Below are 57,671 nucleotides of genomic sequence, written 5' to 3' on the forward strand. Positions count from 1 at the left end.
CCGGGCGGGCCGGCTGTGTGGGCGCCGGGGATGACATCCGGGCGGGGTGCGGCAAGGATGGGGAGCATGGTTGAGGAAGGTGCGCTGCTCTGGGAACCCACCCCGGAGATCGTGGAGAACGCCAGGGTCACCCGTTACATGGAGTGGCTCGGCCGGCCGGTCGACTACGAGGCCCTCTGGCAGTGGTCGGTGGACGATCCGGCCGCGTTCTGGACGTCGGTCTGGGACTACTTCGGCGTGGTGGGGGAGCGTGGTGACGGGCCCGTCATATCTGGGACGATGCCCGGCGCCGAATGGTTCACAGGAGCGACGCTGAACTACGCGGAGAACGCGCTCCGCCTCGCCGCCGCCGAGCCCGACCGGCTCGCGGTGGTCGCCCGCGACGAGGCGGGCGCGCGGCGCACGCTCACCCTCGGCGAGCTGGCCGCAGAGGTCGCGCGGGTCCGCACCGGCCTGGCCCGGCTGGGCGTCGGCCGGGGCGACCGGGTCGCCGCCTACGCCCCGAACACTCCGGAGACGCTCGTCGCCTTCCTCGCCACCGCCTCCCTGGGGGCGATCTGGTCCTCCTGCTCGCCGGACTTCGGCGCGCCCAGCGTGATCGACCGCTTCACCCAGATCGAGCCGAAGGTGCTCCTGGCGGTGGACGGCTACGACTACAACGGCAGGCGCTTCGACCGTGCCGAGGTCGTCGACGGCATCGCCGCCAAGCTCCCCACCCTCGTCGCCCGGGTCCGCCTGCCCTCCCCGGGCGCGGGCACGGCGGAGCCCAGTGGGAGCACGGGCGTCCCGGTCCTGGAGTGGGAGGAGCTGCGCTCGGCCGACGGGCCGCTGGCCTTCGAGCGGGTCGGCTTCGGCCACCCCCTGTGGATCCTCTACTCCTCCGGCACCACCGGCCTGCCCAAGCCGATCGTGCACGGCCACGGCGGCGTGGTGCTGGAGCACCTGAAGGCGCTCTCCTTCCACCAGGACCTCGGCCCGGACGACCTGTTCTTCTGGTACACCACGACCGGCTGGATGATGTGGAACTACCTCATCGGCGGTCTGCTGGTCGGCTCTGCCGTGCTGCTCTACGACGGCTCGGCCGCCCACCCCGGCACCGACGCCCTGTGGCGGGTGGCCGCCGAGGAGGGCGTCACCTACTTCGGCACGGGCGCGCCGTACATCATCGCCTCGATGAAGGCGGACGTGGCGCCGTGCGGGCTGGAGCGGCTGCGCGGCCTCGGCTCGACCGGCTCGCCGCTCCCGCCGGAGGGCTTCGCCTGGGTGCAGGAGAAGCTCCCGGCGGTCCAGCTCGGCTCGTTCTCCGGCGGCACCGACGTGTGCACCGGCTTCGTCGGCGCGGTGCCGCTGCTGCCGGTCCGCGCGGGCGTCATCCCCTGCCGCTGCCTGGGGGCGAAGGTCGAGTCGTTCGACCCGTCCGGCGCGCCGGTCACCGGCGAGGTCGGCGAGCTGGTGCTGACCGTGCCGCTGCCGTCCATGCCGGTCATGTTCTGGAACGACCCCGACGGCTCGCGGTACCGGGAGAGCTACTTCGCCGACTACTCCGGCGTCTGGCGGCACGGCGACTGGATCAAGATCCTGCCCGACGGGGGCTGCGTGATCTACGGCCGCTCCGACTCGACCCTGAACCGGGGCGGCGTGCGGATGGGCACCAGCGAGTTCTACCGGGTGGTCGAGCGCTTCGAGGAGATCGCCGACAGCCTGGTGATCGACACCGGCAGGCTCGGCCAGGAGGGGCGGCTGCTGCTCTACGTGACCATGGCCGAGGGCGCGGAGCTCACCGGCGACCTGGTGGCGCGCCTGCGTACGGCGTTGCGCACCGAGCTGTCCCCGAGGCACGTCCCCGACGAGATAACCGAGGTGCCCGGCATCCCGCGCACGCTGAGCGGCAAGAAGCTGGAGGTCCCGGTCCGCAAGATCCTCCTCGGCACCCCGCCGGAGCAGGCCGCCAACCCCGACGCCATGGCCAACCCCGAGGTCCTGGCCCACTTCACGCCGCAATCCTGAGACGGCCGCAGATCACTGAAGTACAGTTCACTGATCTGTACTTCAGTGATCTGCGGAGGCGTGGATGGTCGAGAAACCGGACCACATCTTCGACCGCGAGTGGGAGTGGGAGTCCCTGGTCTCCTTCGCGACCGGCACGCAGGCCGAGGTGGCCTTCGGCGTCGTCAGCGGTCGGCGCAGGCAGGGCAAGACGTTCCTGCTCAAGGCGCTGGCCGAGGCGATGGGCGGCTTCTACTTCGAGGCGGTCGAGGGCACGAGCATCGAACTGCTCCGCCTGTTCGGTATGTCTCTGGCCCGGCACACGGGCTCGCCCGTGGGCTACCCCTTCGCGGACTGGCGGGACGCGCTGACGTTCTTCTTCTCGCTCCCGCAGGACCGGCCCCTCCCGCTGGTCATCGACGAGTTCCCGTACCTGATGAAGGCGGAGCCCGCGCTGCCGTCCATCCTCAAGCAGGAGATCGACCTGCGCGGGCGGGCCCACCGGGGCAGCAGTCTCGCCCGGGTGCTGATCTGCGGCTCGGCGCTCTCCGTGATGGGGAAGATCCTGTCCGGCCAGGCCCCGCTCCGCGGACGGGCCCGGCTGGAGCTGGTCGTCCAGCCGCTGGGCTTCCGCGAGGCCGCCGCGTTCTGGGGCATCTCGGATCCCCGGCTGGCCGCGCTCGTGCACGCGATCGTGGGCGGGACGCCCGCCTACCGGGACGAGTTCGTCGCCGGGGACCTCCCCGCCTCGCCGGAGGACTTCGACGACTGGGCGGTCCGCACGGTCCTCAACCGGCGCACGTCCCTCTTCCGGGAGGGGCGCTACCTGCTGGCCGAGGAGACGGACATCCGGGACCCCGCGCTCTACCACTCGGTCCTCGCCGCGGTCGCCGAGGGGAACGGCACCTGGGGCGGGATCGCGGGCCACATCGGCTACAAGTCCTCCGACATCGCCCACCCGCTCCACGTGCTGGAGGGCTGCGGGCTCCTGGCGAAGGAGAAGGACGCCTTCAAGTCCGCCTCGCAGTACCGGATCACCGAACCGGTGATCTCCTTCTACCAGGCCGTCATGCGCCCCGAGTGGACCGACCTCGGGCTGGGGTACGCCCGGGAGGTCTGGGACCGGTCCCGGCAGCGCTTCCTCTCCAAGGTGATGGGGCCGCACTTCGAGACGCTGTGCCGGGAGTTCGCGACCCGGCACGCCCGCGAGGTGTTCGAGGGCGGGGTGGGCGAGGTCGCGGCGGGCACCGTCGTGGACCCGTCCACCAGGAAGCAGATCGAGGTGGACGTCGCCGTGCTCGGCCCCGCCTACCCGAACGAGGCGCGCGCGGTGCGCTCCCTGGGCGAGGCGAAGTGGGACAAGGTGATGGGGCTCCGGCACCTGCAGCGCCTGCGCCGGGCCCGGGACCTGCTCGCCGCGAAGGGCTATGACACCTCCGGGACGGTCCTTGCCTGTTACAGCGGAGCCGGGTTCGACGCCGACCTCACCGCGGAGGCCCGGCGGGACGACCGGGTCCTCCTCGTGGACCTGCCGGCCCTGTACGGCATGCGCCCGCTCCGGTAGCCGTCACGGCGCAGGCTCGGCGCCGAAGAGGGGCAGGCAGGGACCGAGGCCGTGGATCTCGAAGCCCGGCAGGGTGGTCCAGTCGTCGCGGGTCAGGCGCAGGCGCCGCAGATCGGCGGCCTTCCCCCGGCGGCTGTGGGTCTCGATGCCGTCGTCGCGGTAGCCGAGTTTGCGGGAGACCGCGAGCGAGGCGTGGTCGTCGGTGAACGCGCCGGAGACCGCGTAACGGGCGTCCAGGCCGTCGAAGGCCAGGTGGAGCACGGCGGTGCGCATCTCGGTGCCGATGCCCTTGCCCTGGAAGCGCCGGCCCAGCCAGGAGCCGGTCGAGACCTCCCGGGTGACCGCGAAGTCCGAGCCCGAGAGCTCCTGCATCCCCACGACCCGCCCCTCGCAGGCGACGGCGAACAGGCAGCTCCACCGCTCCGGCGACCAGGAGGCCCATGTGCCGAAGTGGTACTGGAGCGTGCCGAGCGCCCGCGCGGCGGGCTCGGCGTCGGTCCAGGGGAAGGTGAACGGCATGAGCTCCGGGTCGTGCACTCCCTCGGCGGCCAGGTCTGCCAGGGCGTCGAGGTCGTCGAGCGAGGGCAGGCGCAGTTCGAGCCGGGGCGTGGTCACCCGGAGCCGGAAGATCGGGAAATGCCGCATGCCTGTCAATTTTGCAGATCTGTCTGCGGCCTGGTCCAACCGATTTATCGCGGGAGCGTCCGGAGGGAAGCGCCTCCACCGGCCGGGGCGAGCGGCATCCCGCTCTTCCGAGCGGCGGACCGGAGAGAGTGGTGACACAAGTCACTAAACTACAGTTAACTAAACTACAGTTTAGTAGAATCGCATCATGTCGATCATGAAGCCCGAACGCATCTTCGACCGGGACGCCGACTGGAGAGCTCTGGTCGCCTTCGCGGAGCACGCCGCTCCGGAGCCGGTTCTCGGAGTGGTCAGCGGCAGGCGCAGGCAGGGCAAGACCTACCTGCTGACCGCGCTCGCCGAGGCCATGGGTGGCTTCTACTTCGAGGCGGACGAATCCACTGAGACCGAGGCGCTCCGCCTGTTCGGCGCCGCGCTGGCGCGCTTCACCGGAGCCCCCGCGCCGATCATGTTCGCCGGCTGGGACGACGCCCTCGACCACTTCTTCTCCCTGGCGAGAGAGCGCCCCATCCCGCTGATCATCGACGAGTTCCCGCTCCTGATGAAGGCGAGCCCCGCGCTGCCCTCGATCCTCCAGCGCCATCTCGACAGACGCTGGCACGTCGACCGGGAGCCGTGCTTCGCGCGTGTCCTGCTGTGCGGCTCCGCGATGTCGGTGATGGGACGCCTGCTCTCCGGGCAGGCGCCGCTCCGCGGCCGCGCGGGCCTCGAAATGATCGTCAAGCCGCTGCGCTACCGCTCCGCCGCCGCCTTCTGGGGCGCGGATGACCCCGCGCTCGCCGTACTCCTGCACGCAGTAGTCGGTGGCACGCCCGCCTACGGCCGCCAGTTCGTCCGCAACGACGCCCCGGACGGACCGGCCGACTTCGAGGAGTGGGTCTGCCGTACGGTGCTCAACCCGCAGACGCCGCTCTTCCGGGAGGCGCGCTACCTCCTCGCGGAGGAGGTGGAAGCACGTGATCCCGGGCTGTACCACTCCGTCCTGGGCGCGATCGCGGCCGGAAACGCCACCAACGGCGGGATCGCCGCCTATGTCGGCCGGAAGTCCGCGGAGATCGCCCACCCGCTCCACGTACTGGAGGACTGCCAGCTGATCGTCAAGGACTGCGACCTCATCCAGCGCAAGAAGCCCGTCTACCGGATCGCGGAGCCTCTCATCGCCTTCTACCAGGCGGTGATGCGCCCGCGCTGGGCGGCGCTCGAGCTCGGAGAGGCCGAACGGGTGTGGCGGGGGTCGCGACCGCGGTTCCTCTCCCAGGTCGTCGGCCCGGATTTCGAGCAGATCTGTCGGGACTGGGCGATCACAGCGGACGACGTCTTCGACGAGCCGCCGGGCGAGGTCGGATCCGCCCTCCTCGTCGACCACTCGAAGCGGGAGAACAACAAGATCCAGCTGGATGTCGTGGTGATGACCCCCGCGCTCCTCGGGGAGCGGCAGCGGGTCCTCTCGATCGGTGAGGCCGAATGGGACAAGGTCATGGGGGTGGGGCATCTGGCCCGGCTCCGCCGGGCGCGGGAACTGCTCACGGCCCGGGGGCATCGCGCCGAGGAGACCGTTCTCGCCTGCTACAGCGGGGCGGGCTTCGACGAGGACCTCCGGGAGGAGGCCCGCCGGGATCCCCGTGTCCTCCTCGTGGACCTAGCCGCACTGTACGGCTGAGGCCGTCCGGACCATGTGACCGCCGTCCGTCCGGGACATTCCTCCCGGGAGGGTGGGGACAACGGCTCAGGCGGCCTGGGACGGCGGCCGGATTGACTCCGGCACATGCTGAAAAATCCGGATTCCTTCCGCCGGACCGTCGCCGGGCTCGCCCTGCTCGGCTGGCCGGTGCTGCTCTTCCTCGCCTTCCTGACCTCGCCCCCGGGCGCCGAGCACGACCCGGAGGTCTTCCGCGCGCAGGCGGGATCCGTCCAGGTCAGCGCCCTGCTCTACCTGTGGGCGGCGCTCGCCTTCATCCCCGTCACCCTCGGCCTGGCCCACCTGCTCAAGCACCGCGCCCCCCGCACCGGGAACATCGGCGCGGCGCTCGGGCTGGTCGGCGCCGGGCACGCGCTGACCCTGTTCACCACCGACTTCTACGACCTGGCGCTCGCCCGGACCCTGTCCGGCGCCCAGGCCGAGCAGGTGATCACGCACGCGAACGAGCTGCCCGGCTTCGTGTTCGGCATGCTGCTGCCCTCCTTCCTCGCCCACGCGGGCCTGCTCACCCTGCTGGTCGGGCTGGCCGTGACGAAGTTCGCCCCCTGGTGGGTGCCGGCCGTCTCGTTCGCCGGCACGCTCGTGCCGTTCGCGACCGTGGACCAGCCGCCCGCCGTGCAGTCCGTCGGCGCGCTCCTCCAGCTGGCGGCCTACGGCCGGCTCGGGCTCCTCGTGCTCCGCATGCCGCAGCAGGAGTGGGACCGGCCGGAGCTCACAGCCCGGCCTCCCGTGCCCGCATGATCGCCTGGGCCCGGTCCGCCACCTGGAGCTTGGCGAAGACCGCCGAGACGTGGTTGCGCACGGTCTTCTGGCTCAGCCCGAGCCGGGCGGCGATCTGGGGGTTGGTGAGGTGCTCGGCCACCAGGGCGAGGATCTCCCGCTCCCGGGGGGTCAGCTCGGGCAGTGCGGGCTCGGCCCGCTCCCGCTCGGCGAAGTAGGCCGCCATCCGCGCGGCGATGGCGGGGCTGAAGATCGCCTCGCCCTCGGCCGCCGCCTGCACGGACCGGACCAGCTCCGCCTTGCGCGCGCCCTTGAGGACGTAGCCGCGGGCGCCGGCCCGCATGGCGGCGAAGACCGCGTCGTCGTCGTCCGACATGCTGAGCACGACCACCCGGACGTGCGGATGGTCGCGGACCAGCCGCTCGGTCGCGGCGACCCCGCCCATGCCGGGCATCGTCAGGTCCATGAGGACCACGTCCGGCTGCGCCCGCCCGACGAGGGCCAGCGCCTGCTCGCCGCTCGCGGCCTCGTCGGCGACCTCGATCCCCTCGGCGCCCGAGAGCAGGGCGCGCAGCCCGGACCGGAACCCGGTGTGGTCGTCAACCAGCAGGACCCGGATCACCGGCCCCCCCTCCCACGCGATCTCCCTCGTGCGCGGGGAGCAGCACCCTGACCCGGGTCCCGCCCTCCGCGCGATCCTCGACGGTGCACGATCCTCCCAGCTCCGCGGCACGCTCCCGCATCGAGGCCAGCCCGACGCCCTGCCGCGCGCCCGGCTCCGGCGCGGCCGGCCGTACCCCGTCGCCGTCGTCGAGGACCTCCAGCACGAGCGTCTCCCCGGCCACCCCGATCCGCAGTTCCGCGCAGGTCGCGCCCGCGTGCCTGCCGACGTTGGCCAGCGCCTCGGCCGCGATGCGGTAGGCCGCCACCTCGGTGGCGGCGGGCAGCGGCGGCAGCCCGTCCGGGACGTGCGCGGCGACCCGCAGGCCGGGCGGCTGCCGGGTCGCCAGGGCGCGGAGCGCGCCGGCCAGGCCCAGCGAGTCGAGCGCGGGCGGGCGCAGCCCGTCCACGAGCGTGCGCACGTCGGCCGTCGCGGCCTCGGCGTCGCGGACGAGGTCGGCCAGCAGGCTCCGGGCCCGCTCGTCGGCGACCAGGTCGTGCGCGGCCTCCGCCCGCATGGTGAGCGCGGCCAGCGTGGGGCCGAGCCCGTCGTGCAGGTCGCGCCGGAGGCGGCGGCGCTCCTCCTCCCGGGCCATCACCAGCCGCTCCCGCGAGCGCCGCAGGTCGGCGGAGAGCCGTACGGCGTGCACGGCCACGGCGACCTGCCTGGACAGGTCGGTCAGCACCCGCAGGTCGCGCGGGCCGAACCCGCTCTCCCCCGCGCGCGGGGCCAGGATGAGGTCGCCGACCCGCGCGCCGTCGCAGACCAGCGGCAGGCGGAGCAGCCCGGGGCCTCCGGGACCGGCCGCGCCGTCGGCGCCGTCCCGGGAGTCACGGCGCGCGGGCGCCCAGGAGTGACGCTCCCCGTCGGCCGTCTCCACCGCCGCGTACGGCAGGCGCAGGGCCTCGGCCACCGAGCGCGCGACCCCGGGCAGCACCGCGCCCGGCTCCCCGCTGGCCTCCAGCCGGCGGCCGAGACGGGTGAGCGCCGCGTAGGGGTCGTCCCGCTCGCCGTACGTCAGCAGGTTGACCCAGCCCTGCAGCCGCTGCCGGAGCGGGGAGAAGACGAGGGCGACCAGCCCGGCGGCCAGCACCGAGGACGGCAGCCGGGCCGAGGGGAGGAGCATGCCGAGGTAGCCGACCACCAGGACGTACCCGCCGGTCACGCAGCCCGACAGCAGCGTGTAGACCAGCGTCCGGTTGATCACCAGGTCGATGTCGAAGAGCCGGTGGCGCAGGATCGCGATGCAGATGGCGACGGGGACGAGCACCATGGCGAACGCGCCGGCCAGCTCCCAGGGTGAGTGGACCGGCGGGTAGATGCGCCCGGGGTCGTCGTCGGTCAGTCCCGCCACCAGGCGCGCGTTGGCGGCCAGCAGGGCGAGCGCGACCGCGTAGGCCAGCCATTTGACCTGCGTGCGCTCCAGACCGGTGCTGCGCACCGCCCGCACCAGCAGATCGACGCCCCCGGAGGTGAAGACCACGCCCAGCAGCGCCACCAGCACGGTCTCCGCGATGCGGGCGGGCTCGGCCATCACCGCCACCCCGAGCGGGTTCGGCGCCCCGGGACCGACGCCGACCTGCTCGTTCGTCCCGGGACGGAGCGCGTTCACCGCCATGCCGGCCGCGGCCGCGGCCACCACCACCCGCACGAACGGGCGCCAGCGGGGCGAGGGCAGGGCGCCGCCGGGGAAGAAGAGCGGCACCAGGGCGAGGGAGAAGTTCGCCGGGATCCAGAGCCAGGTCTGCGGCCAGGCCAGGGCCCCGGCCGCCGGCAGGCTCCGCAGGCCCGCGGCGGGCCGGGTCAGGGTCCCGTGGACGGCGTACTCGCCGCAGGCCTCCAGCAGCGCGAAGCAGAGCGCGCTGAGCGCCAGCAGGCGCCCCACCGGGTGCCCCGGGCGGTGCGTCAGGATCAGTCCGCCCGCCAGCGCGCAGGCCGCGTTGAGCAGCAGATGGCTCTGGGTCATCAGCCCGTAGCCGTTGAGGTGGGCCAGGATCGCGGCGCAGGCGATCAGGACCAGGGACAGGGCGCAGGTCGCCCACGCGATGCGCGCCGCTGTGATCACTGCTCCTCCGGGTCCGGTCGGGCACACCGTACCCGCGTCCGCGCCCGGAACGGACGGGACACCGTCCCGGGACACCGCCCGGAGCCCGGAGCCGGGGCCGGAGCCCGGACCCGGAGGGGAGCCCGGGGCCGGCGGTCAGCCGATGTACTCCCGGGGCCGGGCCGCGGCCTGGGCGGCGACGCCGGCGAGCATCGAGCGGGCCCGCACGGCGGCGACCAGGCCGCGGGTGACCCGGCGGGCGGCGAACCGCGTGCCGTGCACGAACCGCATGGCCGGGCCGAACGTGCCGGCCGCGGCCAGCCCCACGGCGAACAGGCCGCTCACGGAGGTCTCGAAGTTCTTCGTCAGCAGGGGAGAGGTCCCGGTGCGCCGGATCGCGTACCGGAGCCTCCCGTCGAGGACGTTCATCCGCTCGACGTCCACGAGGTAGCCGGTGGCGGCGATCACGTGCTCGGTGTGGAGGGTCCGGACGCGCCCGTGCTCGTTGCGGAGGCTCAGGACCACCTCGTCACCGCAGACCGCGCTCGCCAGCGTCTGGCCCAGGACCACGGGGACGTTCCCGTCGAAGCGCCTGCGCAGCCACCACGCCCCGGCCGGGCCGGGGACCGTGCGGACGACGCGGTGGCGGGTGGCCGCCGGGAGGCGGCGGACGGCGCCCGGCAGCGCGGAGCAGGCCCAGGCGCCCCAGCCGGAGCCGAGGCCGGAGACCGGCGACAGCGCCCACCGCAGTGGGGAGGCGTCCGGCTCGGGCGCCTCCTCCCAGCGCAGGGTGTTGACCCGTGCCACCACCCGTGGCCGGGCCCCGGCCTCCAGCAGCAGGGCCGCGGTCTCCAGCGCGGACTGCCCGGCGCCCACCACCGTGACGTCACGGCCCGCGAAGACGGACAGGTCGCGGTGCTCGGAGCTGTGCGTGCACGCCTCGGAGGGCAGACCGGAGAGCACGGCGGGCCGGTGGGCGAACGGCGGGAAGCCCAGCGCGAGCACGACCGTGCGGGCCATGACGGTCTGCCCCGTGGACAACTCGAGGGTGAACAGCCGCCCCTGGGCGCGGACCTCGGTCACGGAGGAGGGATCGAGGGCGTCGCCGATGGTGCGGGCGCGGAACCACCTGCCGTACTCGGCGAACGTCGCCGCGGGCACGGGGGAGCCCGGGGAGCAGGGCAGGCCGCGCGGGCGGCAGTAGGCGTCCAGCCCGTAGCTGCGGTGCGGGTCGGCGAGGTGGGAGGAGGCCGGCTCGGTCTTGAGCAGCGTCCCCGCCGGAATGTTCCGCTCCCAGGTCTCCATGGGACGGCCGTAGACACGCACGTCCAGCCCGGCGGCGACGGCATGGGCTCCGACGGAGAGCCCGTAGGGACCAGCCCCGACGACGGCGACGTCGACTACCGGCGTGCGCATGTCTTCTCCTTGTTCATTTGAATCCCCCGTGAAGGAGCCGGCCCGCGGCTGGCCCCTCGTTTTCCAAATGCTGCGAAAAAATTCTAACGCGGTTATTCCGGAAGGCTCTGGACGCGCCGGTCGAGGCGTTTAAAGCCTCGTCTCCGGCTCTGTCTCGCCATCACCAGGGAAGGGGATGGGGCGTCTCCCGCGCGCCGGATGGGCGTGCCGGCGGCCATCGGGGCCGCGCCGCGACCTCGGTACGGCCTCGGTGCGGGGATCCGGCAGGCACCGGCCGGTGGGCCGTCGAGTCGGGGAAGGCCGCTCCCCGCCGGTCCGGTCGTGCTCGTGAACGCGCCCGCCGAATACGTCGATCCGGGCCGCCGACAGGGCTGCCACTATATAAGGATTCCGCGGGGACGGGTTAATCGGCGGCGGCGTTTCTCTGATATGCATGCACAAGGGCGTGTTCCCGCCGTTCCCGCCATTTATCTTGTTTCCCCTGTTTCTTGTCGATCGCGACATTCCGTACGGGGTCTCCGGAGCCCTCCGCCGATCCCGGGGACGGCCCCGTCAGCCGTGGTCCTCGTCCCACCGCGAGACCGCGACGCGGCCGGAGAGCAGCCCGGCGGCGGCGGACGCCGTGTCCCCGCGCTCGCCTCGCATGACACGCGAGGTGAGCGCCGCCAGCCGGTCCAGCACGGGCCGGATGCCGAAGTCCGCCGCCCGGCCGGCCGCGGCCTGTCCCTCCTGGTGGGCGAGGGCGGGGTGGCGGAGCCGGAGGGCGACCGCCTCGGCCAGGGCACCGGCGTCCCCGGGCGGCACGAGAGCACCGACCCGGGAGGTGACGACCTCCGGCAGGCCGGGGGCGTCGGCCGCGACCAGCGCGCGCCCGCTCGCGAGCGCCTCCAGCGCGGTCAGCGGCAGCCCTTCCCGGGGGAAGGGCAGGACGACCACGTCGGCCGCCGCGTACCAGGGGCGGACGTCGGTGACGACGCCGGAGAACAGGGAGCCCGGCACCGGCGTGTGCGAGCCCGGCGCGCCGCCACTGCCACTGCCACCGCCGCCGTCACCGCCGCCGTCACCACCCCCGCCGCCGTCTCCGACGACCGCGAGACGGGCCTCCGGGCAAACCCGGGCGACCCGCTCCCAGGCGCGGGCCAGCAGGCCCCGCTCCTCCTGCCGGGCCGCCCGGCCGACGCACACCGCCAGCGGCGCGTGCTCGGGGAGACCGAGCATCAGCCGGGTGGCCCTCCTGACACCGGCGTCGGCCGGGCGGAACCGGTCGAGGTCGATCCCGTTGCGGACGACCGCGATGTTGCCCCGCAGGCCGTGGTGGCGGGCGAGCGCCGCCTCGCCCTCGCCCACGCATACCAGCAGGTCCGCCCAGCGGGCCGCGGTCCGCTCCCAGGCCAGCGCCGCCCTCTCCAGCGCCGGGTGGACGGTCGTCCACGACCAGCCGTACGGCTGGAACAGCGTGGGGATCCGGCCGCGGAGCACCGCGCGGCCCGCGAACCCGGCCCCGGCGGAGTGCAGGTGGACGGCGTGCGGGGTGAACAGGTCGATCAGGCGGCGCAGCCGCCGTGCCTCGCCGGGTGCTCCGGCCCCCGGCGACCGGGCCGTCTCCCAGTGCAGCCGCTGCACCCCGAGCGCGGCCAGCTCCTCCGGCAGGCGCCCGTGACCGGGGCAGGCGACGGCGACGTTCCAGCCCCGCCTGACCTGGTCGGCGGCGAGGGCCGCGACCTGGACCGCGACGCCGCCGCCGGTGGTCCTGCTGACATGGAGCACGGAGGGGGCGAGCCCGGCGGGCCATGCCTGCGGTCGGATGGTCATGCCTGTGCCCTCCCCGTGCTCTCCGCCGCCTCCATCGCCTCCGCCGCCTTCCCCGTCTCCATCGCCTCCACCGTGTCTACGGTCCCGGCCGTCCCCCGCGCCCCCGGCGGCTCCGGGGGTTCGGCGAGCACGGCCAGGGCGGGTGCCGGGACCGGGGCGGGGATCGCGGCGGGGGAGGCCTCCCGCAGCAGGCGCTCGTACAGCGTGCCCGTCCGCGCGGCGTGCCGCCGGATGTCGTAGTGGGCGACGGCCGGGGGAGGCTGGAGCCGCAGGGGGCCGGCGGCCGCCAGCGCGCGCAGCTCGGCGCGGAGGCGGCCGGCGTCCGAGGGCACGCGCAGGGCTCCGGGGGCGGCGTGCGCCGGAAGTTCCTCCAGGGCGGGGCAGCAGGAGTAGAGGACGGGCAGCCCCGCGGCGAGCCCTTCGACGGCGGCCAGCCCGAACGTCTCCTCCACGGAGGGGGAGGCGAGCACGTCCACGGCCGACAGCAGCGCGGGCACGTCCGCGGACGCGCCGGCGAAGACCACCCGCCGCTTGATCCCCAGGGCCTGGGCGCGCTCGGCGAGCGCCCAGCGGGCGCCGCCCTCCCCGGCCAGCAGCAGGACGGTCTCGTCGAGGCCGGCCACGGCCTCCAGCAGGACGTCGAAGCGCTTGCCGGGCTCCAGCCTCCCCACGCCGCCCACGACGTGGACGTCCTGAGGGATGCCCAGCCGGGCCCGGGTCTCGTGCCGCAGGCGCGGGTCGTGGCGGTAGAGCAGGGGATCGATCCCGTTGGGGATCACCTCGATCCGGGAGCGCGGCACCCCCCAGCGGGCCAGCCGGTCGGCCACGGCCACCGAGACCGCGACGGTCACGTCGCCCAGGGCCTCCGCCACCCGGTACAGCGCGCGTGTCCCCGGGGTCGTGCGGCGTCCGTCGATCCGCTCCTCGCCGAGCGAGTGCTCCGTCGCGACGATCACGGGCACACCCACCAGGTGCGCGGCCACCCGCCCGTACACGCAGGCGCGGTACAGGTGCGTGTGCACCACGTCGTAGCGGCCGGCCCGCATCAGGCGGGCCAGGCGGCGCACGGCGCGCAGGTCGCGGTGGCCGCGCATGCCCACGTGGTGGACGGGAACGGCGGCGGCGACGGCCTCCTCGACGGACCCTCCGGCGGCCCCCGCGCCGCCCTCCGCGCCGCCCTCCGCGACGGGGGTCCCCTCACCGCCGGCCTCCGCGGCGGCGGCTGTGGGGCCGGTGGGGTCGACTGGGCCGGTGGGCCCGGTGAGCACGGCCACCTCGCACTCGGCGTCCAGGTGCGGCAGCAGGGCCCGCAGCTGCTGCCCGGCCCCGCAGGCGGTCAGGGCGGTGATGACGTGCAGGACCCTCATGAGCGCCCCCAGCGCAGGTCGTGCGCCAGCCGTTTGGCGCGCAGCCGGAGCGGCCCGTCGGAGTCCCCGACGCAGGTCCGGGCGAGCGCGTGCCGCCCGCTGCACTCCGAGCGCCAGATGGCGCAGGCGTAGGAGTAGCCGGCCGAGCGGACCGCGTCCACCTCCCGCAGGCCCGCGTGGCCGTACGGGTAGGAGAACCCGGCGATCTCGCGGTCGAGCGCCTCCTCCAGGACCACCCGGCTCTCCTTGAGCTCCATCTCCAGTTCGGCGTCGGCGGCGCCGGTGAGGGAGACGTGGCGGACGGAGTGCGAGCCGACCTCCATGCCCGCCCCGGTCACCCGGCGCAGCTCAGCCGCACCCATCAGCGGCTTGCGCGGGCAGTCGCGGTCCCAGGCGTTCTCCCCGCCCAGCATCCCGGCCACCGCGAACACGGTGGCGGTGAAGCCGTACCGGAGCAGGACGGGCACCGCGTCGGTGGCGAAGTCGGCGTACCCGCCGTCGAAGGTCAGCCCGACCATCCGGTGGGCCTGGCCGGAGGCCTCGGCGAGCAGCAGCTCCCGCACCGAGACCCCGCGCAGTCCGCGCCGTTTCAGCCAGGCCATCTGGGCGGTGAACCGCCGCGGGGAGACCGTGATGCGGTACGGGTCGCTGTCGTACCTCGATATGGAGTGGTACATCAGGATGTACGGCATGGCCGCCGGTCGCCCGGTCACGTCCGCCTCGTTCCTGGCGTGAAGCCGATCATTTTCGTGATCTCCTTGGATCCGGTGAGTGCTGCTGCGGCGGTGCGGGAGCGCCGCCGTCGGGCGCTCACCCCCTGTGGCCGCGGGGACCGGCTCGGCCGGATGCCGTCTCCGCAACCGGCCGGAATATCATCAGATTTCCCCCAAGTCGGCGTTTCTCTTTGACACCTGAATGCCGCGCCGATCATCGGAAAGGCCGCCGGGGAATTCTGTGGAATTCCGCCTCCGGAGCGGATTCGGATCGCCTGTCGGAATGCGGGCGCTCCAGTGCCTGAGAGCTTCTAGATGCTACTGACGCGGGCGGCGCCGATCCCGTATCTGACCACGCGTTTGCCGGTCGTCTGTGGCAAGTTTTCGATGACCCGTTCTTTGCGCGGGCATACCGGATCCGCCGGAGGGCGGCGGGGCTCTCCCAACGGCGCGCCCGCGGCGGGAACCGCCCGGCGCCGCCCCGGCGACCGCCCGTCCCGGATCCGGCCGCCGCCCCGGCGACCGGCCGCCACGTTGACGTTTCGCTGCTTTTCGGGTGGTATCGGGAGCGGTGGCGGGGTCCCGGTCAACGGAGATCGGAGCGAGAGACCGCCGCCGCGGCCGTGGACCGAGCATCATCTCCCCTTGTACGGGCACACGGACGCCGACGCGAGTCCGGAACCACCAAGCACCTCACAAAGGAGTGAGAGCGACATGCCGCTCGAAGAGGCCAAGGACGAACTGCTGAGGAGTGCCGCGGCGACCTGCGCGCACACACCCGGCGGCGACTGCGGCGGCGCGGAGGACGCGCTCGCCTTCCTGCGGCTCTACTACCGGCACGTCGCGCCGGAGGACCTGCTGGACCGCGACCCGGTCAACGTGTACGGCCCCGCGACCGCCCACCGGCAGCTCGCCGAGCGGCGCCCGGCGGGCCGGGCCCTGGTGCGCGCCTACACGCCCAACCTGGAGGAGCACGGCTGGGACCCCGGCCGCTCGGTCGTCGAGGTGGTCACCGACGACATGTCCTTCCTGGTCGACTCCGTGACGATGGAGCTCAACCGGCACGAGATCGCCACCCACCTGATCGTCCACCCGCAGATGCGGGTGCGCCGGGACGTGACCGGCAGGCTGCTCGGCGAGGGCGAGGACGCCGCCGGGCAGACGATCGTCGAGTCCTGGATGCACTTCGAGATCGACCGGCAGAGCGACGCCGCCGTGCTCCGTCGGCTCGAGGCCGACCTGCAGCGGGTCCTGTCGGACGTGCGCTACGCCGTGGAGGACTTCCCCAAGATGCGGGCGCTGGCGCTGCGCACCGCCGAGGACGTCTCCGTCGCCCCGCCGCCGATCGAGCCCGCCGCGGCCGAGGACGACATGGAGCTGCTGCGCTGGCTCGCCGACGGGCACTTCACCTTCCTCGGCTACCGCGAGTACCGCCTGGAGCACGGCGAGCAGGGCGACGAGCTGCGCGGAGTGCCCGGGACCGGGCTGGGCATCCTCCGGCACGACACGGCCGGCTCGGGCAGCTTCGCCGCGCTCCCGCCGGAGCTGCGCGCCAAGGCCCGCGAGAAACAGCAGATGCTGATCATCACCAAGGCCAACACCCGCGCCACCGTGCACCGTCCGGCCTACCTCGACTACGTGGGGGTCAAGCTCTTCGACGCCGCGGGCGAGGTCGTCGGCGAGCGCCGTTTCCTCGGCCTGTTCACCCACGCCGCCTACAGCGAGTCGATCACCCGTGTCCCGGTGCTCCGCCGCAAGCTGGCCGAGGTCCTGGAGAAGGCCGGACTGCGCGCCGAGAGCCACGACGGCAAGGACCTCATCGAGATCCTGGAGACCTACCCCCGCGACGAGCTCTTCCAGACCTCGGCGGACCAGCTGCTCCCGATCGCGCTCGGCGTGCTCCGGCTCCGCGAGCGCAAGCAGGTCAAGGTCTTCCTCCGCCCCGACGACTACGGCCGCTACGTCTCCTGCCTGATCTACCTGCCGCGCGACCGCTACACCACCAAGATCCGCCTCAGGATGCAGGAGATCCTCCTCAGGACGCTCGGCGGCGCCTCCCTCGACTACAGCGCGATGATCGGCGAGTCGGCCCTGGCCCGGCTCCACGTGGTCGTCCGCGGCGAGCGGGGCAGGCGGATGGGGGCCGACGAGGTCGACATGGGCGAGCTGGAGGCCGTGCTGGCCGCCGCCACCCGCTCGTGGGAGGACGACCTGGCCGCGGCCATCACCGAGCTGAGCCCGCACGCGGACGCGCCCCGGCTGGTCCGCCGCTACGCCGCCGCCTTCCCCGAGGGTTACAAGGCGGACTTCCCGCCCCGGATGGCGGTGGCCGACATCCGCCGGCTGGAGGCCCTGGCGCAGGTCGCGGCGCAGGCGCCCGACGCGATCGAGATGAACCTCTACGAGCCCTACGACGCGCCGGAGGGCGAGCGCCGGTTCAAGCTCTACCGGATCGGCGAGCCGATCTCCCTGTCGCTGGTGCTCCCGCTGCTGCAGCGGATGGGCGTCGAGGTGGTCGACGAGCGCCCCTACGAGATCGACCTCGACAACGACCCGGCGACGAAGGACGCCTGGATCTACGACTTCGGCCTGCGCTACACCCCCTCGCCGGAGGTCGACCGGGACGCCTTCAAGCAGCTCTTCCAGGACGCGTTCGGCGCGCTGTGGCGGGGCCGGGTGGAGAGCGACGGCTTCAACGCGCTCGTGCCGGCCGCCGGGCTGACCTGGGAGCAGGCCGAGATCCTGCGGATCTACGCCAAGTACCTGCGCCAGGCCGGGACCGCCTTCAGCCAGGACTACATCGAGCGCGTGCTGCTGGGCAACGTCCGGCTGGCGCGGCTGCTGGTGCGCCTGTTCGAGGCCCGGCTCGACCCCTGCCGGCCGGAGGAGGTCCGCGGCGACCTGGCAGACGCGCTGCACGAGGAGATCCTCGGCGCGCTGGACGACGTCGCCTCCCTGGACGAGGACCGGATCCTGCGGGCCTACCTGGAGATGATCCAGGCCACGCTCCGGACCAACTACTTCCAGCGGGCGGGTGGCGAGCGCAAGCCGTACATCGCGCTGAAGCTCGACTCGCCCTCGATCAGCGTGCTGCCGCTGCCCCGGCCGAAGATCGAGGTCTTCGTCTACTCGCCCCGGGTCGAGGGGGTGCACCTGCGCTTCGGGAAGGTCGCCCGGGGCGGCCTGCGCTGGTCGGACCGGATGGAGGACTTCCGCACCGAGGTCCTCGGCCTGGTCAAGGCGCAGATGGTGAAGAACACCGTCATCGTCCCGACCGGCTCCAAGGGCGGCTTCGTGGTGAAGAACCCGCCCAAGTCCGGCCGGCGGGAGGACCTGCAGGCCGAGGGCGTCGCCTGCTACCGGATGTTCATCTCCGGCCTGCTCGACCTCACCGACAACCTCGTCGGCGGACGGGTGGTCCCGCCCGCCGACACGGTCCGGCACGACGGGGACGACACCTACCTCGTGGTGGCGGCCGACAAGGGCACCGCGACCTTCTCCGACATCGCCAACGAGGTCGCGCGGGAGTACGGCTTCTGGCTGGGCGACGCCTTCGCCTCCGGCGGCTCGGTCGGCTACGACCACAAGGGCATGGGCATCACCGCCCGCGGCGCCTGGGAGTCGGTCAAGTACCACTTCCGCAGCCTCGGCGTGGACGTGCAGAGCACCGACTTCACCGTCGTCGGCATCGGCGACATGTCGGGCGACGTGTTCGGCAACGGCATGCTGCTCTCCCAGCACATCCGGCTGGTGGCGGCCTTCGACCACCGGCACGTCTTCATCGACCCCCACCCCGACGCCGCGCGCGGTTACGCCGAGCGCGCCCGGCTGTTCGCGCTCCCGCGCAGCTCCTGGGCCGACTACGCGCCCGAGCTGATCTCCGCGGGGGGCGGCGTCTGGCCGCGCACCGCCAAGTCGATCCCGCTCTCACCGCAGGCGCGCGCCGCGCTCGGCATCCCCGACGAGGTCTCCGCGCTGCCCCCGAACGAGCTGATCAGCGCCATCCTGAAGGCCCCGGTGGACCTGCTGTGGAACGGCGGCATCGGCACCTACGTCAAGGCGTCGTCGGAGTCGCACGCCGACGTCGGCGACAAGGCCAACGACGGCGTGCGCGTCGACGCACGCGACCTGCGCTGCAAGGTGGTCGGGGAGGGCGGCAACCTGGGTCTGACCCAGCTCGCCCGGATCGAGTACGCGCTGGGCGGCGGGCTGGCCAACACCGACTTCATCGACAACTCCGCGGGCGTGGACACCTCCGACCACGAGGTGAACATCAAGATCCTGCTGGACAAGGCGGTCCGCGACGGCGAGCTCACCGACAAGCAGCGCAACCAGCTCTTCCTCGACATGACCGACGAGGTCGCCGAGCTGGTCCTGCGGGACAACTACGACCAGAACGTGGTGCTGGCCGCCGCCCGCGCGCAGGCGCCCGAGATGCTCCACATCCACGCGCGCTACCTGCGCAGGCTGGAGCGCGCCGGGCTGGTCAACCGGGAGCTGGAGTTCCTGCCGTCGGACAAGACGCTCGCCGAGCGGCGCCAGGCCGGGCTCGGCCTGACCGCGCCGGAGTTCTCGGTGCTGCTGGCCTACACCAAGCTGGTGGTGGACGCCGAGATCCTCGCCTCGGACCTGCCCGACGACCCCTACCTGGAGTCGTGGCTGGTGTCCTACTTCCCGTCGGCGCTGCGGGAGCGCTTCCGCCCGTTCATGGACGGCCACCCGCTCCGCCGGGAGATCATCACCACCTGCGTGGTGAACGACCTGGTCAACTCCAGCGGCACCACCTTCATGTTCCGGGTGGGCGAGGAGAGCGGCGCGTCCAGCGTGGACATCGCCCGCGCCTACCTCGTCACCCGGGAGGTCTTCGACCTGAACAGCTTCTGGCGGGCGATCGAGGAGCTGGACAACAAGGTGGACGTCGCCACCCAGATGGCCATGGAGCTGGAGGCCCGCAAGCTGTGCGAGCGCGGCACCCGCTGGCTGCTCGGCAACCGCCGCCCGCCGCTGGACCTGGCCTCCACGGTCGGCTTCTTCGCCAAGGGCATGAACGGCCTGCTGCCGCACCTGCCCAAGCTGCTGACCGGCTCCGACCTGGCGGCCTTCGAGGACCGCAGGGACTCCTTCGCCGCCCGCGGCGTCCCCGAGGACCTCGCCGAGCGGGTCGCCGCGATGGTCCCGGCCTACTCGACCTTCGACCTGGTCGAGATCTCCGCGAGCACCGGCCGCCCGGTCGACGAGGCGGCCGAGGTCTACTTCGACCTGGCCGACCGGCTCCGCCTGGCCGGGCTGCGCGAGCGGATCATCGCGCTGCCCCGCGACGACCGGTGGAACTCCATGGCCCGGGCCGCGCTCCGCGACGACCTGTACGCCGCGCACGCCGCGCTCACCCGCAGCGTGCTGGTGGACAGCGAATCCGGGCTCTCGCCGGAGGAGCGGCTCGCGCACTGGAGCGAGGTGAACGCGGCGGCGGTCGCCCGGGCCCGGCAGACGCTCTCGGAGATCTGGGAGAGCGACGACTTCGACCTCGCGACGCTCTCGGTGGCGCTGCGCGCCGTCCGCACGCTGGTGGGCTCCACCGCCCTGCCGCACACGGAGCGCTGAGCACGGAGCGCTGAACCGGCCGGCGGGCGCGGGCGTTCCCCGCGCCCGCCCGGGCGCGGGCCCCGCCTCAGGACACGTTCACCCGGGTGATGCCGCCGCGGTAGCCGATGACCCGCGCGAGCTCGCCGCTGCCCTTGGCCGGGACCACGCTCACGTACTGCTGCGTCTCCACGGTGCGCAGCTCATCGCGCGCGTACGGCTCGGAGGTCAGCCCCCGGGCCTGGCGGGGGATCTCGATGTACGGCGCGCAGGGGTCGACCTTGATCGTCCGGGTCGTCGTCCTGATCAGCGAGTACATGACCAGGGCGCCGCCGTCCGCGGTGCGCAGCGCGTGGACCGGGTAGCCGGCCGCGGCGAAGATCGAGTCGTAGCCGAGGCAGCCCTCCCGCTTCTCCTCCGTGCGCGCGGCCGCGATCTCGGCCGCGTGCGCGGTGGTGTGCGGGCCCTCGGCGATCAGCCCGGCGGCGAACCCCGCCGTGCCCTCCTCGGCCGTGGTCGCGTGCAACGGCGCCATCAGCCGGGGACTGATCGCGACGGTCATGTCGTCCTCGGCCAGCGCGGTGACGTACCCCTCGTCGTCCAGGGCCACCTCGGGGAGCTCGGCGTCCAGCAGGGACAGGGAGCTGACCTGCCAGTCGCCCTGCCCCTGCCGCACCAGCGTCAGCACGGCCGCGCGGTCCTGGCCCGAGGAGTCCCTGCGGTCCACGACCGCGGCGAACCACAGGACCCCCTGCTGCACCCGGGGGACCAGCAGCCGGGGCTCGCCCCAGGTGTGGGGGGAGGGCTTCTCGCCGGTGGCCTCCGCGGTCTCGTAGGCCGCCTGGATCAGCGCCAGGTGCCCGTCCCGGGCCTGCTTGAGCAGATGGTGGCGGTCCGCGAGCACCGTGGGGACGGCCGAACCGAGGACCTCGTCGGCGGCGAGGATCTCCTTCAGCGCCCGGCCCGCCTCCTCCAGCGTGAGCGCGGGGCGCGCGGAGGACGCCGGAGTGGAGGAGGCGCCCCGGGAGGTGGAGGTCGGGGCCGGCGCCGCGTCCCCGGAGGTGGAGCAGGCCGCGGTCGTCAGCGCCAGGGCCAGGGCGAGGGCCGGCGCCAGGGGCAGGCCCGTGCGCAGGGCTCCGGGGAGCGCGCGCAGCCGTCGTCGCTCCTGTGCCCGCACGCTCGCCTCCCGATCGGTCCCCGCCGCGGCGCCCATGGTATGGCCTGCCCGCCGCAGAGGCGGCCCGCGCCGTACACAACGGGGCGCGGTGGTCGCGTACCCTTTACAGACGTGGCAGTCATCGACCCGGCAGAAGAGATCAACGAGCTTACCGGCACGCTGAGGAGCATTCAGGACGTGCTGGACCTCGACGCGATGCGCAAGCAGATCGAGGAGCTGGAGGAGCAGGCCGCCGCGCCCGACCTCTGGAACGACCAGGAGCGCGCCCAGAAGGTCACCAGCAAGCTGTCCTACATGCAGGGCGAGGTCAACCGGATCGAGGCCCTCGGGCAGCGACTGGAGGACCTGACGGTGCTCTACGAACTCGCCGAGGCCGAGGACGACCCCGACACCCGCGAGGAGGCCGGCCGCGAGCTGGAGGCCCTGCGCGGCGACATCGGCGCCCTGGAGGTCCGCACCCTGCTCTCCGGGGAGTACGACGCGCGCGAGGCGGTCGTCACCATCAACTCCCAGGCGGGCGGGGTGGACGCCGCCGACTGGGCCCAGATGCTGCTGCGGATGTACCTGCGCTGGGCCGAGCGCAAGGGCTACCCGACGGAGGTCTACGAGACCTCCTACGCCGAGGAGGCCGGCATCAAGTCGGCGACCTTCACGGTCAAGGCGCCCTACGCCTACGGCACGCTCCGCGGCGAGCACGGCACCCACCGGCTGGTCCGGATCAGCCCCTTCGACAACCAGGGGCGCCGGCAGACCTCCTTCGCGGGCGTGGACGTGGTCCCCGTCGTCGAGACGACCGACCACATCGACATCAACGAGGACGACCTGCGGGTCGACGTCTACCGGTCCTCGGGCCCGGGCGGGCAGGGCGTCAACACCACCGACTCAGCGGTCCGCATCACCCACCTGCCCACCGGCATCGTGGTCTCCTGCCAGAACGAGCGCTCCCAGCTGCAGAACAAGGCGACCGCGATGGCCGTCCTGCAGTCCAAGCTGCTGGAGCGCAAGCGGCAGGAGGAGGCGGCGGCGCTGAGCGAGATCCGGGGCGAGTCCACCACCTCGTGGGGCACCCAGATCCGCAACTACGTGCTGCACCCGTACCAGATCGTGAAGGACCTGCGGACGGGCACCGAGGCGGGCAGCCCGAGCGCGGTGCTGGACGGCGACCTCGACGCCTTCATCGAGGCGGAGATCCGCTGGCTGCGCCGCCAGGAGTCGGACGCGACGGCGAAGGCGTAAGGCCGGACGGGACCCGCCGGGGCCCGGCGGGGCCTGACAGGGCCCGCGCCGGAGACCCCGAGCGGGACCTGCGGCCGTCGCGGGGCCGTACGGACGTCGCGGGCCGCCCCGAGGGGCGGTCCGGAGGCGTGCGGGCTCAGGCCCCCGACAGGTGCTTCAGCACCAGGGTCAGGAAGCACAGCACGATGAGCGCCAGCGCGACCACCGCCGGGGTCATCGGGCCCAGGCCCATCTGGTGCATGCGGTCGCGGTTGGCCCGGCACAGGGGGCAGCGGCCCTCCGCGACGGGGTGGGCGCACCGCGCGCAGACCAGGTCGTCACAGCTCATGGATCGCCTCCAGGGTGGAGACCCCGGCGGCCGGGGCCGGGGCGGGGACGCGGAACGGCCGATCGTGGTGGCTCCCCGACAGGTCTTCCCCGCTGGGTCCCACCCACTTTATGCGGTCGTTACCGCGCGTCGAATCGTTTTGTTTCCGTTATGGACCTTCCATGCCGGTCTTCCCCCTAGACTGGGCTCCGGCCAACCGGAACGTCGAACTCGGTAAAGATCGGCGCCCCCCGGCCGGCGAGAGGCGGAAAGTGGACCTCTGCCACTACCGCGACCGTCCTAACCCCTAGACTGGCATGCCGTGATGCGCCCGTGATCCATTTTGATAACGTCACCAAGGTCTACGCGAACCAGAACCGCCCCGCGTTGGACCACGTCAGCGTGGACGTCGACAAGGGTGAGTTCGTGTTCCTCGTCGGCCCTTCGGGGTCCGGGAAGTCGACTTTCCTCCGGCTGATCCTGAAGGAGGAGCGCCCCAACTCCGGGGCGATCCACGTCGCCGGCAAGGATCTCGCCCGGCTGTCCAACTTCAAGGTCCCGCACCTGCGCCGCCGGATCGGCTGCGTCTTCCAGGACTTCCGGCTGCTGCCGAACAAGAACGTCTACGAGAACGTCGCGTTCGCGCTGGAGGTCATCGGCAAGCCCCGCCGGTTCATCCGCAAGGTCGTGCCCGAGGTCGTCGAGCTCGTCGGCCTGGAGGGCAAGGCCCACCGGATGCCCGACGAGCTGTCCGGCGGCGAGCAGCAGCGGGTCGCGATGGCCCGCGCGTTCGTCAACCGGCCGATGATCCTCCTCGCGGACGAGCCCACCGGGAACATCGACCCGGCGACGAGCATCGGCATCATGAAGGTGCTCGACCGGATCAACCGGACGGGCACCACGGTCGTCATGGCCACGCACGACGCGGCCATCGTCGACTCCATGCGCAAGCGCGTGGTGGAACTGGAGGACGGCAAGATCGTCCGTGACCAGTCGCGTGGCGTGTACGGCCAGGCGTACTGAGATCCAGGACCCCTCAGAAGCGACAGCGACAGGAAGAGCATGCGGGCAAACTTCATCTTCTCCGAGGTCTGGATCGGCCTCCGGCGCAATGTCACGATGACCATCGCGGTCATCGTGACCGTGGCGGTCGGCATGGCGCTGCTCGGCGTCGGTCTGATGATCAACTCACAGATCACCGGCATGAAGGACTTCTGGGCGGACAAGGTCGAGGTCTCGGTCTTCCTGTGCAAGAAGAACGACCCCTTCCCGCAGTGCAAGGGCAGCGGCGGCGTCGACGAGAAGGAACGGGCCGAGCTGCAGGCCCAGATCGAGGCGCTGGCCCAGGTCGAGCGGGTCGAGTTCGAGGACGCCGCCATGGCCTTCGAGAACTTCAAGGCGCAGAACGCCAGCAACCCCGTGATGACCTCGGCGATCCAGGTCGAGGACATGCCGGAGTCCTTCCGCGTCAAGCTCAAGGACCCCGAGACCTACGCCGAGGTCATCGAGCACCTCAAGGGCGCTCCGGGCGTCTCCAACGTGATCAACCAGAAGGAACTGCTGGAGAAGTTCTTCGGCCTGCTGGAGAAGCTCCGCTGGGCGGCGCTGATGATCGCGATCATCCTGGTCTTCGCCGCCTTCCTGCTGATCGGCAACACGGTGCGACTGTCGGCCTTCAGCCGGCGCCGCGAGACGGGCATCATGCGGCTGGTGGGCGCCTCGAACCTCTACATCCAGCTCCCGTTCGTGATGGAGGGCGTCATCGCGGGCCTGGTCGGCGGCGTGGTGGCCGCGGTGCTGCTGATCGTCAGCAAGGTCTTCCTCTTCGACAGCGTGCAGACCTACCTCGGCGGCAGCGCCCAGCTCAGCTGGGAGACCCTCGCCTCGATCATCAGCCTCACGATGGTGATCGGCGTGCTCATCTGTATCGTCGCCTCCTTCGTCACGCTCCGCCGGTACCTGCGGGTGTGAGGCGTCCCGGTAGGCTCCTGGCATGCCACGTGAGACCGGGCGGAAGGTCATCGCCCAGAACAAGCGTGCCCGGCACGACTACCACATCGAGGACACCTACGAGGCCGGCCTCGTGCTGCAGGGCACCGAAGTGAAGTCGCTGCGCCTGGGCCGCGCCTCCCTCACCGACGGGTACGCCACCGTCAAGGACGGCGAGGTGTGGCTGATCAACGTGCACATCCCCGAGTACACGATGGGGACGTGGACGAACCACGCGGCGCGGCGCACCCGCAAGGCGCTCCTGCACCGCAAGGAGATCGACAAGCTGGCCGCCAAGACGAAGGAGGGCGGCCTGACCATCGTGCCGCTCTCCCTGTACTTCAAGGACGGACGCGCGAAGGTCGAGCTCGGCCTGGCGCGGGGCAAGAAGGACTGGGACAAGCGGCAGACGCTGGCCGAGAAGCAGGCCAAGCGGGAGATGGCCCGCGTGCTCAGGCACAGGAACCGGTGATCGTGACGGGGAAGACCCGCAGGAGGGCCGCCGCGGCGCTCGCGCTGGCGGCGGCGGTCCCCCTGCTGTCCGCGTGCACCCAGGAGCCCTCGGCCCACGAGGCGGTCCGTGACTTCCTGGTCGGCTGGCAGACCGGTGACTACGTCCTGGCCGCCCGGCGGACCGACGGCGACGAGAAGAAGGTGCGCCAGGCGCTGGAGGACGCGCGCGTCCAGCTCGACGCGGCCTCCTTCCGGTTCGAGCTCACCGGGATCCGGCGGGCCGGCGACGAGGCCGAGGCCGACTTCGAGGCCGAGGTCGACCTGGGGGAGAACAACCCCCTGTGGGAGTACGACGGCCGGCTCCCGCTCCACCTGGTGGACGGCCGCTGGAAGGTGCGCTGGTCGCCCGGCGTGCTCCACCCCGAGCTGCGCGAGGGGCAGCGCTTCGCGGTGAAGGTGGAGTCCGAGAGCCGCCAGCCGATCGTGGACCGCAACAACGACCCGCTCCAGCAGCCCGCCAAGATGCACGTCGCCAGCGTCGTCCCGTCCAAGCTGGACGACGCGGCCGGGCTCTGCGAGCGGTTGTCCAAGGTGACGGGCTTCCCGCAGGACCGGCTGCTGAGCCGGATCCGCTCCGCCAGCCCCAGCGACCAGGTGCCGCTGGTCACCTTCGGTCGGCTCCGCTTCGCCCAGCTCCGCTCGGAGCTGGAGGCCATCGAGGGCCTGGAGTTCTCCGTCCGGGAGCTGGCGGTCGCGCCCGACGCGCCCACCCAGGTCGTGGGCACCGTCACCGCCGTCACGCCGGAGACCGAGCAGCAGCTCGGCGGGCCGCAGCGGGCCGGGGACACCGTCGGCAGGAGCGGGCTGCAGAAGGCCTACCAGGAGCACCTGACCGGCTCGACGGAGACCAGCGTCATCACCGTGGACCTCAAGACGCTCCAGCCCGTCGCCGAGCTGGCCAAGTGGCGGCCCGGCCGTACCGCCTCGCCGGTGCGCACCACGCTCGACCGGAGCGTCCAGGCCGCCGCCGACGGCGCGCTCGCCGCGGGCGGGCCGGGCATGATGGTCGCGGTCCAGGGCTCGACCGGCCAGATCCTGGCCGTCGGCGGCACCAAGGAGTACCACCAGGAGAAGGACCCGCCGGCGCTGGCCGGGAAGTTCCCCGCCGGGACCGCGTTCTCCGTGATGGCCGTGGAAGGGCTGCTCAAGTCCGAGGTGGACCTGGAGCAGAAGCTCTCCTGCCCGGCCGAGCGGACCGTCGGCGGGGCCAGGTTCCACCAGACGGGAGCGCTCACCGGCGGCACGCCCACCGTCAAGGCCAGCTTCGCCGGCGGGTGCGTGACCGCGCTGGCCTCGCTCGCCCGCAGGGTCGACGGCGCGGAGCTGACGGCCGGCGCGGCGAAGTTCGGCATCGGCGCGGAGTGGACGCTCCCGCTGAAGTCCTTCAGCGGCTCGGTGGACCCGCTGCGGACGGACGCGGCCACCGCCAGGGCCCTCGCCGGGCAGAACGTCTGGGTCAGCCCGCTGTCCATGGCGCTGGTCGCGGGAGCGGTCTCCTCCGGCACCTGGCGCCCGCCGGTCCTGGTCACCGAGCCGGCCTCGCAGGATCCGGCCGACGAGGCCGAGCCGGTCAAGACGGTGCCCCCGGTCGACCTCGACGACGAGACGGTCGACACCCTCCGCTCCCTCATGCGCGCCGGGGTGACCTCGGGCTCGGCCAGGGCCGCCGCGGCGCAGGGGGATCCGGTGCACGGCATCACCGCCGCCGCGTCCGCCGGCGGCAAGCCGCTGTCCTGGTTCGTCGGCTGGCAGGGGGACGTGGCGGTGGCGGTGCTCGTGCAGAGCACGGACTCCACGGCCGGGGCGGCCGTGGCCGGCCGGTTCTTCCAGAAGCTGGGCGAGGGCGCGTGACAGAGGCGCGCAGGCCGGAGCGGGGCCGGTGACGGGGTCCGCGGCAGGGTCGTGACCGGAGCCGGTGGCGGAGTCCCTGGCGGGACGCAGGGCGGGACGTGTGGCGGAGCCCGTGGCAGGTCGCGTGGCGCGGCCGCCGGAAAAACATCTCCGGCCCGAGCAACCACAGGGCGGTCCGGCTGCGTCCTTCCATGTGACTGAGCACCGCTCGGGGGGTTGCGGACTCAGTCGCCGTGATGAGAACAGGGCTTCATCTCGGGGGAGGCCCTGGCCGTCAGGACCGGCTCGACCCTGCCGGTCGCGCCCCCCAGGACGCGTGCGAGACGCCGCGCCCTGGGGGGTTTCCCATGTCTTCGCCCCGGAGGGGACCCGGCGGGAATCCCGCGGGCCCGAGCGGTGTTGTAACCAGCGTCCGTGAGGGCACCGGGACACCGGGGACCTCCACCGGAGATCTCCTGGGCGCCGTCACCGGCGGCGGGAATCCGGTTGGCGCCGACGGTGTTGTAACCGGTATCTTCGGATGGTCCGCCCCTCCTCGTGGGGAGCGGGTTGACAACTCAACAGGGGGGTGACTGGTTTCGACTTTGGCTTTGCAAGTCAGGGGAAGCGGGTCGAGGACTGCGGACATAACCTCGTTAATCCTGTGACCGCGAACAATAAGTGCCAATAAGAAGCACTCCGAGGTCAGCCAGGGTTCCCTGGCCCTCGCCGCCTAAGCAGCGAGGAACCTCTGCCGGCCCGGGATCGCCTCCGGCCCGGATCCGGCATCGCTAGGAGGCTCAACCGCGAGACCCGGCCACGGGGTCGAGCGGGAAATCTAACAGTGGCTGAGCCCGTCGGCGACTCGCCTGCGTGATCGCCGGGGCTGAGAAAATCACAGCAGGCTGCACCCGGAGAAGCCCTGTCTTGGAGTTGAAGGACGCGGGTTCGATTCCCGCCACCTCCACCCCCGTTCCGCGCCCGTACGTACGACGCGGAGCAGCAGATCGCCGGAGGGCGGTCGGCCGGCGTTCACCGCCGCCCGGCCGCCCTCCGTGTTTCTTCCTGCGGTTCCGTCCGCGCTGTCCCGCTGTGCGCCTCCCACCGTGAGGGGCGCAGGTCAGGACAGCCCGCTCGTGTCGAGTGCGGAGGAGAGTGGGGCGGGCAGATCGAGGGGTTTGCCGGACTCCGCCCTGGCGGTGCGGGTGTAGTGACCGCTTTCCGGGTCCCAGTGGACGACCACCTCGCACCGCTCGCGATCGACGAGCAGGTAGATGGGGATGGCGGCTTCGGCGTACGCTCTGAGCTTCTCCACCCGGTCCACGTCCGGTTCGCTGGAGGTCACCTCCAGGAGCATGACGACCCCGGCGGGATCGGCCCACTCCGGCTGCCCTCGGAAGTTCCCCTTGGGGGCCACGGTGCCATCGGGTATGGCACGCCCTGTCCGGTATGCGGGGATGACCAGACCGCGCGCGCCCTGGGTGCGGAGGTCGAGGTGGTGAGCCCGGATCTGGTCGTCGATCTCGGTGACGTCCTCATGTCGGCGGAACCGTACGGTGTTCTCAGATGCAGGCCGGGCGCGGAACGAGGGCGTCGGCAGGTGCGCTGGTTTACTGATCACCATGACGAATCTCCGTGACAAGGCCGAACTCTTCCACTCCCTGCACGCCCGGGAGGGCCGTCCGCTGGTCCTGGCCAACGCCTGGGACGTCGCCAGCGCCCTGATCGTCGAGGAGGCGGGCGCGGAGGCGGTCGCCACGACCAGCGCCGGGGTGGCCTGGAGCCTCGGCGCCCCCGACGGCGACCGGCTGGACCGGGACCGGGCCGTCGACCTCGTCGCGCGGATCGCCGCGGCGGTGCGCGTGCCGGTCACCGCCGACATCGAGAGCGGGTTCGGCGACACGCCCGAGGAGGTCGGCGAGACCGTCCGGCGGGTGATCGAGGCCGGCGCGGTGGGGGTGAACATCGAGGACACCGTCCGGGACGGGGCCGCCTCGCTCCGCCCGGTGACCGAGCAGGCCGCCCGGCTCGCCGCGGCCCGCGCGGCGGCCGACGCGGCGGGCGTCCCCCTCTACATCAACGCGCGGGTGGACGTCTACCTGCGCGGCGCCGGGGACCCGGAGGCGCGGCTGGCGGCGACGCTGGAGCGCGCCGCCGCCTACCGGGAGGCCGGGGCGAGCGGGATCTTCGTCATCGGCGCCACCGACCCCGACACGATCGCGGCCCTGGCCAAGGGGGCGGGCCTGCCGCTGAACGTCTTCGGAGGACCGGGGGCGCCGCCCGTCGGCGAGCTGGCCGCCCTCGGCGCCGCCCGGATCAGCGTGGGCTCGGACCTCGCCGCGGCCGCCTACGCCCTCGCCCGGAGGGCGGCGCGGGAGCTGTACGGCGCGGGCACCTACACCGCCCTGGCGGACGGGATCGAATTCGGCGAGCTCAACGCCCTGCTGGCCCGCGGGCAGGGCTGAGGGAGGGCGCGGCGGGCCCCGCCCCGGCACGGCCCGCCGCGTCCTGCGGGCCCGTCACCCGTGGCCGCGCCGCCCGCCTCCGGCCGAGAACGGGCCGGTACGCGCCGGACGGCTGGATCACTCCTGAAGGCGGATCAGTCCTCGGAGAGCTCGCCCAGGGTGACGGTCACGGTGGCGGTGGAGCCGTCGGCGCGGATCAGGCCCACCTGGGCCTGCTCACCCGGCTTGAGGGCGGCGAGCGCCTCGGAGAGCGCCTGCGTGGTCGTGGTCTCGGTGCCGTTCACCGAGGTGATCACGTCGCCGGGCCGGATGCCCGCCTTGTCGGCGCCGCCGCCCGGGGTGACCCGCATGACGCCGACGCCCACCACGCCGCCGCCGGGACCGACGACGGTCTGCACCGAGACGCCGAGCGCGGCCCGGCGGGTGTTGGTGACCTTGCCGCCCCTGATGATCTGGCCGGCGATGTCGGTCACGGTGTTGGACGGGATCGCGAAGCCGATGCCCGGGGCCGCGCCGCCGCCGAGCTCCGGGTTGGTGGCGGCGAGGGTCGGGATGCCGATCACCTCGCCGGAGAGGTCGACCAGGGCGCCGCCGCTGTTGCCGGGGTTGATCGCGGCGGAGGTCTGGATCGCGTTGGTGATCGTGGCGCCGGGCGAGCCCTCGCTCTGCGGCTCGGTCACCGTACGGCCCAGCGCCGAGACGATGCCGTTGGTCACGCTGCCGGACAGGCCGAGCGGGTTGCCCATCGCCAGCACGATCTGGCCGACCCGGAGCCTGCCGGAGTCGCCGAACTTCGCGGGGGCGAGGCCGGAGGGGTCGTCCACTTTGATCACGGCCAGGTCGCCGAGCTCGAAGGACTCGACCAGCCGGGCGCTCCGGGGGGCGCCGCCGCTGGCGAGGGTGACCTCGAAGGTGGTGGCGTCGCCGATCACGTGGGCGTTGGTGACGATGTGCCCGGAGGCGTCGTAGACGACGCCCGAGCCCAGGCCGGTCCGCGTGTTGATCTGCACGATGGACGGCAGCACCCTGCCGATGACCCGCTCGTAGGCGTTCTCCAGCGCCGCGACCCCGCCCTCGACGGGGAGCGGGGGCGACGGGGCGGTGGCCGTGACACCGGGGGGCGGGGCGGTGGCCGGGTCGCCGGCGGGCCGGGCGCCGGTGCCCGTACTGCAGCCGGTGAGCGCCGCGGCCAGGGCGGTGAGCAGCGCGAGGTGGGTGAGCGGTCTCTCCATGCGGGGGTACTTTCCCGTCCTATAGGAAAAGATTGCTTTCCCTGTCCAGCCGGGGTCTCCTCGCCCGGAGCCTTTCCCGTCCTCCCCGTCCTCCCCGTCCGGGGACGTCCCGGACCGGCCGCGGGCTCCCGGAGCGGCGGCGCGCCCGGGGAACGGGCCGGATCAGGACGACAGGTAGGCCTCCCGGACGCTCGTGCGGCTGAGCTTGCCGGTGGGCGTGCGGGGCAGCTGCTCGCGGTACTCGATCACGCGGGGGTGCTTGAGCCTGGCGAGCCGCCCGGTGCAGTGGGCCAGCAGGTCCGCGGTGAGGTCCGGTCCGGGCTCGGCGCCCGGGGCGGGCTGGACGAGGGCGACGACCTTGTGCCCCCACTCCGGGTCCGGCACGCCGATCACCGCCACGTCCGCCACCGCGGGATGCTCCTGGAGCACCGCCTCCACCTCGGCGGGGTAGATGTTCACCCCGCCCGAGATGATCAGGTCGGTCCGCCGGTCGCAGAGGAACAGGTAGCCGTCGGAGTCGAGGTAGCCGATGTCGCCGGCGGTGTAGAGGCGGCCGCGCATGGAGGAGGCGGTCTTGGCCGGGTCCCCGTGGTACTCGAAGCGGTTGATGCCCTCGATGTAGACCATGCCGGGCTCGCCGGGCGGCAGTTCCTCGCCGTCCTCGCCGAGGACGACGAAGCGCATGCCCTCGACCGCCCGGCCGACCGTGCCCGGCCGCTCCAGCCACTCCTGCGAGGAGAGCATCGTGACCGCGGCGGCCTCGGTGGAGCCGTAGTAGTCCCAGAGCACCGGGCCGAACCAGTCGATCATCGCCCGCTTGGTGGCGGGCGGGCAGGGCGCGGCGCCGTGGTAGACGTGGGTCAGCGACGACAGGTCGTACTTCTCCCTGACCTCGGAGGGGAGGGCCAGGAGCCGGTGGAACATCGTCGGGACCATGAAGGTGTTGGTCACCCGGTACCGCTCGACCAGTGCCAGGACCTCCTCGGCGTCGAACCGCTCGGTGATCACGAGTGAGTGGCCGTAGTTGACGGCCATCATGGCCTGGCCGTACGGGGCGGAGTGGTAGAGCTGGGACAGGACCAGGTGGACGCCGCCGGACGGCAGGCCGAAGTGCCGCCAGCTCTTGCGCTCCAGGATCGGGAAGAGCTCCTCGGGCGTGAGCTCGATCAGCCGCCGGCGCACGCCCTTGGGCCTGCCGGTGGTGCCCGAGGTGTAGAGCATCATCGACCCGGCCCGGCGGGCGGGGGGCGGGGTGGCGGGGTGCCCCTCGGCGAGCGCGGCGACCTCCTCGAAGCCGCCCGGCACGGCGCCGGCGTACCGCTCGCAGCCGACCACCGCGCGCGCCGCGCAGTCGGAGATGATGTAGCCGATCTCCTCCGCGGTGTAGTGCCAGTTGACCGGGACGATGTACACGCCGATCTGGAAGGTCGCGAGCATCATCGTGACCATGTCGGCGCCGTTGGGCAGGACCGTCACCACGGTGTCGCCGGGTTCGGCGCCGCGGGCGAGCAGGCCGTGGGAGACCCGGTTGACGCGCTCGTGCAGCTCGCCGTACGTCAGCGGGGTGTCCCCCAGGACGGCGGCGCGCGCGGGGTCGGCGGTGGCGATCTCGTAGAAGCCCCTCATGGGCGTGACCATACAGAACGAAATTCTGTAAACGGAAGGGGAGAGCCCCGTCTCCGGTGAGGCGTGTGCCTGCGGCACAAAGCATCCCGGGAAGGGGTGTGCCGGGCACCCACGCCGACGTAATCTTGCCGCCATGGTGGACGCCGACGGCACCTTCCCGGGACGTCCGCGGGACGGGAGCCAGCCGTCCCGCGGCGCGCCCGGCGCACCCGTGCCCGACCTGCCCGCGCCCGGCGCGCCCGCGGGTGAGGACCTTCCGGGCGGGCTCCCGGCGCGGATCGCCGAGACCCCGATCAGGACCGTCTACAGCGCCGCGGCCGCCCTCGCCACCGTCCTGGCGATCATCGGGGTCTTCGTGGTCTTCTCCGGGGACGAGCCGCCCGGTCCGGCGCCGGAGGGCGAACCCGTCCGGCGCGCGGCACAGGCGGCGTCCTCCTCTCCGGGCCCGGCGTCCTCCCCGGGCCCGGCCTCCTCCCAGGGTCCGGCGGCCGCCCCGCCGCGGGCGGGGGAGCCGCCGGAGCCTCTGGAGCCGCCGGGCACGGTGATCCCGCTGGCGGCGTTGCCCGGCACGGCGAGCCCGGTGACCGGCACCGTGGTGGACGAGCGGGCCGGGATCGCCTACGCCCGGCTGGGCGGGCGGTGGCAGGACGGGCCGGGCCGGCCGTTCACCGCGGGCCTGCGGGCGGGCCGGGCACGGCCGCCGCGCACGCTGGCCGCCTCGCTCCCGCTGCCCGGCACGGCGCAGGAGCGCGTGCCCGGGGGCGCCGCCGGTTTCCGCGCCCGGGCGGTGAGCGCGGTGCGGTGGGCCCTGCGCGAGCACTATCCGGCCGGCTCCGAGCTCGTCTGGACCGCCTCGCAACGGCCCGCCGGCGGCGGCCGAGGGTGGGTGCTCGGTTACCGGGTCGACTACGAGATCGACGGCAGGCGGCGCAGCTCGCAGGGGGCGCTCGTGCTGCTGGCGACGCGCCGGGCCAGACCCGCCGTCCTCCTGGTGACCGTGCCGGACACGCGCAGGGCGCTCTGGGCGGACATCGCCCCTCTGGTGGCCAGCGTCCGCGCGTTGTGACGGAAGCAACTTCTAGAATATGGTTCTGCTAGAGAACCGTTTCTGGAGGCTGTCATGGCGATCGGGTTGAGTGAGGAGCACGAGGCGCTCCGCGAGTCGGTGAGCGGCTGGGCCGAGCGGAACATCCCGTCGGAGGTCGTACGGGCCGCCCTCGCGGCCGAGCGCGAGGAGCGCCCCGCGTTCTGGTCCGGCCTGGCCGACCAGGGGCTGCTCGGACTGCACATCCCGGAGGAGTACGGCGGCAGCGGGTACGGCCTGCTGGAGACGGCCGTGGCCGTCGAGGCCCTCGGGGAGCGGGTCGCCCCCGGCCCCTACGTCCCGACGGTCCTCGCCAGCGCCGTGATCCTCGCCTCCGGCGGCAAGGCCCAGGCCGAGCTCCTGCCGGGGCTCGCCGACGGCACGCTGACCGGCGCGGTCGCGCTGGAGGCGGCGCTGACCGGCACCCGCGGCGAGGACGGCGCGCTGACGGTCGGCGGCACCGCCGAGTACGTGCTCGGCGGCACGCTCGCCGACGTGCTGGTGCTCCCGGTGACCGTCGGCGGGGACGAGCTGTGGATCGCGGTGGACGCCTCCGCGGCGGCCGTGACGCCGATCGCCTCGCTGGACCTCACCCGGAGCGTGGCGAAGGTCGGGCTCGACGGGGTGGCCGTGCCGGCCGGGCGGGTCCTGGACGGCCTGGCGGGCTCCGCCGTACGGAACCTGGCCGCGATCGTGCTGGGCGCCGAGGCCGCGGGCGTCGCGTCGTGGTGCGTGACCGCCGCCGCCGAGTACGCCAAGGTCCGCGTGCAGTTCGGCCGGCCGATCGGCCAGTTCCAGGGCGTCAAGCACAAGGCCTCCCGGATGCTCGTCGCGCTGGAGCAGGCCCGCGCCACGGTCTGGGACGCCACCCGCGCGGTCGCCGACGGCGGCGACGAGGCGGCCTACGCGGCCGCGATCGCCGGGGTGACGGCGCCGGACGCCGCCGTGCACTGCGCCAAGGACGCCGTGCAGATCTTCGGCGGCATCGGCTACACCTACGAGCACGACGTCCACCTCTACTACCGGCGCGCGCTCACCCTGCGCGCGCTGCTCGGCTCGGGCGCCGAGTGGGCGGAGGAGGTCGCCTCCCTCGCGCTGGGCGGGGTCACCCGCGAGCTGGAGATCGAGCTGCCGGAGGAGGCCGCCGCGCTGCGCGAGACGATCCGCGCCGAGCTGGCGGAGATCGCCCGGCTGGAGGGCGTGGAGCAGAAGCGGGCCCTGGCGGCGGCCGGGTACGTCATGCCGCACCTGCCCCGGCCGTGGGGGCGCGACGCCAAGCCGCTGGAGCAGGTTCTGATCTTCCAGGAGCTGAAGGCCGCGCGGATCAAGCTCCCACAGATGATCATCGGTGCCTGGGTGGTGCCGTCGATCGCCACGTACGGCACGCCGGAGCAGCAGGAGCGCTTCCTGCCCAGCACGCTCAGCGGCGAGCTGATGTGGTGCCAGCTCTTCTCCGAGCCGGGCGCCGGCTCCGACCTCGCCTCGCTGCAGATGAAGGCGGAGAGGGTCGAGGGCGGCTGGAAGCTCAACGGCCAGAAGATCTGGACCTCGGTGGCGCATTTCGCCGAGTGGGGCATCTGCATCGCCCGGACCTCCAGCGAGGGCTCCAAGCACGAGGGCATCACCTACTTCCTGGTGAACATGAAGACGCCGGGCGTCACCATCCGGCCGCTGACCGAGATGACCGGGGAGAACCTGTTCAACGAGGTCTTCTTCGACGACGTCTTCGTCCCGGACGACATGGTCGTGGGCGAGGTCGGCGAGGGCTGGAAGGTCGCCCGCAACACCCTGTCCAACGAGCGCGTCTCGCTCTCGTCCGGCTCGGGCGGGACCGGCGCGTCCGTCCCCGACCTGCTCGGGCTGGCCCGGAGGCTGGGCCGCGAGCTGACGGCGGCCGAGCGCCAGGAGCTGGCCCGGGTGGTCTGCGAGGGGCACTCGATCAACGCCCTCAGCCTCCGGGTGACGATGAAGCAGCTGGCCGGCAGCGAGCCGGGCGCCGACGCCTCGGTCCGCAAGCTGCTGTCCACCTCGCACGCGCAGCACGTCTCGGAGTGCGCGGTCGGGCTGCTCGGCGCCGCCGCCGTGACGGCGGCCGACATGAAGCTCGGCGACCCCGGCGTCTGGAACCGGGCGGTGCTCGCCACCCGGGCCATGACGATCTACGGCGGCACCACCGAGGTGCAGCTCAACATCATCGCCGAGCGCATGCTCGGCCTGCCCCGCGACCCGGAGCCGGGCAAGTAGCCGGATGACGCCTGCGGCGGCCCCGGGTGGGTCCGGGGCTGCCGTAGGGTCTGGCGATATGCGGACGGATCGGGTCGGAAAGGTGAGACGGCTTCTCCTCGGTCCGCCGTCCGGGCGGAACCTTCCGGCCGTGCCACGGTGGTCCACGCGGGGCCTGCCGTCCACGGAGCGCCCGCCCGCCCGGAGCCTGCCGCCCGCGTGGCGGTCGCGCGCGGCGGCCGCCGCGCCCGCGCTGCTAGGGCTGGTGCTCGGGGCGCTGGCCCTCGGCCCGGCGCTCGGCCCGGGGTTCGTGCTCCGCTACGACATGGTGTTCGTCCCGGACCCGCCGGTCGTGCTCGCCGGGCAGGGCTTCCCCCGGGCCGTGCCCAGCGACCTCGTGGTCGCGCTGCTGGCGGCCGTGCTGCCCGCGCAGGCGGTGCAGAAGGCGATCCTGCTCGGGATCTTCGTGCTGGCCGCCTCGGGGGCCGCGGCGCTGGTGCCCTCCGGCGGGCTCGGGCCGCGCCTGGCCGCGGCGGCCTTCTACGCCTGGAACGCCTACCTCGCCCAGCGGCTCCTGCTCGGGCAGTGGGCGCTGCTGCTGGGGGTGGCCGGCCTGCCCTGGGCGGTGCGGGCCGTGGTGCGCGGCGGGCGGCTCCGGCTCGCCCTCGCCCTGGTCCCGGCGGCGGTGGGCGGCTTCCAGGCGATGCTGGTCTCCGCGCTGACCGTCCTGGCCGTCGCGGCGGCCCTGCCCGCGGGGGCGCCCGCCGCGGGTGACCCGGCGGTGGGCCCCGCCGGCGGGACCCCGGCGCCGGGCACCCGGGCGCGCCCCCGCTCCCCATGGGCGGCACGGCTGCGCCGGGTGGGAGAGACGGCGGCGGTCCTGGGCGTGCTGAGCCTGCCGTGGATGGTGCCCGCCCTGCTCAGCGGGGCCACGACCGACCCGGCCGGGGTGGACGCCTTCGCGGCGCGCGCGGACGGCCCGCTCGGGGTGGCCGGCAGTCTGCTCGGGCTGGGCGGGATCTGGAACGCGCACGCGGTGGTGCCGGGACAGGAGTCCTGGTGGTCGGCGGGGGTGCGGCTCCTGCTGGCGGCGGTCGCGGTCTGGGGCTTCGTACGGCTGCGCGGCGCCGTGCCGTACCGGACGGGGCTGGCCGCGGCGGCGGGGGCCGGGCTGGGCGTCGCGCTCCTGGGGGTCCTCGCGCCCGGCGCGCTGAAGGCGCTGATCGGCTGGTGGCCGGGGTTCGGCCCGCTCCGGGACGGCCAGCTCCACCTGGCCCCCCTCGTCCTGCTCCAGGCCCTCGGCCTGGCCGGCGCCGTACGGCTGCTCGCCCCGCGGGGCGCCGGGACCGCCGGGACCGCCGGAGCCACCGGGGCGACCGGGGCGACCGGGGCGACCGGAGCGGCCGGGACCGTCGGGGCCGCCGGAGTCGCCGCAGCCGTCGCGGTGGCCGTGCCGGTGCTGGTGCTGCCCACCTTCGCGCTGGGGGCGTTCGGCAGGCTGGAGGCCGTCGACTATCCGGACGAGTGGCGGCACGTCCAGCGGATCGTGAACACCGACCCGGCCGGCGGAGCGCTGGTCTCGCTGCCGTGGGGGGCGCACCGGGCCTTCGCCTGGAACGGCGGGCGGGTGGTCCTGGACCCGGCGACCAAGCTCTTCGCCCGGCGGGTGGTCTGGAACGACGAGTTGCTCGTCGGCACGCCCGGCGGGGGCCGGATCCGGGTGGCGTCGGAGGACCCGCTGGCCCGCGAGGCCGGCGAGGCGCTGCGCGGCGAGCCGTCCGGGCGGGCGGCGGCGCTCGCGCGCCTCGGAGTCCGCTACGTACTCGAACAGAGTTCCGATAACACGTTACAGGGTGGCGTGACTGTTTTCGCTGGGCGGGAACTCCGTCTCATCCGCCTCTCCTGACCCGTATGACCTGCTGGTACGCCGTAAGTGTGGGGGTACTGGAGGGTAACTTACTTTGTCACGGTTTTACTAAGCCTATGGCTTATGGCGTGAATCACGTTCTACTCTCGGCACACTGTCCGAATCTGTGAGGGAGAGCTTCAGTGATCCGTGTGCTCGCAGCACTGGCCGTCGGAGCGGTCCTTGCGGTCGGCGCCTCTGTGGCGGTAGTCAACGTGGCCGCGCCCACGCCGGAGCCGCCGAACCGGCCGCTGTACAACTACGGCGACAAGTGATCCCAGGGGCCGTACGCAGCGGCCCCTGAGGACGCTTTCTTCACCGGCCGGCGAGGCCGGGCACTTCTTCCACCGGCCGCGGGGCCGGACATCAATGATCGGCGACGGGTGTGCTCTCGCCATGCCCTGATCCGGCCATGGCCTCGTGCGCGCACGGAGTGAGGAGAGATCGTGGTCCTATCCGGTGGGAAGGCGGCCGCCACGCCGCACACGCCGGCCGCCCCGCGGCCCCGGTTGAGCGTCGAGTCCGACCCGGGGCCCGAGCGCGGGGTCCAGGCGCCGCTGGCCGGCGTCCGGGTGGCGCTGCTGAACTTCCGGGAGCCGCAGCAGTCCGTGGCGGGCGGGGCGGAGGAGTACGCCTGGCAGGTCAGCCGCTACCTCGTCTCCCAGGGCGCCACGGTGCACTTCGTGACCAGCCGGGAGCCCGGCCAGGCCCGGACCGAGCGGCTCGACGGCATCACCCTGCACCGGATGGGCAACCGCTTCCTCGTCTACCTGCTCGTGCCGCTCTGGCTGCTGCTGCACCGGCGCTCCTTCGACGTCGTCATCGACTCGATGAACGGCATCCCCTTCTTCTCCCCGCTCGTGGTGCGCCGCCGCACCTCGGTCATCTGCCTGGTGCACCACGTGCACGACCGGCAGTTCTACGCGTTCTTCCCGGCCTGGCTGGCCAGGATCGGCTGCTTCGTCGAGGGGCCGGTGGCCCGCCTGCTCTACCGCCGCCGTACGACGATCACCGTCTCGGAGTCCTCCCGCGAGGAGCTGCGGTCGAAGCTGCGCTGGCGGGCGCCGATCCAGGTGGTCCCCAACGGCAGCCCGGTGGCCCGGCCCGTCGGAGGGCAGGGACGGCCCGCCGAGGGCGACCCGGCCCTGGTCTACCTGGGCCGGCTGGTCGGCCACAAGCGGGTCGACCGCGTGGTCGGCCTCGCCGCCGAGCTGGGCGGCAGCCACCCCGGCCTGCACGTGCACGTCGTCGGGCGGGGGCCGGAGTCGGAGTCCCTGGCCGCGCTCGTCGCCGAGCGGGGCGTCGCCGGCCGCGTCCACCTGCACGGCTTCCTCTCCGAGCCGGAGAAGAACGCCGTGCTCGGCTCGGCCCTGCTGAACGTCACGGCCTCGGAGTTCGAGGGCTGGGGGCTGACCGTGATCGAGGCGGCGGCCTTCGGGGTGCCCACGGTCGCCTACGACGTCGCGGGGCTGCGCGACTCGGTCCGCGACGGTGTGACCGGCTGGCTGGTCCGGGAGGGCCAGACGCTGGCCGAGGTGGTGGACCGGGCGATCGCGGAGCTGTCCGACCCGGCGCGGCGCGCGGAGGTCCAGCAGGCCTGCCGGGCCTGGGCGGGAGAGTTCACCTGGGGCCGGACCGGCGCTACTATGACCAGACTTATCACCACAGAACTCTCGATGTCTGAAATATCGATGTCCGACCGCCGACGCCGGTCCGCGGACGCGGCCCGTCCGCTGACCGGGACCCCCGATCTCCGTCTCGCCGTGGGCGAGACCGAGATCACGTGAGCCACACGGTGACCATTTGATGACGCTCGTCAGCACGGATACCGCATCCGCCCGGCTGCGGCACCGGCTGCGTCTCCTCGCGGGCTGCCTGCTGCTCGCGGCGGTGACGTTCAACACGGCCCCCGGCAAGGTCATCTCCGAGACCAAGCTCGACATGGCGCTCAACCCGCTGGGCTTCCTGTCCCGGGCCGCGCACCTGTGGGACGGGGCGTTCTTCGGGCACCTGCAGAACCAGGCCCACGGCTACTTCTTCCCGATGGGGCCGTTCTACGCCCTGTTCGAGGCCGTCGACATGCCGCCGTGGCAGATCCAGCGGCTGTGGATGACCACGGTCCTGTGCGCGGCCTTCCTCGGTGTGGAACGGCTGGCCCGCGCGATGGGCATCGGCACCCCCGCCAGCCGGATCCTGGGCGCCTTCGCCTACGCGCTGGCGCCGCACGCGGTCACCCTGATCGGCTTCAACTCCTCGGAGTTCCAGCCCAGCGCGGTGCTGCCGTGGATCATGCTCCCCCTCGTGCGCGGCGCGGGCGGGGACACCAGCCCGCGCCGGGCGGCGGCGCTGTCGGCGCTGGCGTTCGTCTTCGCGGGCGGCGTCAACGCGGTCGCGGAGCTCGCGGTGCTGGTCGTGCCGCTGCTGTACCTGCTCACCCGGCGCGCCGGCCCGCGCAGGCGGCGCCTGCTGGTCTGGTGGCTGGGCTGCGTCGCCGCGGTGTCGATGTGGTGGCTGGTGCCGCTGCTGGTGATGGGCCAGTACATCTTCTCCTTCCTGCCCTTCATCGAGACGGCGTCCGTCACCACGCAGGTCACGTCGCTGCTCAACATCCTGCGCGGCACGTCCACCTGGCTCTCCTTCCTGCCGGTGGACGGCCGGGCGTGGCTGCCCGCCGCCTTCGAGCAGGCGACCACGCCCTGGCTGATCGCGGCCACCGCGCTCGTCGCCGGGCTCGGCGTCGCGGGCATCGCCTCCCGCACCACCCCCGAGCGGGCGTTCCTGGCCCTCACCGCGCTGGCCGGAGTGGCGGTCATCTCCTTCGGGCACACCGACGTGCTGGCGCACCCCTGGACCGACCAGGTGCGGGCGCTGCTGGACGGCCTGCTCGCGCCCTTCCGTAACCTGCACAAGTTCGACGCCCTGGTACGGCTCCCGCTCGCCCTCGGCCTGGCCGCCCTCCCGGCGGCCGTCCCCGACCGGTTGCGCCGCCTCACCGTGCCGGGTCTGCGCGGCGGGCTGCGCAGGCCCGTGACGTTGGCGGCCTCCGGGGCCTTCATCCTCACCGCGGCGCCGGTCGCCTTCGCCGGCGTCACCCCCGCCGGAGGGTTCGACGAGGTGCCCGGCTACTGGCGCGAGGCCACGACCTGGCTCAACGAGCACACCGGCGACGGGATGGTGCTCGCCGTGCCCGGCACGGGTCACGGCAGGTACGTGTGGGGACGCCCGATGGACGAGCCGATGCAGTCTCTGCTGACCGTGCGCTGGGCCGCCCACAGCAACGTGCCCTGGGGATCACCCGGGCTCGCCCGGCTGCTGTCGGCCGTCGACGAGCGCTTCTCCACCGGGAAGGGCTCACCCGGCCTCACCTCGGCACTGCGCCGGATCGGCGTCACCTACCTGCTCGTCCGCAACGACCTGGCGCGCGAGACGCTCGGCACGGCCTGGCCGGCGCGGGTCCACGAGACCCTCGCCGAGTCCACCGGCCTGCGCCGGGTCGCCTCCTTCGGCCCCGAGCTGGGAACACGGTCCTCCCCGGTGGCGGCGGGCTGGTTCGACCAGCCCTACCCGGCGCTGGAGGTCTACGCGGTCCCCGATCCCGCCCCGGCGGTCTCCACCGTCCCGAGCGAGAACACGCTCCGGGTGACCGGCGCCTCGGAGGCCGTGCTCGCCATGGCCGAGGAGGGGCTGCTGGACGACGACCGCGCCACGCTGGTCGGCGACGAGCCGGGACGGGAGGCCCTGCCCCCGCACCGGACGGTGGCGACGGACACGATGCGCCGGCGCGAGCTCGTCTTCGGCGACGTGCGCCGCTCCGCCTCCGCCACGCTCACCGCCGAACAGCCCATGGAGCGCGACGCCGTCACCGACGTGACCGACCCGGCCTGGGAGAGCGCCATGGCGACGGCCGCCTACTCCGGCATCGCGGACGTGCTCGCCTCCTCCTCCGAGTCGTCGGTCACCGCCCCCGCGCCGACGCGGGACCCGGGGCGGCAGCCGTACGCGGCGATGGACGGCGACCTGCGCACGAGCTGGCGCTCCGACGGCTGGGACGGCACGGTCGACCAGTGGTGGGAGGTCCGCTTCACCGACGGCGTCCAGATACCGCGCCTCACCGTGGCGTTCGAGAGGGCCGTCGGCCCGGCGGTCGCCGAGATCGCCGTGGAGACGGAGGCGGGCACGCGCCTGGTCCCCGTCAAGGACACGGCCGGTCCGCAGGCGGTCGCCCCGCCGCCGGGCCGGAGCTCGTGGCTGCGGATCCGGGTGACCAAGGTGACCCGGGGGCTGGGGACGGCGGTAGGGAACCGGGTCGGGATCACGGAGGTGGACATCCCCGGGGTGGACGCCACCCGCAGGCTCAGGGTCCCCGTGCCGGGTGAGGACGACCCGGGCGCGGTGCTCCTGACCCGCCAGGGGACGGCCCCCGCCTGCATGCGCGGGTCCGGCACGTGGACCTGCTCGCCGCACCTGGAGATCCAGGGAGAGGACGGCCACGCCTTCAACCGGGAGTTCACCGCCCGGACGGGCGGGCCGAACGCCGTCACGGGGCGGGCCGTGCTGACCGATCCCGCCACGGCCCAGCGGCTCACCGCCGTGCCCGGCGTCTTCCCGAAGCTGTCGGTCTCCTCCACGGCCACCGACCATCCGGCGGCGCTCGGCCGCTCGGCGATGGACGGCGACCTGAGCACGCTCTGGTACGCCAGCCCCCGGGACCCGCATCCCACCCTGACGGTCGACCTCGGCGAGGTGCGGACGCTCTCCTGGCTCCAGGTCACCTTCCCCGACTCCTACCTGGGCCGGCCGCCGGTCCGGGTGACCGTGCGGGGCGGCGGCCGCACGGTGCGGGGCTGGGTCGGCGAGGACGACCGGCTCACCTTCACGCCGCTGCGCGCCCGGAAGCTGGCCATCACGTTCACGGCCTCCGCCTCCCGGCCGATCGAGGTGGCGGAGATCGCCGTCCCGGGGGTCGAACCGCTCGGCTCGCTGGAGTCGCTCCCGCTCCGGCTGCCCTGCGGCTACGGCCCGGCGCTCACCGTGAACGGCAACGCGGTGCCCACCCAGATCGTGTCGGGGACGCTGGGCGACGTGGCCGCCGGCCGCCCGGTCGGCTACCGCGCCTGCGCGCGGGTCGAGCTGACGGCCGGTCCGGTACGGGTGAACGTGGCCGCCGCGGACGCCTTCCGGATCGAGTCGATGCTCTTCCGCACCTCCGCGGCCCCCTGGGCGCGCACCGGCACGGCGGACTCCGGGACGCACGCCGTCGCCGCCGTCACCGAGCAGTGGGGGCAGGCGGAGCGGCGCGTGCGGATCTCCACCACCGAGCCCTCCTACCTGGTGGTCAACGAGAACCACAACCGCGGCTGGAAGGCCTACCTGGGCGGCACCGAGCTGAAACCGGTCAGGCTGGACGGCTGGCGGCAGGCGTGGGAGGTGCCCGCCATCACGGGCACCGTGACCCTCCGCTTCGAGCCCGACGCCACGTACCGGACGGCGCTCGCCGCCGGCCTGGTCCTCGTGCTCCTGGTGGTCGCGGTGGCGGCCGTGCCCCCGCGGCGCCGGGTGCGCCCGCCCGCGGGCACCGCCCCGGCCGTGGTCCGCCGGGCCTGGATCTGGCCGCTCGCCCCGGTGATGGGGATGTGGACCGGGGGCCTCGCCGGAGTCGTGATCGTCTGCGCGGCGCTGGCGCTGCACGCCTGGCTGGAGACGGTGGCCGAGGCCCGGCACGCGCGCGGCGGCACGCTGTTCGGCGTGGCGGAGGCGGTGACCGCGACGTGGTCGCCGGCGGTCCCGCTCGGCCTGGCCGGGCTCGCGGCCGCGCTCGGCCGGACGCTCGTCCCGTCCTGGCAGGGACTGCTCACCGACGTCGTCGCCGAGGTGCTCTGCCTCGTCGCGCTCGCCTGGCTGACGGCCTCGGTCCCCGGCCGGCCGGGCGGCCCGCGGGAGCCCGAGCCCCTCGTCCTGCGGCGGCCGGAGCGGGTGGCGGTGGGATCGTGAGCGGACCGCGGATCTCCTGGGCCGCGCTTCTCGCGGTCGGGGCCTTCTTCCTCAGCTTCGCGGCGCTGCTCCGCTTCCAGGTCTACGAGAGCGTCCTGGCGCTCCCGCTGGAGCAGGACCGGACCTACCGCCTGACCACTCAGCGCGGCGCCTACTTCGACGCCGCCACGCTCACCTCGAGGACCGGCGTCCCGCTGGTGTCCACGACGACGCTGAGCGGCGACGTCGCCGCCGGGGACGGGGGCACCGCGGTCTGGATCGAGTTCACCTCGCTCGAGACCGCCGAGGGCGAGCGGATCGACTACCACGAGCGGCGCAGCGCGTTCGACCGCAGGACCGGGATGACGGTCGCCTGCTGCGGCCAGTACGTCGACGAGGACGCCGGGGTGTGGCAGTCGGGCCTGGCCTTCCGGCTGCCGTTCCGGGCCGAGCCGCGCTCCTACCCGATGTTCGACACGGTGCTGCGCCGGTCGGTCCCGCTCCGGTTCGAGCGGGAGGAGGAGGTCGAGGGGGTCCGGACCTACCGCTACCGCTACAGCGCGGGGCCGATCAGGGTCGAGAACCTGCCGGGGACCCTGCCCGGCGAGGTCATGGGCCTGCCGGGGTGGCGCTCCGTCGGCGTCTCCCGGTATGTCGAGGTGACCCGCACGCTCTGGGTGGAGCCGGAGAGCGGCCTGACGGTGAAGGTCGAGGAGGTCCACCGGCAGGCGCTGCGCACCGCCGACGAGGTGGAGCGCAAGGTGAGCCTGGAGGCACACCTGACGATGTCCCGCGACGACGTCGCGGCCCTGGCCGCCGAGGCAGGCGCCTTCGCCCGGTGGGCGGCCGTCGTGCGGGACGTGCTGCCGGGCGGCTCCGGCGCGCTGGGCGCGATCCTGACCGCGCTCGCCCTGTGGCTGCGCCGGCGGACCGGTCCGGCGGCGCAGCCACAGGAGCCGTCAGCGGCGGCGCAGCACGAGCAGCAGGTTCCAGCTCACGATCTCGCGTAGGCCGGGCACGTGGACGATCCAGGTGGCCCAGCGGGGGTGGTAGCGGGGCAGGGCGTCCAGGACCTGGACGTCCGGGTTCCGCCTGGCCCAGCGCAGCGCGGCCCCGACCGAGACCGGGTAGAGGCTGCTGCCGTAGACGTTCTTGGGGGCCTTGCCGTGCCGGCGCGTGTAGCGGGCGGCGGCGCGGTGGCCGCCGAGGTAGTGCCAGGGGGAGGTCTCGTGCCCGCCCCAGGGGGAGAGCCAGTTCGTGAAGGACAGGTAGACGACGCCGCCGGGCTTGGTGACCCGGACCATCTCGTCGGCCATCCGCCACGGGTCGGGGACGTGCTCCAGGACGTTGGAGGAGAAGCAGACGTCCACCGTGCCGTCCTTCAGCGGGATGTCGAGGGCGCTGCCGAGGATCGCGCCCTCCGGGGCCGCGCCCGCCCGCGCCATCATCTCCCCGGCGTCGCAGTCCACGCAGACGGGCCGGGCTCCGGAGGCCCGCAGCACGTCGGTGAAGTAGCCGGGGCCGCCGCCGATGTCGGCCACCAGCGCGCCGTTCAGCTCCGTGTGGGCGGCCAGCTGGGCCACGGTGTCGCGGGCGAGCATGCCGTAGAAGAAGTCGGGGTCGCTCTGCTCCTTGCGGAAGGCGCTCAGCAGCCGGACCGACCGGCCGAGCGTGGCCCGGAACGGTGCCTGTGGAGTTTCCAACCGCTGCTCCTCACCGTGGTGAAAGAATCGGGTGCGCCGGAGCATAACACCGTATTGCTGACGATCCAGGCGGGCTCGTAAGGTGATCTTCCGCGCCATGAGGAGTCGGAGAGGACCGCAGGTGGGGACCAGCCAGGAGGAACGGACGGGCCCGCCGGGGACGCGGTTCGCCCTGCCGAGCCGGGCCCCCGGGCTCCGGAGGCCGGTGGCGGCCGGGGCGGTCCTGCTCATCGCGGCCTCGCTCGTGCTCCACGTGCTGGTCCTGAAGGACTCCTACTTCGTCGAGGACGACCTGCTCTTCGTCGGCAACGCCTACCAGAGCGGTCTCACCCCGGACTTCCTGCTCCGGGTGCACAACGGGCACTTCATGCCGGGCGCGTTCGCGCTCACCTGGGTGCTGTCGCACGCCTCCGCCTACGACTGGACGCTGGTGGCCTCGGTCACCACCGCCGCGCAGGCGCTGCTCAGCGTGGCCGCGTTCCGGCTGCTCGGGCTCCTGTTCGGGTACCGCCCGATGATCCTGCTCCCGCTGACGGTGTTCCTGTTCTCCCCGCTGACGATCCCGGGGTTCGGCTGGTGGGCGGCGGCGATCAACGCGGTCCCGCTCCAGCTCGCGATGGTGCTCGCGCTGACCGCGCAGGTCAGGTTCGCCCGGGGGGAGGGCGACCGGTACGGCCGGCGCGCGCTCGGGTGGTGGCTGATGGGCATGGCCTTCAGCATCAAGGGCGTCTTCGTGGCCTTCGTGCTCTTCGCGGTCACCACCGCCTTCCTCCGCGACCGGCAGATCGGCTGGATCCGGTCCATGCTCCGCGAGCTCGGCCGGCACCGGCGGCTCTGGGGCGCGTACGCGGCGATCATGGGCGGTTACACCGCCCTCTACCTCGCGCGCAGGAGCGCCGCGCCCGTCGAGGGCGCCGTGCTCCCCCAGACGGGCCATGCGCTGGAGATGGTCGGGACCATGGTGGGCCGCACCTTCCCCAGCGGAGCGGTCGGCGGCCCGCTCGGCTGGTTGTCGAACGGCGTGACCGGCGGGCTGGCCGCCCCCTCCGACACCCTGGTGGCGATCTCCTGGGTGGTCGTCGCGGCCGTGGTGGTGACCACCGTCGTCCACCGGCGGCGGGCGGTGCGGGCCTGGGTGCTGCTCGGCGGTTACCTGCTCTTCGCCGACGCCGTCCCGGCCGTGATCGCCCGGAGCGGGAGCGTCGCGGCGAGCGGGGCCGAGCCCCGCTACGTCGCCGACGCCGTGGTGGTGCTCATGCTCTGCCTGGGCTTCGCGCTGCTGCCGCTGGCGGGGGAGCGGGACGCCTACCGCCGCCCGCTGCCCGGTGGCTCGCTGCGCGCCCTGACGGCGGGGCTGGCCGCGGGGGCCTACCTGGTCGTGTCGGTGATCTCGATCGAGGACTACCGGTCCGGTCTGTCCGTCGACCGGATCCGGGGCTACTTCGACACGGTCAGGGCGGAGCTGGCGGCCGCGCCGGACGACACCGTGATCTACCCGACGCCGGTGCCCGATCACGTCATGGTGCCGTGGTTCGGGGACGGGCGGCTCAGCAGCCGGGTGCTCACCCCGCTGGCCCGCCCGGCCCTGAGAGCCAGGATGACCCACCCCGAGCCCTCCCACGAGGCGAAGGTCTTCGACCAGGAGGGCCGCCTGGTGGAGATGGGCGTCTTCGGCTTCTTCGAGCCGCTGCCGCCGGGCGGGTTCTGCCTGCCGGTGACGGACGGCGCGGTGCTCGTCCCCGAGGCGGTCTCGGCGGGCGGGCCGGTCACCGCGGGCTCGCTGTTCTACTCGGCGGCACGGTCGGCCTCGGTGACCCTCGAGGTGGGCCGGGAGCGGCTCGTGCTCAACCTGAGGGCCACTCCGGGGGACACGATCTACTTCCCGATGAGGACGGCGGGGAGGGGCGTCCGGATCGTCATCGACGATCCGGGTGCGCAGGTCTGCCTGAAGGGGCTGGCCATCGGAGCCCCGGCCGCCCCGCCCCCGTGAGTCAGCGCCTCACCAGGCGGTTCAGCCGCTGCAGCGGCTTCTCCAGCAGGTAGTAGGTCACGGTCGCCAGGCCCAGGGTGATGAGGGCCACGGCCGCGAGGTTGCCGGGGAAGTCGCCGGAGAACGCCTGCTGCCCGGTGAACTCGTACCAGCCGTACAGCACGACGAACTGCCAGAGGAAGACGCCGTAGGAGACCCTGCCGAGGAAGCGCATCACCCGGTTGCCCAGCAGCCGCCGGACGGGGGAGTCCCCCGGCGGTGCCAGCGCGGCCGGGGCGAGCAGGCAGAAGGCCACGGTGGTGTAGAGCAGCAGCTCGGACAGGTCCGCCCAGACGTTGTCGGTGCCGAGGAACCGGCCGCCGGTCACCGGGGAGGCCGCGACCGCGTAGGCCAGGGCGCCCACCAGCCACCAGGCTCCGGGGGAGGCGGCGACCCCGTGGCCGAAGCGCGCCGCGGGGCTCTGCGGCCGGGCGGCGGCCCAGGCCATGACCACGGCCAGCGCCATGCCCGCGGCGAAGTAGCCCATCGAGCGGGGCGGCCAGAGGTTGAGCAGGGACTCCTGCCAGACGTAGTGGGTCAGCAGCGTCCAGCCGTAGGAGACCGCCGTGAGCACGCCCAGCCCGGCGAGGAGCCGTACGGCCCGCCGCCCGACCTCGTCCCCGCCGTCCCCGCCGTCCCCGCCGTCTCCGCTGCTCCCGCCGTCCCGGCCGTTCTCGCGGTCCGCGCCGCCCGCCCGGGTCCCGCCGCGCCGGGCGAAGGCCGCCAGGGCGACGGCCAGCAGGGGGAGCAGGATGTAGAAGGCCACCTCCACGCACAGGCTCCACATCTGCGCCAGGCCGCGCGGCGCCAGGCCGTTCCACCACGGGTCGAGGTCGTAGTTCTGGCCCAGGAGCAGGAGCGTGAGCCAGGTCCAGACGTCCGACAGGTGGTCGCGTGACCACAGGAACATGGCGACGACCACGACCAGCCAGTAACCGGGCAGGATGCGCACCGCCCGCCGCCACAGATAGGCGGCCACCCGGGGCGAGGCCCGGTCGGTCAGCGCCGCCGCGGCGAAGGGCCGGTAGAGCAGCACGCCGGAGAGGGCGAAGAAGACCGGCACGGCCACGTCGCCGCGGGCGAGCAGCGCTCCGGTGAAGCCCTCCTGCAGGACGGCGCCGGACTCGGCCGCCACGTGGAAGGTGAGCACCAGGAACGAGGCGACCGCACGCACCCCGTCGAGGGCGTCCAGGTGGCCTCCGGCGGCGGAAATCCCCTGGCCGACGGCGGATTCCGATCTAGAACTTGTTTCGGTCACTTTTCGGCATCCCTGGTGACGTGGGTGATCGGCCTCACTAACATACTGGCGAGTAGAACGTGATTTAAGTACATTTCACCCTTCATGACCACCTGCCCCCAGTGGGAGCCCCCCCAGGAGGATCAATGCGCCGAATAGTCGGGATCGTTCTTTTGGCCCTGGGAGCCTTCCTCATCGTCCTGGCACCCCTCGTGCGTTTCCAGATCGCCGGCAGCCTGATCGCCGCGCCCGCCGCGCAGTACGGCGTCAACAAGCTGGAGGCCGAGGGCGCCCAGTACTTCAGCATCAAGGACCTGAGGGTCATGACCGCCAAGCTCGGCGTCACGGTCACCGTCCGCGGCGACGTGGCGCAGGCCAAGGACGACACGGTCGTCTGGGACGAGTTCACCGCGGTCAACGACGAGACGAACGGCAACCCCGGCATCACCCTGACCGAGCGGCGCAGCGCCTTCAACAAGTACAGCGGTGAGGGCGTCACCTGCTGCTCGGTGAACATCGACAAGAAGCCGGTCACCCTGGAGGGCCAGATCTACAAGTGGCCCTTCGACGTGGAGAAGAAGACCTACAAGGTCTTCAACTCCGTCACGGGCAAGGCGTTCGACGCCCGCTTCGTCGGCGAGGAGCACGTCAACGGCGTGCTCGCCTACCGCTTCGAGCAGGACGTCCCGGAGACCAGGACCGAGACCCGGAACGTGCCCGCCTCCATCCTCGGCATCACCGACACCACCGGTGACGTCCAGGCGGACCGCTACCACACCGGCAAGAACACGTTCTGGGTGGAGCCCGTCACCGGCTCTCCGCTCAAGCAGGAGCAGCAGCGCGACGAGGTCCTGCGCACCCCCGACGGCGCGCACAGCATCACCGCCCTGCGGGCCACCTTCAGGATGACCCCTGAGACGGTCAACACCCTGGTGAACAACGCGGTCGAGAGCAAGAACCAGATCAGCCTCATCAAGGTCACCATCCCGCTGGTCCTGCTCGTGCTCGGCATCGTCCTGCTGGCGGCGGGGTTCTTCGTGGCCCGCGGCGCGCACGCCAGGGCGTGACGGGCGAGGAGAGAACCGCCGAACGGTCGCCGGCGGACCCGCCGGCGACCGTCCGCACCCGCCGGCGGTTCTCCCCGGCCGCGCTGGTGCGGGCCTGCCGGCCCCGCCAGTGGCTGAAGAACACCCTGGTCCTCGCCGCCCCCGGGGCGGCCGGCGTGCTGGGCACCGCCGAGGGCCTGCGGGGCTCGCTGATCGCCTTCGCCGCCTTCTGCCTGGCCGCGAGCGGCACCTACCTCCTCAACGACGCCGCGGACGTCGAGGCCGACCGGAGGCATCCCCGCAAGCGGTTCCGCCCCGTCGCGGCGGGCCTGGTCCCGGTCGCGCTCGCCAGGGCCGCCGGGGCCGCGCTGACGGCAGCGGCCCCGGCGACCGCCGCGCTCTCCGGCGACTGGCGGCTGCCCGCGGTCGTCGCGGGCTACCTGGCGCTGACCTTCTCCTACACGTTCTGGCTCAAGCACCAGCCGGTGGTCGACCTGGTCGCGGTCGCGGCCTGCCACGTGATCCGGGCCTTCGCCGGCGCGGTCGCCGTGGACGTGCCGGTGACGAGCTGGTTCCTCGTGGTGGTCTCGCTCGGCTCGCTGCAGCTGGTGGCGGGCAAGCGCGAGGCCGAGGTGCGCGCCGCGCGGCGCAACGCCAGCGGGAACACCACGCGGGCGATCCTGGCCTCCTACAGCCCCGCCTATCTCACCCAGGTCCGCACCATGGCCTCGGGCGCGATGATCGTCACCTACTGCCTGTGGGCGCTGAACGAGCCCACCGGCCTGCCGTTCCACGCCGTGAGCATCGTGCCCTTCGTCCTCATCGTGCTCCGGCACAATCTCCTGGTGGACCGGGGCGCCGGGGAGGAGCCGGAGGAGCTCGCCCTGAGCGACCGTCCCCTGCAGCTGTTCATCGCCGCCCTGCTGGTGTCCCTGACGATCGGCATCTACCTCACATGAAGACCTCCGCACCACCCGGAACGACCTTCCTGACCGGCTGGGGCCGTACCGCGCCGACCCCGGCCCGGCTGGCCAGGCCCGCCTCGGCGGAGCAGGTCGCCGAGCTCGTACGGCGGGCGCCGGGCCGCGGCGTCGCCGCCCGCGGGCTCGGCCGCTCCTACGGCGACGCCGCGCAGAACTCCGGCGGCCTGGTCGTCGACTGCACCGCCCTGACCGCCTGGTCCCTGGACGAGGGCACCGGCGTGGTCACCGCCGGGGCGGGGCTCAGCCTGCACGACCTGATGGCGGCCCTGGTGCCCAGGGGCTGGTTCGTCCCGGTCACCCCCGGCACCAGGCACGTGACGGTCGGCGGCGCGGTCGCGGCCGACGTGCACGGCAAGAACCACCACGTGGACTCCTCCTTCGGGGCCCACCTGCGCTCGCTGACCCTCGTCACCGCCGGCGGCGCCGTCCGGACGCTGACCCCCGCCGACGAGCTGTTCTGGGCCACGGTGGGCGGCATGGGGCTGACCGGGGTGATCGTCGAGGCGTCCTTCCGGTGCGTGCCGATCGAGACCTCGCGGGTCCGGGTGGACGTCGAGCGGACCCGGGACCTGGACCAGACCCTCGAGACGATGGCCGCCACCGACGACCGCTACCGTTACACGGTCGCCTGGATCGACCTGCTCGCCCGGGGCGGCCGGATGGGCCGGAGCGTGCTCACCCGCGGCGACCACGCCACCCGGGGCGAGCTGCCGCGCGGCGCCGACCCGCTGGAGTTCGCCCCCCGCGCCCTGCTCAAGGCCCCGCCGTGGGCGCCGGGCGGCCTGCTCAACCCGCTGACCGTCCGGGCCTTCAACGAGGCGTGGTACCTCAAGTCCCGTCCCGGCACCTCCGTCCAGGACCTGGCTCCCTTCTTCCACCCGCTGGACTTCGTGGACGGCTGGAACCGGATCTACGGCCCGCGCGGTTTCGTGCAGTACCAGTTCGTGGTGCCGTTCGGGCAGGAGGCGACGCTCCGGCGGATCGTCGCCCGGTTGTCCGCCGAGAACGTGGTCTCCTTCCTGACGGTGCTCAAGCGCTTCGGCCCCGGCACGCCGGGGATGCTCTCGTTCCCGCTGCCCGGCTGGACGCTGGCGCTGGACATCCCGGCGGGGCAGCGCGGCCTGGCCCGCCTGCTGCGCCTGTTCGACGAGCAGGTGGCGGAGGCCGGCGGGCGGATCTACCTGGCCAAGGACTCCCGGATGGCGGCGGAGACGCTGGCCGCGATGTACCCGAGGCTGGCGGAGTGGCGCGGGATCCGCGACGAGGTGGACCCGGCCGGGGTGTTCCGCACCGACCTGGCGCGGAGGCTCGGCCTGTGAGGCGGCCGGAGCAGGAGAGGGGAGCGGCGCGGTGAGGAACGCCCTGGGCTCGGTGGACACGGTGCTGCTGCTGGGCGGCCGGAGCGAGATCGGGCTGGCGATCGTCGAGCGGCTGGTCTCGGGCGGCGCCCGCCGGGTGGTGCTCGCCGCCCGGGACGCGGCCGGCGGCGAGCCGCCGGTGATCGGGAAGGCGGAGGTGCACCTGCTGGACTTCGACGCCTCCCGGCCCGAGACGCACGGCGAGGTGATCGAGGCCGCGGCGGAGCTCGTCGGCGACCTGGACGTGGTGATCCCCGCCTTCGGCGTGCTCGGCAGGCAGGAGGAGTACGACGCCGACCCGGTGGCGGCGGCGCGGGCGGTCGCGGTCAACTACGGCGGGCACGTCTCGGCCGGGCTGGCCGCCGCCCGGCGGCTGCGCGAGCAGGGCCACGGGACGCTGGTGGTGCTCTCCTCGGTGGCCGGGGTCCGGGTGCGCAGGGCCAACTTCGTGTACGGCTCGGCCAAGGCCGGCCTGGACGGCTTCGCCCAGGGCCTCGGGGACGCGCTGCACGGCTCGGGCGCCCGGGTGATGGTGGTGCGGCCGGGCTTCGTCATCGGCAGGATGACCGAGGGCATGACCCCCGCGCCGCTCTCCTCCACCCCCGGGCAGGTCGCCGACGCGGTGGTCGCCGGGCTGCGCTCCGGAGCCGAGGTGGTGTGGGTGCCCGGCGCGCTGCGGCCGGTGTTCGCGGTGATGCGCGCGCTGCCCCGGGCGATCTGGCGCAGAATGCCGCGTTGAAACGTGTTCTCGTTATAGTTACTCGCTAGTAAGGGGGAAATATTCTGTACTAGAACGCGTTGCAGTTCGCCGGGCCCGGTCATACCGTGGGCCCATGCGGACCCGTGTCACGGACATGTTCGGAATCGAGTTCCCGATCTTCGCGTTCAGCCACTGCCGGGACGTCGTCGCCGCGGTCAGCCGCGCCGGCGGGATGGGCGTGCTCGGCGCCCTCTACTTCACCCCGGAAGAGCTCGAGATGGAGCTCAAGTGGATCGACGACCACGTCGACGGCAGGCCGTACGGCGTCGACGTGGTCATGCCCGCCTCCTACGCGGGCGCCGACCTCGGGGTGGACTCCCCGCAGGACCTGGTGGCCCGGCTGCAGGGAATGATCCCCGAGGGGCACCGGAAGTTCGTCGACGACCTGCTGGCCGCGCACGACGTGCCGCCGCTGGGGGAGGAGTCCGACGCGGGCAGGGTCCTGCTCGGCTGGACCGACGCCACCGCCCGGCCGCAGGTCGAGGTCGCGCTCCGGCACCCCATCGCGCTGCTGGCCAACGCGCTCGGCCCGCCCCCCGCCGACATCGTCGAGCTCGCCCACGCGCACGGGGTCAAGGTGGCCGCGCTCGCCTCCACCCCCCGGCACGCGGTCAAGCAGGCCGAGGTCGGCGTGGACGTCGTCGTCGCCCAGGGCACCGAGGCCGGAGGGCACACCGGTGAGATCTCCACGATGGTGCTCATCCCGCAGGTCGTGGACGCGGTGGACGTGCCCGTGCTCGCCGCCGGGGGCATCGGTGACGGCCGCCAGATGGCCGCGGGCATGGCACTCGGCGCGGAGGGCGTGTGGACCGGGTCGATCTGGCTGACCGTGGAGGAGGCCGACACCCCCGAGATGGCCAAGCGGCGCATCCTGGAGGCGACCTCCCGCGACACGGTCCGCTCCCGCTCGTGGACCGGCAAGCCCGCCCGGCTGCTGAAGAACGAGTGGACCGACGCCTGGGAGTCCGCCGAGTCGCCGGGCACGCTCCCGATGCCGCTCCAGTTCATGCTGATCTCCGACGCGCTCCGCCGGATCGGCCGCTCCGACGCCGCGGAGCTGGCCACCTTCCCGGCAGGCCAGATCATCGGGACCATGAACCAGGTGAAGCCGGCCCGGGACGTGGTCTTCGGCATGGTCGAGCAGTACGTCGAGGCCATGGAGCGCCTGGAGCGACTGACCCGCGACTGACCGGCTGGGCGTCCGCGCCGCGGGTCTCTGTGGCGTGGCGTGTCCGCGCCACCCCGAGCCGGACAGGCGCGCCTAATCGGGATAGACCTGTTGATATCACTCTAAAGCGGGACGTGACATCACCCGTCAGGCGGACGCGCCGGGCAGGAGGCGGGACTACCGTCCATGCGGATGTGCATGAGACGGAAGGAAGACCGGTGAAGTGGATGTCGTGGCTCGGGGCCGGGCTGCTGGTGGCGGCCCTGGTCGCCGCGGGCGTGAGCGTTCTGGCGTTCTCCCGGGCCGCCGAGACCCAGGAGCGGCTGGAGTCGCACCTGGCGAAGGCGGGCGCGCTGCTGAAGGAGGCGGAGAGCGTCAAGGAGGCGGACCCCGCACGCCACGAGGAGCTGAAGCAGGAGGCCGGGCGGTACACCTCCTACGCCGAGTCCGACGGGGAGGAGCACGCCGCACAGCGTGACGGAGCGCGGTACCTCGCCGCCGGAGCGGTCGCCGGCCTGGCCGGGGGCGGCGCGCTGATCATCATCGGCCGGCGCCGGGCCGCGGGCGGGCCGGTCCCCCGGGGGACGTAGCCGCCCCGGCGGCTCCCGCGCCCGGCCGCGCCCTCGGCGACGGCCGGGCGCCCGTCAGCCGGTGATCATGACGACCGTGGCCGCGACCGCGCCGACGGCCAGGAGCGGGCCCCAGAACTGCATCGGCACGAAGAACAGGGTGTGCTGGTTGCGCGGCGCGCCAGGCCGGTCGGCGGGCGGGACGTTCATCCGCACCCCCAGGAACCAGACGGCGACCCCGGCGAGCAGCAGGCCGAGCACCGTGCCGAGGTTGGCCTTCTGCGGGTCCGCTCCCAGCACCGTGCCGAGGAACGTGCCTCCGCCCGCCAGCGCCCCCGCCACCAGGACGACCAGGATTCCCCATCCGCGCCAAACGATCATTTCTCCTCCTTGCACGGGAACGGCCCGCCGCTCCGGCCGGTTGCCGGGACGGCGGAGCGGCCCTCGGGAGAGGGCGGTCAGGCAAGGGATGCTAGCGACAGTGATCAACGAATGTCGGCGATCGTCGCGATTGATTCGATTGTTATGGTCGGCCCGATATGTGGCAAAGGTGGTCGCTCCGCCGTTCCATAGAGTGCCGGCGGGCCCGGAGCCGCCGCTCCGGTGGGCTCAGTGGGCGCCGCCTCCGGCGAGGTTGAGGACCACCACGCCGGCGACGATCAGGACGATCCCGGCGACCTTGGCGAGGCTGAGGCTCTCGCCGAGGAAGAGCACGCCGATGGCGGCGATGGCGGCGGTGCCCACCCCCGACCAGACGGCGTAGGCGGTGCCCATCTCCATCTGCAGCTTCAGCGCCCGGGCCAGCAGGAAGAACGCCGTGCCGTACCCGGCCACGACGAGCAGCGACCAGCCTTTGTGGGAGAAGCCGTCGCTGAGCTTGAGCGCGGTGGTGGCCAGGATCTCCGAGACGATCGCCCCCGCCAGCATCAACCAGGCCATGTGCGAGCCTCCCCCTCAAGCCGTGCCGTACCGGTGCCTTCCCGGCGGGAGTGTATCGGCACCGTCCCCGAGGACGGCGATCACTTCGTGAGAGGTTCCCCCGTCCCGCCGCCGTGCTCCAGCCGGTCGACGGCGGCCCGCAGGCGGCGGGCGTTCTCCGGGCTCCCGTCGCGGGGGAACCGGTCGCCGGACGGCAACTGGTCGTCGATGAGCTCCAGCAGCGCGGCGTGCGTCTCCCGGTCGGCCGCCACGACGAGCCCGCCCGCGCCGGTGTGCGGCGGCCGGCCGTCGAGGCCGGTCACCACGCATCCGGCGGCCCGGCACAACGCGATCCCGGCGGCGAAGTGCACGCTGTCGCGCAGATGGCCGTCGGTGACGTACGCGGCGCGCCGACCGGCGGCGACCCTCGCCACCGCCAGGGTGGTGGAGACGACGCGCGGCCGGAAGCGCTCGATGAATTCCGGATCGGCCAGGAGCCGGGCGGCCGGGCGCCTCACTCGCCCCGGTAGACCGGCGGGCGCTTCTCACGGAAGGCCAGGGAGCCCTCCTTGGCGTCCTCGGAGCCGATCACCGGCCAGCCGATGGCGTCGGAGACCTTCAGCGCCTCGGCCTCGGGCAGGCCCTCGACCTCCCGGTAGGTGCGCAGGATCGCCTGCACGGCCAGCGGTCCGCACGCGGCGACCTGCCCGGCCAGCTCCAGCGCCGCCTCCAGGGCCGTGCCGTCCGGGACGACCCGGTTGACCAGGCCCATGGCCAGCGCCTCCCGGGCGGTGACCGCCCGGCCGGTCAGCAGGATGTCCATGGCGAAGGCGTAGGGGATCTGGCGGGGGAGCCGCACCGCCGAGCCGCCCATCGGGAAGAGCGCGCGGCGCGCCTCGAACAGGCCGAGCGTGGCCGACTCGGCGACCACGCGCAGGTCGGTGCCGACGAGCAGCTCGGTGCCGCCGGCCACGGCGTGGCCCTCGACCGCGCAGACGACCGGCTTGGTGGGCCGTGCGCCGGGGTCGCGGAGCAGGCCCTTCCAGTGGTAGTCGGGAATCCGCGCGGCCCGCTCGGCGACCCGGGGGTCGGACGAGGGCCGGCCCATGGCCTTGAGGTCGGCGCCCGCGCAGAAGGTGCCGTGCGCGCCGGTCAGCACGGCGACGCGGACCTCCGGCTCGTCCGAGACGTAGGCCCACGCGTCGGCCAGGCCGACCAGCATGTCCGTGGAGAGGGCGTTCCTGGCCTCGGGCCGGTCCATGGTCACGACGACGACGTGGCCGTCGCGTTCGATCCGGCAGTGCGGCGTGCTGATCGGGAGCAGTTCCACTGGCGACCTCCGCTTCGGGCAAGCGCTTGGCCGGTGATCATAGATCGGCACGGCGCGCGCCGCCAGGGACCGTCCCGGCACGCGGGACGGGCACGCGGGCGGTGCCGCCCCGGGCTCAGTCCACCAGGTGGGCGTAGACGATGACGTTGTCCTCGTAGTGCCCGGTGGCGGGGTCGAAGGCGCCTCCGCAGGTGATCAGCCGCAGCTCGGGCGCGGAGGTCTCGCCGTACACCTTGTCGGTGGGGAAGGCGTCCTTGTCCACCCGCTCCAGGTCGTCCACGGCGAAGACGGCGGTGCGGCCGTCGGCGCGCCTGACCCTGATCGTGTCGCCGGGGGCGAGGGTGTGCGCCTTGGCGAAGACCGCTGGCCTGCCGTGGGCGTCCACGTGCCCGAGCAGCACGGCGGGGCCGGCCTCGCCGGGCGTCGGGCGGTGCTTGTACCAGCCGACCAGCTCGGGGCGGTTCAGCGGAGGGACCTCGACGGTCTGGTCCGGGTTGAGGCCGACCGGGTCGATCGGCGCGCCCTTCACCCCGATCGCCGGGATGTCGAGGCCGACCGGCTCGGAGGCGGCCAGCGGCTCGGCGGCGGTGAAGGCGGGCTTGCCGGCGGCCGGGACGCGGCCCTCCTCGCGGGAGGACCCGGAGGGCTTCGCGCGCCCGGAAGGCCCGCGCGACCCGGAGGAGCCGTCGGAGGGGGACTCGGAGGGGCCGGAGGCGGCCGTTCCCCGGGCGGGGAGGGCCGACGGGGGGTCGTCGGTCAGCGCGGCTCCGGTGACGAGCGCGCCGCTGACGATCGCGAGCGCCGC

44 protein-coding genes and 1 other RNA gene (1 of these 45 only partly in view) are annotated in these 57,671 nt (G+C 73.4%); 26 read left to right on the forward strand and 19 right to left on the reverse strand.

Annotation, left to right across the window (positions count from 1 at the left end; translation table 11 throughout):
- The first annotated feature begins 66 nt into the window (after positions 1 to 66).
- Both ACFOWE_RS07290 and ACFOWE_RS07295 read left to right on the forward strand, forming a co-directional pair.
- Positions 67 to 2,007: an acetoacetate--CoA ligase gene (locus tag ACFOWE_RS07290; RefSeq protein ID WP_377286267.1), complete on the forward strand. Its 1,941-nt coding sequence runs from the start codon at positions 67 to 69 to the stop codon at positions 2,005 to 2,007.
- A gap of 64 nt (positions 2,008 to 2,071) precedes the next feature.
- On the forward strand, positions 2,072 to 3,550 hold the full coding sequence (locus tag ACFOWE_RS07295; protein WP_377286268.1) for an AAA family ATPase: 1,479 nt from the start codon (positions 2,072 to 2,074) through the stop codon (positions 3,548 to 3,550).
- Positions 3,551 to 3,553: 3 nt separating this feature from the next.
- Here ACFOWE_RS07295 and ACFOWE_RS07300 read toward each other — a convergent pair whose 3' ends face one another.
- Entirely contained in the window at positions 3,554 to 4,195 is a 642-nt protein-coding gene (locus ACFOWE_RS07300) for a GNAT family N-acetyltransferase (RefSeq protein WP_377286269.1), read from the reverse strand.
- A 187-nt stretch (positions 4,196 to 4,382) separates the two neighbouring features.
- On the opposite strand from ACFOWE_RS07300, the gene ACFOWE_RS07305 reads away from it, so the two are divergent.
- Complete coding sequence (locus ACFOWE_RS07305) at positions 4,383 to 5,855, forward strand: AAA family ATPase (protein WP_377286271.1); 1,473 nt, start codon at positions 4,383 to 4,385, stop codon at positions 5,853 to 5,855.
- A 105-nt stretch (positions 5,856 to 5,960) separates the two neighbouring features.
- Positions 5,961 to 6,635, forward strand: a complete 675-nt coding sequence (locus ACFOWE_RS07310) for a hypothetical protein (RefSeq protein WP_377286272.1) — start codon at positions 5,961 to 5,963, stop codon at positions 6,633 to 6,635.
- Here the strand turns inward: ACFOWE_RS07310 and ACFOWE_RS07315 are convergent.
- The 6 genes from ACFOWE_RS07315 to ACFOWE_RS07340 all read right to left on the reverse strand — a co-directional run bounded on the left by ACFOWE_RS07315 (position 6,607) and on the right by ACFOWE_RS07340 (position 14,627).
- The gene (locus ACFOWE_RS07315; protein WP_377286274.1) at positions 6,607 to 7,236 is read right to left on the reverse strand and encodes a response regulator; all 630 of its coding nucleotides are present in this window, start codon (positions 7,234 to 7,236) and stop codon (positions 6,607 to 6,609) included. The two genes, ACFOWE_RS07310 and ACFOWE_RS07315, sit on opposite strands and share 29 nt — an antisense overlap.
- On the reverse strand, positions 7,214 to 9,340 hold the full coding sequence (locus tag ACFOWE_RS07320; RefSeq protein WP_377286275.1) for a sensor histidine kinase: 2,127 nt from the start codon (positions 9,338 to 9,340) through the stop codon (positions 7,214 to 7,216). The genes ACFOWE_RS07315 and ACFOWE_RS07320 overlap by 23 nt, the downstream gene beginning before the upstream one ends.
- Before the next feature lie 135 nt (positions 9,341 to 9,475).
- Entirely contained in the window at positions 9,476 to 10,735 is a 1,260-nt protein-coding gene (locus ACFOWE_RS07325) for an NAD(P)-binding domain-containing protein (protein WP_377286276.1), read from the reverse strand.
- A 552-nt stretch (positions 10,736 to 11,287) separates the two neighbouring features.
- Positions 11,288 to 12,547: a glycosyltransferase gene (locus tag ACFOWE_RS07330; RefSeq protein WP_377286277.1), complete on the reverse strand. Its 1,260-nt coding sequence runs from the start codon at positions 12,545 to 12,547 to the stop codon at positions 11,288 to 11,290.
- Positions 12,544 to 13,914 carry a glycosyltransferase gene (locus ACFOWE_RS07335; protein ID WP_377286278.1) on the reverse strand — a complete coding sequence of 457 codons (1,371 nt, stop codon included), beginning with the start codon at positions 13,912 to 13,914 and terminating at the stop codon, positions 12,544 to 12,546. The genes ACFOWE_RS07330 and ACFOWE_RS07335 overlap by 4 nt, the downstream gene beginning before the upstream one ends.
- Positions 13,911 to 14,627, reverse strand: coding sequence for a polysaccharide deacetylase family protein (locus ACFOWE_RS07340; protein ID WP_377286280.1), 717 nt, complete (start codon positions 14,625 to 14,627; stop codon positions 13,911 to 13,913). Before ACFOWE_RS07340 ends, ACFOWE_RS07335 begins: the two co-directional genes overlap by 4 nt.
- A 714-nt stretch (positions 14,628 to 15,341) precedes the next feature.
- Between ACFOWE_RS07340 and ACFOWE_RS07345 the strand changes: the two genes are divergently transcribed.
- Entirely contained in the window at positions 15,342 to 20,228 is a 4,887-nt protein-coding gene (locus ACFOWE_RS07345; protein WP_377286281.1) for an NAD-glutamate dehydrogenase, read from the forward strand.
- Positions 20,229 to 20,295: 67 nt separating this feature from the next.
- Here the strand turns inward: ACFOWE_RS07345 and ACFOWE_RS07350 are convergent, their stop codons facing one another.
- A complete protein-coding gene (locus ACFOWE_RS07350; RefSeq protein WP_377286282.1) occupies positions 20,296 to 21,384 on the reverse strand; it encodes a hypothetical protein in 1,089 nt (362 codons plus the stop codon).
- A gap of 111 nt (positions 21,385 to 21,495) precedes the next feature.
- On the opposite strand from ACFOWE_RS07350, the gene prfB reads away from it, so the two are divergent.
- Entirely contained in the window at positions 21,496 to 22,620 is a 1,125-nt protein-coding gene (gene prfB, locus ACFOWE_RS07355; protein ID WP_377286284.1) for a peptide chain release factor 2, read from the forward strand.
- A 136-nt stretch (positions 22,621 to 22,756) separates the two neighbouring features.
- Here the strand turns inward: prfB and ACFOWE_RS07360 are convergent, their stop codons facing one another.
- Positions 22,757 to 22,948, reverse strand: coding sequence for a hypothetical protein (locus ACFOWE_RS07360; RefSeq protein WP_377286286.1), 192 nt, complete (start codon positions 22,946 to 22,948; stop codon positions 22,757 to 22,759).
- A 312-nt stretch (positions 22,949 to 23,260) separates the two neighbouring features.
- On the opposite strand from ACFOWE_RS07360, the gene ftsE reads away from it, so the two are divergent.
- From ftsE to ssrA, 5 genes are all read left to right on the forward strand, one after another.
- On the forward strand, positions 23,261 to 23,950 hold the full coding sequence (ftsE, locus tag ACFOWE_RS07365; protein WP_043620538.1) for a cell division ATP-binding protein FtsE: 690 nt from the start codon (positions 23,261 to 23,263) through the stop codon (positions 23,948 to 23,950).
- A 39-nt stretch (positions 23,951 to 23,989) separates the two neighbouring features.
- Positions 23,990 to 24,898 carry a permease-like cell division protein FtsX gene (ftsX, locus tag ACFOWE_RS07370; RefSeq protein WP_377286287.1) on the forward strand — a complete coding sequence of 303 codons (909 nt, stop codon included), beginning with the start codon at positions 23,990 to 23,992 and terminating at the stop codon, positions 24,896 to 24,898.
- Positions 24,899 to 24,920: 22 nt separating this feature from the next.
- Entirely contained in the window at positions 24,921 to 25,388 is a 468-nt protein-coding gene (gene smpB / locus ACFOWE_RS07375) for an SsrA-binding protein SmpB (RefSeq protein ID WP_377286289.1), read from the forward strand.
- Between the two features lie 2 nt (positions 25,389 to 25,390).
- Entirely contained in the window at positions 25,391 to 27,280 is a 1,890-nt protein-coding gene (locus ACFOWE_RS07380) for a penicillin-binding transpeptidase domain-containing protein (protein WP_377286290.1), read from the forward strand.
- A 564-nt stretch (positions 27,281 to 27,844) separates the two neighbouring features.
- Positions 27,845 to 28,229, forward strand: a transfer-messenger RNA (tmRNA) gene (gene ssrA, locus ACFOWE_RS07385).
- Between the two features lie 150 nt (positions 28,230 to 28,379).
- On the opposite strand, the gene ACFOWE_RS07390 is transcribed toward ssrA, so the two are convergent.
- On the reverse strand, positions 28,380 to 28,883 hold the full coding sequence (locus ACFOWE_RS07390; RefSeq protein ID WP_377286291.1) for a Uma2 family endonuclease: 504 nt from the start codon (positions 28,881 to 28,883) through the stop codon (positions 28,380 to 28,382).
- Here ACFOWE_RS07390 and ACFOWE_RS07395 point away from each other — a divergent pair.
- Positions 28,882 to 29,724 carry an isocitrate lyase/PEP mutase family protein gene (locus ACFOWE_RS07395; protein WP_377286293.1) on the forward strand — a complete coding sequence of 281 codons (843 nt, stop codon included), beginning with the start codon at positions 28,882 to 28,884 and terminating at the stop codon, positions 29,722 to 29,724. The genes ACFOWE_RS07390 and ACFOWE_RS07395 overlap by 2 nt on opposite strands.
- Positions 29,725 to 29,858: 134 nt before the next feature.
- Here ACFOWE_RS07395 and ACFOWE_RS07400 read toward each other — a convergent pair whose 3' ends face one another.
- Together ACFOWE_RS07400 and ACFOWE_RS07405 are read right to left on the reverse strand one after the other, a co-directional pair.
- Positions 29,859 to 30,956, reverse strand: a complete 1,098-nt coding sequence (locus ACFOWE_RS07400) for a S1C family serine protease (RefSeq protein ID WP_377286294.1) — start codon at positions 30,954 to 30,956, stop codon at positions 29,859 to 29,861.
- A gap of 162 nt (positions 30,957 to 31,118) precedes the next feature.
- On the reverse strand, positions 31,119 to 32,582 hold the full coding sequence (locus ACFOWE_RS07405; RefSeq protein WP_377286296.1) for an AMP-binding protein: 1,464 nt from the start codon (positions 32,580 to 32,582) through the stop codon (positions 31,119 to 31,121).
- A gap of 133 nt (positions 32,583 to 32,715) precedes the next feature.
- On the opposite strand from ACFOWE_RS07405, the gene ACFOWE_RS07410 reads away from it, so the two are divergent.
- The 7 genes from ACFOWE_RS07410 to ACFOWE_RS07440 all read left to right on the forward strand — a co-directional run bounded on the left by ACFOWE_RS07410 (position 32,716) and on the right by ACFOWE_RS07440 (position 44,775).
- The gene (locus ACFOWE_RS07410; RefSeq protein WP_377286298.1) at positions 32,716 to 33,648 is read left to right on the forward strand and encodes a hypothetical protein; all 933 of its coding nucleotides are present in this window, start codon (positions 32,716 to 32,718) and stop codon (positions 33,646 to 33,648) included.
- Between the two features lie 54 nt (positions 33,649 to 33,702).
- Positions 33,703 to 35,910 (forward strand): acyl-CoA dehydrogenase, encoded by a 2,208-nt coding sequence (locus tag ACFOWE_RS07415; protein WP_377286299.1) that lies wholly within the window; start codon positions 33,703 to 33,705, stop codon positions 35,908 to 35,910.
- Between the two features lie 130 nt (positions 35,911 to 36,040).
- On the forward strand, positions 36,041 to 37,795 hold the full coding sequence (locus ACFOWE_RS07420; protein ID WP_377286300.1) for a hypothetical protein: 1,755 nt from the start codon (positions 36,041 to 36,043) through the stop codon (positions 37,793 to 37,795).
- 143 nt (positions 37,796 to 37,938) lie between these two features.
- The gene (locus ACFOWE_RS07425; protein ID WP_255529966.1) at positions 37,939 to 38,070 is read left to right on the forward strand and encodes a hypothetical protein; all 132 of its coding nucleotides are present in this window, start codon (positions 37,939 to 37,941) and stop codon (positions 38,068 to 38,070) included.
- Between the two features lie 171 nt (positions 38,071 to 38,241).
- Entirely contained in the window at positions 38,242 to 39,582 is a 1,341-nt protein-coding gene (locus tag ACFOWE_RS07430) for a glycosyltransferase family 4 protein (protein WP_377286302.1), read from the forward strand.
- A 19-nt stretch (positions 39,583 to 39,601) separates the two neighbouring features.
- Complete coding sequence (locus tag ACFOWE_RS07435; protein ID WP_377286303.1) at positions 39,602 to 43,786, forward strand: alpha-(1->3)-arabinofuranosyltransferase domain-containing protein; 4,185 nt, start codon at positions 39,602 to 39,604, stop codon at positions 43,784 to 43,786.
- Positions 43,783 to 44,775 carry a DUF3068 domain-containing protein gene (locus tag ACFOWE_RS07440; protein WP_377286304.1) on the forward strand — a complete coding sequence of 331 codons (993 nt, stop codon included), beginning with the start codon at positions 43,783 to 43,785 and terminating at the stop codon, positions 44,773 to 44,775. Before ACFOWE_RS07435 ends, ACFOWE_RS07440 begins: the two co-directional genes overlap by 4 nt.
- On the opposite strand, the gene ACFOWE_RS07445 is transcribed toward ACFOWE_RS07440, so the two are convergent.
- Positions 44,725 to 45,513, reverse strand: coding sequence for a class I SAM-dependent methyltransferase (locus tag ACFOWE_RS07445; protein ID WP_377286306.1), 789 nt, complete (start codon positions 45,511 to 45,513; stop codon positions 44,725 to 44,727). The two genes, ACFOWE_RS07440 and ACFOWE_RS07445, sit on opposite strands and share 51 nt — an antisense overlap.
- A 76-nt stretch (positions 45,514 to 45,589) precedes the next feature.
- Between ACFOWE_RS07445 and ACFOWE_RS07450 the strand changes: the two genes are divergently transcribed.
- Positions 45,590 to 47,458: a hypothetical protein gene (locus ACFOWE_RS07450; protein WP_377286308.1), complete on the forward strand. Its 1,869-nt coding sequence runs from the start codon at positions 45,590 to 45,592 to the stop codon at positions 47,456 to 47,458.
- A 1-nt stretch (position 47,459) separates the two neighbouring features.
- Here the strand turns inward: ACFOWE_RS07450 and ACFOWE_RS07455 are convergent, their stop codons facing one another.
- The gene (locus ACFOWE_RS07455) at positions 47,460 to 48,755 is read right to left on the reverse strand and encodes an acyltransferase family protein (RefSeq protein ID WP_377286309.1); all 1,296 of its coding nucleotides are present in this window, start codon (positions 48,753 to 48,755) and stop codon (positions 47,460 to 47,462) included.
- A 125-nt stretch (positions 48,756 to 48,880) separates the two neighbouring features.
- Between ACFOWE_RS07455 and ACFOWE_RS07460 the strand changes: the two genes are divergently transcribed.
- From ACFOWE_RS07460 to ACFOWE_RS07485, 6 genes are all read left to right on the forward strand, one after another.
- Positions 48,881 to 49,801, forward strand: a complete 921-nt coding sequence (locus ACFOWE_RS07460) for a DUF3068 domain-containing protein (protein ID WP_377286311.1) — start codon at positions 48,881 to 48,883, stop codon at positions 49,799 to 49,801.
- On the forward strand, positions 49,798 to 50,739 hold the full coding sequence (locus ACFOWE_RS07465) for a decaprenyl-phosphate phosphoribosyltransferase (RefSeq protein ID WP_377286312.1): 942 nt from the start codon (positions 49,798 to 49,800) through the stop codon (positions 50,737 to 50,739). The genes ACFOWE_RS07460 and ACFOWE_RS07465 overlap by 4 nt, the downstream gene beginning before the upstream one ends.
- Positions 50,736 to 52,082, forward strand: coding sequence for an FAD-binding oxidoreductase (locus ACFOWE_RS07470; protein ID WP_377286313.1), 1,347 nt, complete (start codon positions 50,736 to 50,738; stop codon positions 52,080 to 52,082). Before ACFOWE_RS07465 ends, ACFOWE_RS07470 begins: the two co-directional genes overlap by 4 nt.
- A gap of 31 nt (positions 52,083 to 52,113) precedes the next feature.
- On the forward strand, positions 52,114 to 52,860 hold the full coding sequence (locus ACFOWE_RS07475; protein ID WP_377286314.1) for a decaprenylphospho-beta-D-erythro-pentofuranosid-2-ulose 2-reductase: 747 nt from the start codon (positions 52,114 to 52,116) through the stop codon (positions 52,858 to 52,860).
- A gap of 94 nt (positions 52,861 to 52,954) precedes the next feature.
- Positions 52,955 to 54,070, forward strand: a complete 1,116-nt coding sequence (locus ACFOWE_RS07480) for an NAD(P)H-dependent flavin oxidoreductase (RefSeq protein WP_377286316.1) — start codon at positions 52,955 to 52,957, stop codon at positions 54,068 to 54,070.
- A gap of 197 nt (positions 54,071 to 54,267) precedes the next feature.
- A complete protein-coding gene (locus ACFOWE_RS07485; protein ID WP_377286317.1) occupies positions 54,268 to 54,639 on the forward strand; it encodes a hypothetical protein in 372 nt (123 codons plus the stop codon).
- Between the two features lie 54 nt (positions 54,640 to 54,693).
- Here the strand turns inward: ACFOWE_RS07485 and ACFOWE_RS07490 are convergent, their stop codons facing one another.
- From ACFOWE_RS07490 to ACFOWE_RS07510, 5 genes are all read right to left on the reverse strand, one after another.
- Positions 54,694 to 54,999, reverse strand: coding sequence for a hypothetical protein (locus ACFOWE_RS07490; protein WP_377286319.1), 306 nt, complete (start codon positions 54,997 to 54,999; stop codon positions 54,694 to 54,696).
- A gap of 228 nt (positions 55,000 to 55,227) precedes the next feature.
- The gene (locus tag ACFOWE_RS07495; RefSeq protein WP_377286321.1) at positions 55,228 to 55,557 is read right to left on the reverse strand and encodes a DMT family transporter; all 330 of its coding nucleotides are present in this window, start codon (positions 55,555 to 55,557) and stop codon (positions 55,228 to 55,230) included.
- A gap of 80 nt (positions 55,558 to 55,637) precedes the next feature.
- Positions 55,638 to 56,054, reverse strand: a complete 417-nt coding sequence (locus ACFOWE_RS07500) for an inositol monophosphatase family protein (protein ID WP_377286322.1) — start codon at positions 56,052 to 56,054, stop codon at positions 55,638 to 55,640.
- On the reverse strand, positions 56,051 to 56,866 hold the full coding sequence (locus ACFOWE_RS07505; RefSeq protein ID WP_377286323.1) for a crotonase/enoyl-CoA hydratase family protein: 816 nt from the start codon (positions 56,864 to 56,866) through the stop codon (positions 56,051 to 56,053). Before ACFOWE_RS07505 ends, ACFOWE_RS07500 begins: the two co-directional genes overlap by 4 nt.
- A gap of 115 nt (positions 56,867 to 56,981) precedes the next feature.
- Positions 56,982 to 57,671: the 3' portion of a class F sortase gene (locus ACFOWE_RS07510; protein ID WP_377286325.1), read on the reverse strand. 48 nt of this gene lie beyond the right edge of the window; only the last 690 of its 738 coding nucleotides appear in the window; its start codon lies beyond the right edge, outside the window; the stop codon is at positions 56,982 to 56,984.

This window comes from Planomonospora corallina (assembly GCF_042650625.1).
Lineage (GTDB): Bacteria > Actinomycetota > Actinomycetes > Streptosporangiales > Streptosporangiaceae > Planomonospora_B > Planomonospora_B corallina.

What these genes read in the sequence shown, in the direction of transcription:
- ACFOWE_RS07390 (WP_377286291.1), bottom strand. Translation starts at nt 28,883, where the DNA reads ATGGTGATCAGTAAACCAGCGCACCTGCCGACGCCCTCGTTCCGCGCC.
- ACFOWE_RS07295 (WP_377286268.1), top strand. Translation starts at nt 2,072, where the DNA reads ATGGTCGAGAAACCGGACCACATCTTCGACCGCGAGTGGGAGTGGGAG.
- ACFOWE_RS07330 (WP_377286277.1), bottom strand. Translation starts at nt 12,547, where the DNA reads ATGACCATCCGACCGCAGGCATGGCCCGCCGGGCTCGCCCCCTCCGTG.
- ACFOWE_RS07360 (WP_377286286.1), bottom strand. Translation starts at nt 22,948, where the DNA reads ATGAGCTGTGACGACCTGGTCTGCGCGCGGTGCGCCCACCCCGTCGCG.
- ACFOWE_RS07310 (WP_377286272.1), top strand. Translation starts at nt 5,961, where the DNA reads ATGCTGAAAAATCCGGATTCCTTCCGCCGGACCGTCGCCGGGCTCGCC.
- ACFOWE_RS07335 (WP_377286278.1), bottom strand. Translation starts at nt 13,914, where the DNA reads ATGAGGGTCCTGCACGTCATCACCGCCCTGACCGCCTGCGGGGCCGGG.
- ACFOWE_RS07300 (WP_377286269.1), bottom strand. Translation starts at nt 4,195, where the DNA reads ATGCGGCATTTCCCGATCTTCCGGCTCCGGGTGACCACGCCCCGGCTC.
- ACFOWE_RS07480 (WP_377286316.1), top strand. Translation starts at nt 52,955, where the DNA reads ATGCGGACCCGTGTCACGGACATGTTCGGAATCGAGTTCCCGATCTTC.
- ACFOWE_RS07495 (WP_377286321.1), bottom strand. Translation starts at nt 55,557, where the DNA reads ATGGCCTGGTTGATGCTGGCGGGGGCGATCGTCTCGGAGATCCTGGCC.
- ACFOWE_RS07460 (WP_377286311.1), top strand. Translation starts at nt 48,881, where the DNA reads ATGCGCCGAATAGTCGGGATCGTTCTTTTGGCCCTGGGAGCCTTCCTC.
- ACFOWE_RS07405 (WP_377286296.1), bottom strand. Translation starts at nt 32,582, where the DNA reads ATGAGGGGCTTCTACGAGATCGCCACCGCCGACCCCGCGCGCGCCGCC.
- ACFOWE_RS07410 (WP_377286298.1), top strand. Translation starts at nt 32,716, where the DNA reads ATGGTGGACGCCGACGGCACCTTCCCGGGACGTCCGCGGGACGGGAGC.
- ACFOWE_RS07445 (WP_377286306.1), bottom strand. Translation starts at nt 45,513, where the DNA reads ATGCTCCGGCGCACCCGATTCTTTCACCACGGTGAGGAGCAGCGGTTG.
- ACFOWE_RS07395 (WP_377286293.1), top strand. Translation starts at nt 28,882, where the DNA reads ATGACGAATCTCCGTGACAAGGCCGAACTCTTCCACTCCCTGCACGCC.
- ACFOWE_RS07345 (WP_377286281.1), top strand. Translation starts at nt 15,342, where the DNA reads ATGCCGCTCGAAGAGGCCAAGGACGAACTGCTGAGGAGTGCCGCGGCG.
- ACFOWE_RS07415 (WP_377286299.1), top strand. Translation starts at nt 33,703, where the DNA reads ATGGCGATCGGGTTGAGTGAGGAGCACGAGGCGCTCCGCGAGTCGGTG.
- ACFOWE_RS07470 (WP_377286313.1), top strand. Translation starts at nt 50,736, where the DNA reads ATGAAGACCTCCGCACCACCCGGAACGACCTTCCTGACCGGCTGGGGC.
- ACFOWE_RS07400 (WP_377286294.1), bottom strand. Translation starts at nt 30,956, where the DNA reads ATGGAGAGACCGCTCACCCACCTCGCGCTGCTCACCGCCCTGGCCGCG.
- ftsX (WP_377286287.1), top strand. Translation starts at nt 23,990, where the DNA reads ATGCGGGCAAACTTCATCTTCTCCGAGGTCTGGATCGGCCTCCGGCGC.
- ACFOWE_RS07325 (WP_377286276.1), bottom strand. Translation starts at nt 10,735, where the DNA reads ATGCGCACGCCGGTAGTCGACGTCGCCGTCGTCGGGGCTGGTCCCTAC.
- smpB (WP_377286289.1), top strand. Translation starts at nt 24,921, where the DNA reads ATGCCACGTGAGACCGGGCGGAAGGTCATCGCCCAGAACAAGCGTGCC.
- ACFOWE_RS07305 (WP_377286271.1), top strand. Translation starts at nt 4,383, where the DNA reads ATGTCGATCATGAAGCCCGAACGCATCTTCGACCGGGACGCCGACTGG.
- ACFOWE_RS07290 (WP_377286267.1), top strand. Translation starts at nt 67, where the DNA reads ATGGTTGAGGAAGGTGCGCTGCTCTGGGAACCCACCCCGGAGATCGTG.
- ACFOWE_RS07435 (WP_377286303.1), top strand. Translation starts at nt 39,602, where the DNA reads ATGACGCTCGTCAGCACGGATACCGCATCCGCCCGGCTGCGGCACCGG.
- ACFOWE_RS07490 (WP_377286319.1), bottom strand. Translation starts at nt 54,999, where the DNA reads ATGATCGTTTGGCGCGGATGGGGAATCCTGGTCGTCCTGGTGGCGGGG.